This is a genomic window from Streptomyces sp. NPDC045021, assembly GCF_056432645.1.
The window spans coordinates 1,540,972-1,581,850 of record NZ_JBWKIQ010000001.1 but is presented as its reverse complement, the minus strand read 5'-3'; the positions used below and the strand labels follow the sequence as shown (position 1 = coordinate 1,581,850).

General features: G+C 69.7%; 37 protein-coding genes and 1 pseudogene (1 of these 38 cut by a window edge). 15 read left to right on the top strand and 23 right to left on the bottom strand.

Annotated features, from left to right (window positions below):
* The first annotated feature begins 335 nt into the window (after positions 1–335).
* Positions 336–596 (top strand): DUF7660 family protein, encoded by a 261-nt coding sequence (locus AC07DC_RS07040; protein ID WP_478912546.1) that lies wholly within the window; start codon positions 336–338, stop codon positions 594–596.
* 222 nt (positions 597–818) lie between these two features.
* On the opposite strand, the gene AC07DC_RS07035 is transcribed toward AC07DC_RS07040, so the two are convergent.
* The 4 genes from AC07DC_RS07035 to AC07DC_RS07020 form a co-directional block, all read right to left on the bottom strand.
* The gene (locus tag AC07DC_RS07035; protein WP_478912544.1) at positions 819–1,265 is read right to left on the bottom strand and encodes a hypothetical protein; all 447 of its coding nucleotides are present in this window, start codon (positions 1,263–1,265) and stop codon (positions 819–821) included.
* 594 nt (positions 1,266–1,859) lie between these two features.
* On the bottom strand, positions 1,860–2,147 hold the full coding sequence (locus tag AC07DC_RS07030) for a hypothetical protein (protein WP_478912542.1): 288 nt from the start codon (positions 2,145–2,147) through the stop codon (positions 1,860–1,862).
* A gap of 596 nt (positions 2,148–2,743) precedes the next feature.
* A complete protein-coding gene (locus tag AC07DC_RS07025; protein ID WP_478912540.1) occupies positions 2,744–2,980 on the bottom strand; it encodes a DUF7848 domain-containing protein in 237 nt (78 codons plus the stop codon).
* A 434-nt stretch (positions 2,981–3,414) separates the two neighbouring features.
* On the bottom strand, positions 3,415–3,954 hold the full coding sequence (locus tag AC07DC_RS07020) for an ATP-binding protein (protein ID WP_478912538.1): 540 nt from the start codon (positions 3,952–3,954) through the stop codon (positions 3,415–3,417).
* 214 nt (positions 3,955–4,168) lie between these two features.
* Here AC07DC_RS07020 and AC07DC_RS07015 point away from each other — a divergent pair, with 214 nt between their 5' ends.
* On the top strand, positions 4,169–5,539 hold the full coding sequence (locus AC07DC_RS07015; protein WP_478912536.1) for a sporulation protein: 1,371 nt from the start codon (positions 4,169–4,171) through the stop codon (positions 5,537–5,539).
* A 5-nt stretch (positions 5,540–5,544) separates the two neighbouring features.
* On the opposite strand, the gene AC07DC_RS07010 is transcribed toward AC07DC_RS07015, so the two are convergent.
* Positions 5,545–6,462, bottom strand: coding sequence for a phosphotransferase enzyme family protein (locus tag AC07DC_RS07010; protein ID WP_478912534.1), 918 nt, complete (start codon positions 6,460–6,462; stop codon positions 5,545–5,547).
* 261 nt (positions 6,463–6,723) lie between these two features.
* On the opposite strand from AC07DC_RS07010, the gene AC07DC_RS07005 reads away from it, so the two are divergent.
* Both AC07DC_RS07005 and AC07DC_RS07000 read left to right on the top strand, forming a co-directional pair.
* A complete protein-coding gene (locus tag AC07DC_RS07005) occupies positions 6,724–7,356 on the top strand; it encodes a TMEM175 family protein (RefSeq protein WP_478912532.1) in 633 nt (210 codons plus the stop codon).
* Positions 7,357–7,384: 28 nt separating this feature from the next.
* A complete protein-coding gene (locus AC07DC_RS07000; protein WP_478912530.1) occupies positions 7,385–7,849 on the top strand; it encodes a TMEM175 family protein in 465 nt (154 codons plus the stop codon).
* A gap of 18 nt (positions 7,850–7,867) precedes the next feature.
* Here AC07DC_RS07000 and AC07DC_RS06995 read toward each other — a convergent pair whose 3' ends face one another.
* The 8 genes from AC07DC_RS06995 to AC07DC_RS06960 form a co-directional block, all read right to left on the bottom strand.
* Positions 7,868–9,364, bottom strand: a complete 1,497-nt coding sequence (locus AC07DC_RS06995; RefSeq protein ID WP_478912528.1) for a peptide MFS transporter — start codon at positions 9,362–9,364, stop codon at positions 7,868–7,870.
* 146 nt (positions 9,365–9,510) lie between these two features.
* Entirely contained in the window at positions 9,511–10,353 is an 843-nt protein-coding gene (locus AC07DC_RS06990; RefSeq protein ID WP_478912526.1) for a GNAT family N-acetyltransferase, read from the bottom strand.
* 2 nt (positions 10,354–10,355) lie between these two features.
* The gene (locus tag AC07DC_RS06985) at positions 10,356–10,844 is read right to left on the bottom strand and encodes an N-acetyltransferase family protein (protein ID WP_478912524.1); all 489 of its coding nucleotides are present in this window, start codon (positions 10,842–10,844) and stop codon (positions 10,356–10,358) included.
* Between the two features lie 63 nt (positions 10,845–10,907).
* Positions 10,908–12,893 (bottom strand): phosphocholine-specific phospholipase C, encoded by a 1,986-nt coding sequence (locus tag AC07DC_RS06980; RefSeq protein ID WP_478912522.1) that lies wholly within the window; start codon positions 12,891–12,893, stop codon positions 10,908–10,910.
* Complete coding sequence (locus AC07DC_RS06975) at positions 12,890–14,335, bottom strand: endonuclease/exonuclease/phosphatase family protein (RefSeq protein WP_478912520.1); 1,446 nt, start codon at positions 14,333–14,335, stop codon at positions 12,890–12,892. Before AC07DC_RS06975 ends, AC07DC_RS06980 begins: the two co-directional genes overlap by 4 nt.
* Before the next feature lie 162 nt (positions 14,336–14,497).
* A complete protein-coding gene (locus AC07DC_RS06970) occupies positions 14,498–14,800 on the bottom strand; it encodes an SCO5918 family protein (protein ID WP_285369838.1) in 303 nt (100 codons plus the stop codon).
* Between the two features lie 147 nt (positions 14,801–14,947).
* Entirely contained in the window at positions 14,948–16,576 is a 1,629-nt protein-coding gene (aceB, locus tag AC07DC_RS06965) for a malate synthase A (protein ID WP_478912518.1), read from the bottom strand.
* A 128-nt stretch (positions 16,577–16,704) separates the two neighbouring features.
* Entirely contained in the window at positions 16,705–17,397 is a 693-nt protein-coding gene (locus AC07DC_RS06960; RefSeq protein ID WP_478912516.1) for a nucleotidyltransferase family protein, read from the bottom strand.
* A 138-nt stretch (positions 17,398–17,535) separates the two neighbouring features.
* Between AC07DC_RS06960 and AC07DC_RS06955 the strand changes: the two genes are divergently transcribed.
* On the top strand, positions 17,536–19,434 hold the full coding sequence (locus tag AC07DC_RS06955; protein ID WP_478912514.1) for a serine/threonine-protein kinase: 1,899 nt from the start codon (positions 17,536–17,538) through the stop codon (positions 19,432–19,434).
* Between the two features lie 182 nt (positions 19,435–19,616).
* Positions 19,617–20,000, top strand: coding sequence for a DUF5955 family protein (locus tag AC07DC_RS06950; RefSeq protein WP_478912512.1), 384 nt, complete (start codon positions 19,617–19,619; stop codon positions 19,998–20,000).
* Here AC07DC_RS06950 and AC07DC_RS06945 read toward each other — a convergent pair.
* Positions 19,959–20,732, bottom strand: a complete 774-nt coding sequence (locus tag AC07DC_RS06945) for an IclR family transcriptional regulator (protein WP_478912510.1) — start codon at positions 20,730–20,732, stop codon at positions 19,959–19,961. The two genes, AC07DC_RS06950 and AC07DC_RS06945, sit on opposite strands and share 42 nt — an antisense overlap.
* Before the next feature lie 267 nt (positions 20,733–20,999).
* Here AC07DC_RS06945 and allB point away from each other — a divergent pair, with 267 nt between their 5' ends.
* The 3 genes from allB to AC07DC_RS06930 all read left to right on the top strand — a co-directional run bounded on the left by allB (position 21,000) and on the right by AC07DC_RS06930 (position 24,385).
* On the top strand, positions 21,000–22,343 hold the full coding sequence (gene allB, locus AC07DC_RS06940) for an allantoinase AllB (protein ID WP_478912508.1): 1,344 nt from the start codon (positions 21,000–21,002) through the stop codon (positions 22,341–22,343).
* On the top strand, positions 22,340–23,449 hold the full coding sequence (gene alc, locus AC07DC_RS06935) for an allantoicase (RefSeq protein WP_478912506.1): 1,110 nt from the start codon (positions 22,340–22,342) through the stop codon (positions 23,447–23,449). The genes allB and alc overlap by 4 nt, the downstream gene beginning before the upstream one ends.
* A 186-nt stretch (positions 23,450–23,635) precedes the next feature.
* On the top strand, positions 23,636–24,385 hold the full coding sequence (locus tag AC07DC_RS06930; protein WP_478912504.1) for a DUF6159 family protein: 750 nt from the start codon (positions 23,636–23,638) through the stop codon (positions 24,383–24,385).
* Between the two features lie 147 nt (positions 24,386–24,532).
* Here AC07DC_RS06930 and AC07DC_RS06925 read toward each other — a convergent pair whose 3' ends face one another.
* From AC07DC_RS06925 to AC07DC_RS06910, 4 genes and pseudogenes are all read right to left on the bottom strand, one after another.
* Positions 24,533–25,888: a GH1 family beta-glucosidase gene (locus tag AC07DC_RS06925; RefSeq protein ID WP_478912653.1), complete on the bottom strand. Its 1,356-nt coding sequence runs from the start codon at positions 25,886–25,888 to the stop codon at positions 24,533–24,535.
* 20 nt (positions 25,889–25,908) lie between these two features.
* Positions 25,909–26,748 carry a carbohydrate ABC transporter permease gene (locus AC07DC_RS06920; protein ID WP_478912503.1) on the bottom strand — a complete coding sequence of 280 codons (840 nt, stop codon included), beginning with the start codon at positions 26,746–26,748 and terminating at the stop codon, positions 25,909–25,911.
* A gap of 19 nt (positions 26,749–26,767) precedes the next feature.
* Positions 26,768–27,676: pseudogene (locus AC07DC_RS06915) on the bottom strand (carbohydrate ABC transporter permease); the annotation flags it as partial.
* Positions 27,677–27,681: 5 nt separating this feature from the next.
* Positions 27,682–29,004: an ABC transporter substrate-binding protein gene (locus AC07DC_RS06910; protein ID WP_478912501.1), complete on the bottom strand. Its 1,323-nt coding sequence runs from the start codon at positions 29,002–29,004 to the stop codon at positions 27,682–27,684.
* Between the two features lie 269 nt (positions 29,005–29,273).
* On the opposite strand from AC07DC_RS06910, the gene AC07DC_RS06905 reads away from it, so the two are divergent.
* The 6 genes from AC07DC_RS06905 (at position 29,274) to aroA (ending at position 35,611) form a co-directional block, all read left to right on the top strand.
* Positions 29,274–30,581, top strand: a complete 1,308-nt coding sequence (locus tag AC07DC_RS06905) for an ROK family transcriptional regulator (RefSeq protein WP_478912499.1) — start codon at positions 29,274–29,276, stop codon at positions 30,579–30,581.
* A gap of 64 nt (positions 30,582–30,645) precedes the next feature.
* Positions 30,646–31,455, top strand: a complete 810-nt coding sequence (locus AC07DC_RS06900) for an AIM24 family protein (RefSeq protein WP_478912497.1) — start codon at positions 30,646–30,648, stop codon at positions 31,453–31,455.
* Positions 31,456–31,625: 170 nt separating this feature from the next.
* Positions 31,626–32,060 carry a guanyl-specific ribonuclease gene (locus tag AC07DC_RS06895; RefSeq protein WP_478912495.1) on the top strand — a complete coding sequence of 145 codons (435 nt, stop codon included), beginning with the start codon at positions 31,626–31,628 and terminating at the stop codon, positions 32,058–32,060.
* 223 nt (positions 32,061–32,283) lie between these two features.
* Complete coding sequence (locus AC07DC_RS06890) at positions 32,284–32,907, top strand: bifunctional 4-hydroxy-2-oxoglutarate aldolase/2-dehydro-3-deoxy-phosphogluconate aldolase (RefSeq protein ID WP_478912493.1); 624 nt, start codon at positions 32,284–32,286, stop codon at positions 32,905–32,907.
* 135 nt (positions 32,908–33,042) lie between these two features.
* Positions 33,043–34,221, top strand: coding sequence for a cytochrome P450 family protein (locus tag AC07DC_RS06885; protein ID WP_478912491.1), 1,179 nt, complete (start codon positions 33,043–33,045; stop codon positions 34,219–34,221).
* Positions 34,222–34,375: 154 nt separating this feature from the next.
* Complete coding sequence (gene aroA, locus AC07DC_RS06880; RefSeq protein WP_478912489.1) at positions 34,376–35,611, top strand: 3-phosphoshikimate 1-carboxyvinyltransferase; 1,236 nt, start codon at positions 34,376–34,378, stop codon at positions 35,609–35,611.
* A 39-nt stretch (positions 35,612–35,650) separates the two neighbouring features.
* On the opposite strand, the gene AC07DC_RS06875 is transcribed toward aroA, so the two are convergent.
* The 5 genes from AC07DC_RS06875 to AC07DC_RS06855 all read right to left on the bottom strand — a co-directional run.
* Entirely contained in the window at positions 35,651–36,820 is a 1,170-nt protein-coding gene (locus AC07DC_RS06875; protein WP_478912487.1) for an amidohydrolase, read from the bottom strand.
* Positions 36,821–37,045: 225 nt separating this feature from the next.
* Positions 37,046–37,831 (bottom strand): arylamine N-acetyltransferase family protein, encoded by a 786-nt coding sequence (locus AC07DC_RS06870; protein WP_478912485.1) that lies wholly within the window; start codon positions 37,829–37,831, stop codon positions 37,046–37,048.
* A gap of 55 nt (positions 37,832–37,886) precedes the next feature.
* The gene (gene iolD / locus AC07DC_RS06865) at positions 37,887–39,758 is read right to left on the bottom strand and encodes a 3D-(3,5/4)-trihydroxycyclohexane-1,2-dione acylhydrolase (decyclizing) (RefSeq protein WP_478912483.1); all 1,872 of its coding nucleotides are present in this window, start codon (positions 39,756–39,758) and stop codon (positions 37,887–37,889) included.
* Positions 39,755–40,690, bottom strand: a complete 936-nt coding sequence (gene iolB / locus AC07DC_RS06860; RefSeq protein WP_478912481.1) for a 5-deoxy-glucuronate isomerase — start codon at positions 40,688–40,690, stop codon at positions 39,755–39,757. The genes iolD and iolB overlap by 4 nt, the downstream gene beginning before the upstream one ends.
* Positions 40,687–40,879 carry the 3' end of a Cgl0159 family (beta/alpha)8-fold protein gene (locus AC07DC_RS06855; RefSeq protein WP_478912479.1) on the bottom strand. It continues 794 nt past the right edge of the window, so only the last 193 of its 987 coding nucleotides appear in the window; the start codon falls outside the window, past its right edge; it ends in the stop codon at positions 40,687–40,689. Before AC07DC_RS06855 ends, iolB begins: the two co-directional genes overlap by 4 nt.

The following is a 40,879-nucleotide window of genomic DNA, read 5'->3' as shown; positions in this document are numbered from 1 at the left end:
GGCTGCCCGGCCCTTCAAGTGGACCAAGACCGCAGACCAGATCATCGACCGGATCTGCCACTACTGCGCCAGGATCTCCGGACCGGCTCACTAGGCCTGGCGCCCCACTGAATCACCAGGACGAACACGCTGCGATCACGCTTTCCAACCGGATAGTGATCAGCGGTCCACCTTGTAGGGCGGCAGGCGGACCCGGGCTGGGCCATCGTGGACTGCCTGTGGACCGATGACCCCGTGTGCGGCCAAAGTGGGCCTCTGGCCTGCACTCCGGAATCAGGCACAAGCGGCCTCCGGAGCCGTGTGCGCTTGCGCCGGCAGCGCGGTACGGTGCCGCCATGATGGAGCTGCCGGCCAACCAAGCCAATGAAGTCAACAGCAGGGAAGCTCTGGTGGCTCACATCCTCGACCTGCGGGCGGATCTCCTCCACCGCGGCGACGAGTGGGAAAACCCCACACTTGAGCAGTACCTGGGAGCGCTGGCGGCCTGGATCGAGTCCGCGCCGAACTGGTATCGGAACTTCGACCAGGAGATGCCGATCCACGGCGACTGGACGTTCCTCGCGCGGGCATTGAGCGCCGCGAAGGTCTACGAGTAGCCGCACGCCGTGCCTGTTGCGTGCCCGGTGGGGCGGTGAACCACGGTCAATCGTGGGCCTGACTGCCCGCTGACCTGGGTTCCGATTGTTGTCGGTTCTGCAGGTCAGAGGCCGCCAGGTGCATGCTTGGCCGGTGATTCCCAAGCTCAGAGGTCAGCAGTGGGCCTGCGGTCCAACTTATGCCGTCCCAAGTCAACATGCGCTCACGCTCATGCGTTCCGGCTACCCAACGAGCGCGTTGACCGCGATGCCGGCGCCAACGAGGCCGAAGGTCGCGAGTCCAGCGATCCATACGGAATAGGCGCGAGGGCGGGCCAACCGCGGCATGGGCACGCCGAGCTGAGCGCACCGATCGCTCAATGGCCTGTGAAGCACCTCCCACCCCCGGTCCCGCTCGAACCTCTCCAGCCAAACCGCGTCCGCGATCGCGCTGAGACGATGCCTCATCAGCAGCTCAACAGACATGAACGCAACCACTGCCGAAAGAAGTCCAGACCCAAGGCGCGCCAGTTGACCAGATCCAGGCCCGAGGGCAATCGTCATCAGGAACGCCTGAGCAGTGAGGGCGACACCTGGCACCTGCCAGACCATCTGATCGAGACCTGCATGCCGGGCCGCGACAACTTGGTACATGACGAGGCGCTCGTCTGGACTCGGTTGCGTTGCCATGTGAGCCTCCACGGAACGGCGTTGGGAAGACGGCTCTGCTCGTGACTGATACCAGCAAGCATCCCTAGTCGCCCTCACTGCTACTGCATCCCTGGTGGTGCGCAGAGACACTTCTGGCTATCCGTGGGCACGCCAAAGGGTAGTAGCGACAGAAGCAGTTCGGACTGCCCGGGTACACCCTCCTCCGTCTCAGTTTCCGTCTCATTCGCTGACGTGCGGCTCGGTTCAGGGGCGTACGCAACGCCGCCGCGCCAGGTGCCCAGAACGGTTCCGAACGCCGATGAACGCAGGCGAATCGCCTCCTGACCTGGTCAAACAGACTTGGAAAGCGTGCTCTCCTGGGCCTGCTTCCGCAAGGATGATCTTGCCTAGCGCTCTACTGCTCCAGAGGTGCGTCGTCCGGGTGAATCGGCGTCAGCACCATCGAAGGCTTCGCGCTGCAGAGGCTCATACTTGCCGACGGGCATCTTTACAGGATGAGCGTATTCGTGGGATGGCGGGAGACAGAGCGTTCGTATCGGGCCGCCTGGGCTGCGGAACGGCCAGGGTACCGTTCGCCTCCGGAGTCGGCCTGCCGGCCGAAGCTCACTCCCATCAACTCGCCTGTCCCCAGCGCGACGCCGCCGACCGCATCAGTGCTGCCACCTGGCGGACGTCACGCGCCGACAGGACCAGTCGCACCCGCCCCGCCCCATCAGGACCGGCGTCCGCGTGCAGCCTCACCTCGGACACATCAACGCCCGACGCCTCTAGTGCGTCAACCAACGCCGCACCGGCATTCGCCGCCTCCCGCCAACCCGCGACGTAGTCCACCCCTCGTACCCACACCATCGCGTCAGGGTCGAACTCCTCCTCGTATCCCGCGTCCCCAGGGTCACCCATCGATTTCAGTCCCTTCACCGCACACTGGCTCAACACTGACCTTGCCGGGGCGTATCGAACACAGGCACGACGACGACCCCGGTACCATCGGCACCAGGGTCCTGAGCAATAGGATTCCTAGCCGGACCACCCCAGTTGCTTCCAGGCGCGAGGGGTGGTCCGGTCTTGCGTCAGCAGTTGTTGAGCACACGGCCCGGCCCCCGAACGCAACAGGGGGTAGTTCAGGGACCGGACCGTTCTCCTCCCCGGCGCGGTCAGCACACCCACGCGGCAGGCCGAGCAGGGGCAGACCACCGCGTGTCATTCGCGCCAGGGAAGCTCAGAACGGAAGCCGCCGGATCCTTCCCGGATCGACGACCCCCCGACCTATGGGGGCAGTGAGCGTCCCTCCCGCGCTTCGGCCGCCACCCGCTCAGCGAACCCGTCCCGCAACCTCCGCAAACCCTCCTGCGCACGGGCATCGGACATCCCGGCAGCGATCCGGGCACGCTCCCCATCCAGCAAGCGGAACAGCCGGCGATCCGTCACGTGGCGCCACCACCACTCCTCCACCACGAACGCTGCCGACGCCACCCACTCACGCACGCCCCTCCCGGTCATGTTCCCTCACCTGTCTTTGAGGCTTTGAAGAAGCAGGTGGTCAGCGCCCGAAACATGACGTGGCCTGACTGACCCGCATGCCGCAGAGCCCACGCCTGCGGGTCATCGGCACTGTCCGCAGGAGCCGATTTCTCGTCGCACGTCGTGCATTCGATCTCGAAGATCGCACCGCTCCCTGAGGTGTCGAGTTGCAGAACCCAGTCCACGAACCGCCACACCGACTTGATCGTCATCCTCAGGCCTTTCGACCGCCGCGCATGACCGTCATCCTGTGCGCGGCGTGCACGCGTAGCGGGGGACCCGCTTTGAAGACCAACACCACCGCTGGACCACCGGCAGCGAACCGGCCCGAGCGAACCGCCTTGACCTCTTGCCACTGGCCGCGAACGCTCACTTGGTCCCCGCTCTTGATTCGCATCGCTATCACGCCCAAGGCCCCATCCGTGAGATCGCAGCGCATAGTTGGCCGGTGAGCGGTCCGGCCGCTACCGACTGCATGGGTGCGGGTGACCTCCCAGGAGCGAGAGGGGAGTCCCGCGTGACGAGAGGCCACCCACCGCTGCGGAGCGTCGCGTCGTCTCCGAGCGGTCACCGAGGCCGCCACCCTGCCCAGTTGATGCTGTGCCGGGCAGGCTGCCTGTAGCGGCGCCGGAGATTTTCGCCGTGCTCACGATGCCGCCCTAGCGCCGAGATCGAAGCGGCAGCAGACGCTCTTGCCGCCCAGCTCACGCGGAGCCCACCAGGTCGCATCCGCCAGGGTTTGAACGATCAACAGGCCACGCCCGCAGTCATCGGGGAATCCCCCAGAAAGCGATCCAGGAACGCCGTCGTCAAGGCTCTCCCCAACGGGGAGCGTCGGAGGTGTGGAGTCCTCGTCCGAGACTTCTGCACACAACCACTTCGGCCAGGCCCACAGGGCGACGCCAACGCGTCGATCACCGCCGATGCTCTTCAACCAACCGTCGGGCGTTGCATGGCTGACGGCATTGCCGACCAGCTCGGACACACAGAGGACCACGTCGTCCGTCAGGTGGGACAGGTCCCAATCCAGCAAGGTCTCTGCTATCAGACGGCGCGCAGACCGAGCTGCGTTGACATCATCAGCGAGCAGCGCGATCGAGCGAAATCGCCCCGGAGCAGAGGCCATAGGCCCCACGGACGCGATCGCAGACGTCAGAATCGGCAGCTCCCGCGTAGGCGAATCCATCGTGCTCTCCTCCGTTCACCGGCGAAGTGTGGTCCGCCGTCGAGTGACCACCAGTGAACGACCGCAAGGAGCAGAGTGGGAGTGTTCGCGAGGGGGTTCAGATGCACACGGGGGTTCGCCATGTTCGCGAGGGAGGTTCGTCCATGGACCCCCTCGGTTCCAAGTGCTGTGACACGATGAACATTTGACGTCACCTTGGGGATGGCAGGAGAGCATGAGCAGGGAACCGAACCGCCGGTTGGCCGATCTCATGGCCGAGGCCGGTGCTTCCAACAAGGGATTGGCAAAGCGCGTCCGCGAAGTCGCCGAGCGGCGGGGCGCACATGTGGGAACAACCCATGTGGTCATACAACGATGGCTTAACGGCGGTGGCATCCAGCCGCAGACCGCCGTCTTTCTCGCCGAGGCGTTGAGCGAGAAGTTGCGCCGGCGGATCGCACCGACGGATCTTGGATTCCAGTTGATTGGGCAGGAGCCGCACTCCTCTGGGAGTACCTACCCAACGACCACTGCCGAAGCGTTGAGCGTCCTGGACGGTCTCAGCCAGCAACGCCCGGAGGATGTCACTCCCGGCGAACTCCTCTTATCCGAGGCGGACACCAGCGCCGGCGTGCTGACGTGGCTGGTGTCCCGACCCGATGGCCTTACGATCGACGCTCCCAACTCTCGACGGGTGGGAATGCGAGATGTATCGGCTGTCCGTACCGCAGCTGAGATGTTCATGCGGCTTGATTTCCTGTACGGCGGCGGCCATGGGCACAAGGCATTGCGTCACTACTTCCGCCATGAAGTGCTGCCTTTGCTCAGTGGAAGCTACAGCGCCAAAGTCGGAACCGCCTTGTTCGGCGCGGCGACGGAGATCTCTCAACTCCTTGCCTGGACTGCCTATGACACGGGGAACCATGCCCTCGCCCATCAGTACCTGATGTCCACTCTGCGGCTGACTCAGGTAGTCGATGACCGCATGATGGGGGCGCGCATCCTTGCCAATATGAGCCACCAGGCGAACTACCTGGGGCAGGTATCGCGTGCGACCCAACTCTCCCGCGCATCCGTGGAGGGTGGCAAGAATCGTTCCACGCCTCGCGCCAAAGCCCTCTTTTCGGCACACGAAGCACGTGCTCTGTCCACTGCACAGAACCACAAGGGTGCCGCACTGGCGATGAACGAGGCCGAGCGGTTTTTCGAACAAGCCGATTCGGCCGAAGACCCCCATTGGCTCTCGTACATGGACGAGGCCGAGCTTGTGGGAGAATTCTGCCATTGCTTTCGTGATCTCAAGAATGGTCCAGAAGCGGTGCGCTTCGCCGAACGAGCAGTCGCCCTGACTGACCCAAAGTACGCGCGGACCTTGGGATTTTGCCGCATGGTTCTGGCTCAGAGCCAACTTCTCAACGGCGAGTTGGAAGCTGCGGTCACTACGGCCGGCCTGGCCGTTGAGGGTGGGGACGCGCTCCAATCCGCCCGGTTCCAACGGTACGTCTCAGACTTTCAACGAGAAGTCTCCGTGCACAGCGGGAATCCGATCGTTCAGCGGTTCGACGAGCAGGTTCGTCATGCAATGGCGCGCTTGGACGACGACTAGCCGCATCAGCCAGGATGCCAGTCGCGGGGTGCATCGTCGTTGCGCAGTGAGGAAATGCGCCGCGCATACTCCTCCGCCACGGCGGAACTTTCATCGATATTTTGCATCAACCACGTGGTCATCTTGAATTCCTGAATACCGCGCAGAGTTGGAAACTCTGGCCACGAACTCAGGTCGCGCCCATAGGCCGATACAAACTCGGCGTACTGTTCGTCGGTCTGCCAACCAAGGCTGCAATGTTCCGTTGCAGTGACCACAAGGTCCCACTCCGGGTGGTCGTAACTGAATCCCTCGAAGTCGATGAGGATGACCTGACCATCCTGGTCAATCATAAGGTTCTGAAGATGGGCGTCTCCATGGACGGGCCCCTTCGGCGAATCGAAGCGCAAATCGGCCAGCCGATCGCGCAGCTCACACCGGCGCTTTCTCAGGAACTCCCGGTCATCCTCTGGAATGCCCGTCGCCGCCTCAATGCGCAACTTCGCCCGACCGAAGGCATTGTAGGGAGGCAGCAGCAGCCCCTCAGGCAGGCGCATCGAGTGGAGGTCTCGCAAGACGGCCCCCAGCTCGCTGTACGTGGCCTCCCGGTCGGCCTCCTTGATGAGGTGCCAGAACGTCACGGGGTGGCCGTCGACTACCTGTGGTTGCTCCAGATCGTCCACCACCCGAGCAGCCGGAAACCCTTCCTGCTCCAGCCAGCGGGACACCTGTACCTCTATCTGTGCGGACGACAGGTAGTCCGGTGTCCGAGCGATGCGCACGATCACCGGGTGTGCCGCAAGGCGGAAAAGCGCGTTCTCGCCAAGGCGGATCATCTGCGCCCCGTCGCTGTCCAGCCCGGCCACGCGGCAGGCCGCAACCATGAGCGCCGTCGCCCGCGCCGACGTAAACGGTTCTCCCGTGCCCCGCGCAGCGTCAGACATGCCGTACCAACTCTCCCCTAGCCGTGCGACTCGCAGCCGCGCGCCGATGAGGCAGTCAGCGGCAGACGGCAGACCCGAGACCGACCGTACCCATGTTGTTGAACTTCAAGTGAGGGCAGGGTGTCCGTAGGCACTTCCGCTCGTACCAAATTCCCTCTGGCGCGGTCACGATCTACGTACATACTGATTGACCTGCCACGTGCGCCGTGCAGCCTGCCAGGGGCGCGGCGCGCCGCTTGAGCTTGCCAACAGGGGAACAGAATGAATGAGTCGGGAAGAGTCGAAGCCTTCAGCGACGGGGTGTTCGCCATCGCGATCACACTGCTCGTACTGGAGATCAAGGTCCCGCCGCACGCGGGGGACCACCTCTGGTCCGCGCTTGGTGAGATGTGGCCGTCATACGCTGCATACGCCGTAACGTTTTTGATCATCGGCATTATGTGGATCAACCATCACACGATCTTCCAGTACATCGCCCGCGTTGATCGAACGTTGCTCTTCCTCAACCTGCTGTTGCTGATGTGTGTGGCCGCGCTGCCCTGGCCCGCCGGCCTGATGGCCGAGTACCTGCGTGAGGGCAAGGGTTCCCATGTCGCAGCCGCTGTCTACAGCCTCTTCATGGTCGCCCACGCGGTGTGTTTTCAGGCGCTGTGGTGGCACCTGACCAAGACCGGTCATCTGTTTGATGACCGAGTCGATGTCGTCGCAGCCAAGGCCACCCGGCGCCGCTTCGCCGTCGGATCTGTGGTGTACCCGATCACGGTTGGTCTGGCGTTCATCTCGGCCCCGCTGACACTGGCGGTACACGGGGTGCTCGCCGTCTACTACGCGTTCAACCAGGTCCCGGTGCCGACGAAGGCACAGGACAAGTCGGCGGAGCCTTCCGGGATCTAGCGAACGACAAATACCGTGTGAAGAAGGATTGACGTGGGTCAACCACCACACGGTCTTCGGGTTCATCGCCCGGGTGGACCGGGTCCTGCTCTTCCTCAATCTGCTGATGCTGATGTGCGTGGCGGCGCTGCCCTGGCCCGCCGCACTGATGGCCGAGTACCTGCGGGGCGGCGACTCCGCGTCCCATGCCGCCGCCGCCGTCTACAGCGGCTTCATGGTCGCGTACGCCCTCACCTTCCAGGCGATGTGGTGGTACCTGACCAAGCGCGGCCACCTCTTCGACGAACGGGTCGACGTCGCGGCCGCGCGCGCCACCAGGATGCGCTTCGCGGTCGGTTCGGTCGTCTACCCGATCGCCGTCGCACTGGCCTTCGTCTCCGCGCCGCTCACCCTGGCCGTGCACGGGCTGCTGGCGGTCTACTACGCCTTCAACCAGGTGCCGGTGCCGACCCGCGGCCAGGAGCCGGAACCGGCCGGGACCACCCCCGAATGAGGCGGTCCCGCCGGGCTGTCACACTCCCAGGCGCTCGCGCAGCCGCCGGCTGCCGAGGATGAGCGCGGCGCCGGCGAGCAGCGCCGGGACGCCCAGCGCCAGGTAGTAGCCCGCGCCCGGGGTGCTGGTCTTGGACAGTTGCACCGCGTGCCCGCCGACGCCCGCGCCGAGGGCCGCCGCGAGCCAGAAGAGACCGATCATCTGGCTGACGAACGTCCTGGGCGCCACCTCGGTGGTGACGCTCATGCCCACCGGGGCGAGCGCCACTTCGCCGCACGCCTGCAGTGCGTACGCCGCGATCAGCCAGAGCGGGGAGACCAGGTGCCCGTCGGAGCCGACCACCGTCGCCAGCGCCATCAGCAGCAGGCTCAGGCCCATCAGCCCCAGCCCGATGCCGAACTTGGCCGGAGCGCCGAGCCGGTCGCCCAGCCGGACCCACAGCCAGGCGGAGACCGGGGCGGCGGCGAGGATGAACAGCGGCACCACCGACTGGAACCAGCTGGCCGGCACCGTGAAGCCGCCGATCGTCCGGTCCGTCCTGACCTTCGCGAAGAGGCTGAGTACGGTGCCGCCCTGGATGTAGAGCATCCAGAAGAACGCGGCCGACAGGAAGAGCCAGATGTAGGACCGGATCTGCTCGCGCTCGCGCGCGGTCACCACCGGGTTGCGCAGCAGCCGGCGGAAGCAGACCACCGGCAGGACGATGGAGAGCAGCCCGCCCAGCGCCAGCACATGGCGCAGGTCGAAGGTGCCGGCGGCGGCGTCGGCACCGTAGACCACGGTCAGCGCCGTCAGGGTGACGGTGGTGAGCCGCTTCACCCGGCGGCGCTCCTCCTCGGTGGCCGGGCGTTCCGGGCGCTGCCCGATGTCCCCGAAGTACCTGCTGCCGCGCAGGAACTGCGCCAGTCCGAGGATCATGCCGACGGCGGCGGCGCCGAAGCCCAGATGCCAGTCCACGGACTCACCGAGCGCACCGCACACGATGGGGGCTGCCACCGCGCTGACCTGGATGCTCATGTAGAAGATCGCGAAGCCGGCGTCCCGTTCGGCCCGGGAGTCACGGGCGTAGCAGGCTGCCAGAACGGTCGCCAGGTTCGGTTTGAGCAGCCCGGTGCCGGCCGCGATGAGGGCCATGCCGATGTAGACGGACGGCACCGCGGGCAGCGCCATCGAGCAGTGTCCGAGCGCGATGAGGACGCCTCCGTAGAGCGTCGCCCGGCGCGCGCCGAGGATCCGGTCGCCGAGCCAGCCGCCGGGGACCGAGGCGAGGAAGACCGTCGCCAGATAGACGCCGAACAGCGCGGTGGCGGTGTCCTCGGACAGTCCGAGACCGCCTTCGGCCTTGGTGGCGGAGGCGTAGAGGAAAAGGATCGCGGCCATCCCGTAGAAGCTGAAGCGCTCCCACATGTCCAGGCCGAAGAGTGTGGTGAACCAGCGTGGCCGACCCAGGAAAGTGCCGCCGAGGGGGCCGGCGGTCTCCTCTCCCGCAGTGGCTGTCGTGGTCGGCGCCGCCATGGGACCTCCTCCGGGGCAGGGCCGGCGGGGGCGCGGCCACTGTGTCCGGTGAGGTTGCCAGGACCCGATCGGGGACGGCTCAAGAACGTTTGAGCCGCCCCGGATCGCTGCGGGTTCCCGGGGCCGGCCAGGAGGGGGCCAGGGGGTCAGAGGCGGTCGGCGGCCTGCTCCTGCGGTTCCACGGCCGGCTCGCGCGGTTCCGCGGCGGGCTTCCAGACGTACGGGGTCGTCGTGGTGACCGGCAGCAGGCCCAGCCGGGCCAGGATCGGACGGCTGTCGTCGGACGCGTCGACCTGGACGTAGCGCAGACCGCGTGCCACGGCGAGCCGGGCGCGGTGGGCGACCAGGGCGCGGTAGATGCCCCGGCCGCGCCAGGCGGCGAGGGTGGAGCCGCCCCACAGCGACGCGAACTCCGTACCGGTGTGCAGCCGCATCCAGGCGGCGGAGACGACCTCGTCGCCCGCCTCGGCGACCACCACGACACACGGGTCGCCCTCGCCGTTCAACTCCCGCTCCAGGGCGTCCGGCAGCCAGCTGTGGTCGTACCCCCAGACCGCTTCCTCCATGACCTGCATCCGCTCCAGATCCGCGCGGGAGGTGACCTCGCGCAGCGTCACGCCCCGCGGCGGCACCGGCTCGGCGGCCAGTGCGGCGGCCTCGCCCACCAGCACCGTCTCCCGTTCCCCCGCGGCGAACCCGGCCGCCGTCAGGCGCTCCGGGAGGTCGGCGGGCAGGTCGTGGCCGTGGTACTTCCACTCCACGGCCTCGCCCAGCGCGGCGAAGTGGTCGCGCTGCGCGGTGATGAACGTGTCGAGCTCCCCGCCCTCCAGTCCGCCGAGGTCGCGGTAGGTGATGAGCCCGCCGTGCCCGGCCAGGACCTGACGGACCACGGGACCGGAGCGTTCCGCCGTCTCGCGCGTCACCCCGCGCGCCCGGAGCTGCTCGTCATAGGCGTCGCGGTACGCCACGGAGCGTTCGTCGATGGTCAAGGTCACAGCCCCCGGTACATGATGTGCAGCCCGACATATCCCTCGTCCGGATGCAGGAAGCCCTCCGGGATCGTGCCCAGGACCTCGAAGCCGAGCGACTCGTACAGCCCCAGGGCCCGGACGTTCGACGCCACGACCGCGTTGAACTGCATCCCGCGGTACCCCTCGGCGCGCGCCCAGCGCAGCGTCTCCTCGGCCAGCGCCCGGCCGACGCCGTGCCCGGAGTGGTCGGGGGCGACCATGAAGCTCGCGCTGGATATGTGGGCGGAGCCGCCCATGTGGTTGGGGTTCATCTTCGCCGTCCCGAGCACCGTCCCGTCCGCACGGACGGCGACCACCGTGCGCGAGGGTGCCCGGAGCATCCACATGTCGCGCGCGGTGGCCTCGTCCAGATCGCGGGGATAGGTGAAGGTGTCCCCCCGGGCCACGATGCCTTGCAGGAACGGCCAGATCGCGGGCCAGTCGTCAGGAGTCACATCTCGGATGAGCATGACGGACATCATGAATGGGGGGCGGCCGAACGCCAGTGGATTTCGGCCGCCCCGGAGGCGGGGTCAGACCGGGTGCACCGTCCCCGCGTAACGCTGCGCGAAGCGCGTGCCGGTGCCCGCGGTGGCGGTGATGTCGTAGCGGCCCGAGTTGGTGGGCCACAGGATCTCGCCGGTGGTGCCCGGGTCGACCCATGCGGTGCGTGCGGCGCCGCCGAAGTCGTTCGGGGTGACGGTGAACAGGACGGGCTCCTTGCCGTCGTTGGCGAGGGTCAGCGCGACGGAGGTGCCGCTCAGCGCGGCGCGCACGGAGGGCACGGCCACGTCGTCCTGGCCGGCCGAGACGACGGTGCCCGCGAAGCGGCGGACGAAGCCGTCGGCGCCGTGCACGGTGAAGTCGTAGCGGCCGTCGGTGTGCGACGCGTCCCAGGTGTACGTGGCCGTGGCGCCGGGCGCGACGGTGAACGGCGTGCCGGAGAACGCCAGCTCGATGTTCGGGTAGACGGTGAAGTGGAAGCCCGTGGAGCCGGTGTTGGCCAGCGTGCAGACGACCTTGCCGGAGGCGCGGTCGACCGTGACATCCGCCCACGGGTGGTAGGGCAGCGGCCGGTGCGGGCGCTCTCCCGGTTCCTGGGACGGCATGCTCTGCGCACCGGTGGCGGGCAGTTTCACCGCGGGCAGCGACTTGTTGGCGTCGGCCTTGGCCATCAGCGCGACGGTGTCCGGCAGTGCCGGTATCGAGTAGTCGGGGTTGGCGAAGTCGAAGCAACTGGTCAGGTCGCCGCAGACGGAGCGCCGCCAGGCCGAGATGTTGGGCTCCTGGACGCCGGTGACGACTTCGAGGAACCGCAGCACGGACGTGTGGTCGAAGACCTGCGAGTTGACGTAGCCGCCGCGCGACCAGGGCGAGGCGGCCCACAACGGCACCCGGTTGCCGAGGCCGATCGGGCGCCCCTGGGCGAACTCCTCGGCCGTGCCGGGCTCGGGGGTCGGCGGGACGACGTGGTCGAAGTAGCCGTCGTTCTCGTCGTACATCACGAGGAAGACGGTGTTCTTCCACACCGCGGGGTTCGACATCAGGGACTGCAGCGCCGTGTTGACGTAGTGCGCGCCGTAGTCGGGGCTGGCGTCCGGGTGTTCGCAGAACAGGTAGGGCGCGACGAGCCAGGAGACGGTCGGCAGGGTGCCGTCCTTGCAGTGCTGGTCGAAGGCGGTCAGGTCCCACTTGGTCATGGCGTTGATGTAACGGGGGTCGGTCGCCGCGAACTTGTGGAACTGCGAGAAGTAGGCGAGCGCGTTGTCGTCGTAGTCGCCGTACCGCTCGTCGAGACTCGGGTTGTGGTAGACGCGCCAGCTCACCGCGTGCGCGGAGAGCCGTTCGGCGTACGTCGTCCAGTCCGCGACCGGGTTCTCGGGCAGCGGGGTGTTGTCGATCCACGGGCCGGTGGTGCCGTCCTTGCCGGGGCCCGCCGTGCCCGACCACAGGTAGAGGCGGTTGGGGTCGGTGGGGCCCGCCATGGAGCAGAAGTAGGCGTCGCAGAGGGTGAACGCGTCGGCGAGCGCGTACTGGTAGGGGATGTCCGCGCGGGTGAAGTACCCCATCGAGCGCTCGCCCTTGGCGGCGACCCACTTGTTCATGGCGCCGCCGTTGATGGCCTGGTGGCTGGTGGACCAGTCGTGGGCGAGGCCGCCCGCGTTCTGGGCGTTGTACTTGGTGGTGTCCATGCGGAAGGGCAGCATCACGTTGCCGTCGGTGCGGCCCGGGTCGGGCTGGCGGAAGACGGAATCGCCGCCCGGGAAGAGCAGCCCCTGCTTGTCGTCGAAGCCGCGCACTCCCTTCATGGCGCCGAAGTAGTGGTCGAAGCTGCGGTTCTCCTGCATGAGGATCACGACGTGCTTCACATCGGCGGGGGTGCCGGTGGCGGCGGCCTCGGCGGTGCCGGTGGCGGGCGCCGCGGCGGCCGTCCCGGTGGCGCCGGGCATCCCGACGGTGGCGGCCGCGCCCGCGGCGGCGGTGGCTCCGACGAAGGAGCGGCGGCTCAGCGGGGTCATGAAGATGCCTCCAGGGTGAAGGTGGCGACGGCGGCGGCGCAGTCGGACGGCCAGCCGTTGGCGGCGGTGCCCGGCGCGGGCTGCGGCCAGCCGGTGACCAGGGTGTGCGCCTCGACGAGGGTCAGCGGGCCGGCGAACTGGACCTGGTCGATACGGTCCTGCGGCTCCTGACCGCTGCCGCGCACCTTGCGCACCGGCGACCAGGTGTTGCCGGGCGACTTCAGCGGATCGGGGTGCGCGGAGCGGAAGGCGTCGATGAGGCCCGCCTGCTTGAGGGCCACGGTGACCGGCCAGCTGAGCGGCCCGACCCCGCTGTGCGCCGCGGCGGTGGCCGCCGTCCAGTCCAGGTGCGAGGGCGAGGCGAGCCCGGCGGCCAGTACGACCGGGGTTCCGGAGGCCAGATCGGTCTTCATCGCGGCGGCCAGCGCCTGTGCCTGCTGGAAACGGACACTCGCCTGCTCGGCGGCTTCGATCTGCGCGGCGGTCTTGCCGTCCTGCGCCGCGTACGGGCCGTAGCTGCTCTCGTCGAGCTGCGCGGCCCACAGCCGTACGGTGCGGCCCGCGGGGAGTTGTATGGCCATACCGGCCGCCGGGAGGGCGGTGGTGGGAGCCGTCACGGTGCCCAGCGGGTAGCGGCTGACGACGCCGAGGCTGCCGGGCGACTGGTACGAGAACCAGCCCAGCGCGTCCGCGAGCGCCTTGGCGGCGGTGCCGCCGGTCTCCTGCAGGGCCAGGACGTCCAGGCCCTGGGTGAGGACGGTGCGCAGCTGCTTCTCCAGCGCGCCGTCGATGTGCGTGCCCGCGTCCCACAGGTTCCAGGACGCGACCTTCAGCCGCTGCGTGGCGGTGGCGGCGCGCACCGGGACCTGCACGGTGAGGCTGTCGGAACCGCCCGCGCTGTCCTTGACGGCGACGGTCAGCACGCCGGGCCGCGCGGGGGCGGTGGCCGGCGCGGTGCCGGTGACGACGCCCGCGGCGCTGACGGACAGCCAGGAGTCACCGCCCGTACGGCTGAACACGGCGCTGCCGGTCGGGGTGCCCGGCGGCCGTATCCACAGCCCGGAGAGCTTGACGGAGACGGCGCCGCCGGCGGTGACGGGCCCGGTGGTGAGCCCGTCGACGACGGCGTGCGGGCGCGGGACGGCAGGCTTGGGGCGGAAGGAGAAGGCGGCGGTCTGCGCCAGGATGCCGTAGCCGTCCTTGGCCAGCAGATACGCCGTGTACGGGCCGCCGGTCAGCGTCGAGGTGTCGAGGACGACGTCACCGGAGGCTCCGGGCACGTACTTCCACACGATCGAGGATCCGGTGCCGGGCTGACGGGCGCCGTCGTAGACGCCGACCCAGTTCTTGGCGTCCGGCGTGTCGGTGGTCCAGTGGAACGTGAGGCGGTCGCCCTCATGGGGGTCGACCGGGGAAGCGAGGGTGAGAGTACTGGGTGGCACGGGGGAGGTTCCTCTCCGCCCGGTGGGCACGCCAGCCTCACGGGCCGACCGGGCTGCACAAGTTGGCTGAACAACTTGGGCTATTCAGTCGGCCCGCGGCACACGCGTCAAGAACTCCGGATGACCAGGAACGGACGTCCGGCAGAACTCACGCCGGTGACGTCAGGTCCAGTACGGAGGGGATTGCGGAAGTACGTCCGGAACCTCCGCGGGTGGAGCGGGAGCGGGCTTCGGGAAGCACTTGAACTCCAGCTTCTCCAGCGCGCGGACCATCTGGGCGGCGCTGAAGTCACGCGGGTCCTGTCGGGTGATGATCGCCCCCACCTGCTTGACGGGGTACGTGCGATTTCCGATCTTCACAGACTCGCCGGTGATGGGTTCGGGCTTGATCCCGCTCATCTTCTGCTCCACCTCGCTTGCCTGCAGATAGAAGGAGACTCCAGCGATGGTGCAGCGGATCATCATGCCTCAGCAAGGGCAGAAGGGACGTAACAGGTACTCCCACGTTGTCACATACCGGCACGATGGCACAGCTCCACCGGATAACGAAGCGGGCCCCGGCCCTGTGGACCGGGGCCCTATCGGGCCTGTGAACGAATTGCGGTAGGGGTCTCAGCCCAGCAGCTCGTAGGCCGGGAGGGTGAGGAAGTCGACGTACTCCTCGTCCAGCGCGGTCTGCAGCAGCAGGTCGTGCGCCTCGGTCCACTTGCCCGCGGCGAAGGCCTCGTCACCGACCTCGGCCCGGATCGCGGCCAGCTCCTGCGCGGCGACGCGCACCACCAGTTCGTGGGTGGCCTTCACCTGCTCGCCGTTGTGCTCGAACACCACACCCGCGTTGATCCACTGCCAGATCTGCGAGCGGGAGATCTCCGCGGTGGCGGCGTCCTCCATCAGGTTGAAGATGGCGACGGCGCCCAGCCCGCGCAGCCACGCCTCGATGTAGCGGGTGCCGACCTGGACCGCGCTCACCAGACCGTCGTACGTCGGCCTGGCGTCCAGCGAGTCGATGGCCAGCAACTGGTCGGCGGTGACGTGGACGTCCTCGCGCAGCCGCTCCTTCTGGTTCGGCCGGTCGCCGAGGACCGCGTCGAAGGAGGCGCGGGCGATCGGCACCAGGTCGGGGTGGGCCACCCAGGAGCCGTCGAAGCCGTCGCCGGCCTCGCGGTCCTTGTCGGCCTTGACCTTCTCGAAGGCGACCTTGTTGACCTCGGCGTCACGGCGCGAGGGGATGAACGCGGCCATCCCGCCGATCGCGTGCGCGCCGCGCTTGTGGCAGGTGCGCACCAGCAGCTCGGTGTACGCGCGCATGAAGGGCGCGGTCATGGTCACCGCGTTGCGGTCCGGCAGGACGTACTTCTCGCCGCCGTCGCGGAAGTTCTTCACGATGGAGAAGAGGTAGTCCCAGCGGCCGGCGTTCAGGCCCGCGGCGTGGTCGCGCAGCTCGTAAAGGATCTCCTCCATCTCGAACGCGGCGGTGATCGTCTCGATGAGCACGGTCGCGCGGACGGTGCCCTGCGGGATGCCCACGTACTCCTGCGCGAAGACGAAGATCTCGTTCCACAGCCGCGCCTCGAGGTGCGACTCGGTCTTGGGCAGGTAGAAGTACGGACCCTTGCCCTTGGCGATCAGCCGCGTCGCGTTGTGGAAGAAGTACAGCCCGAAGTCGACAAAGGCACCGGGGACGGCCTCGCCGTCGACGGTCAGATGCCGCTCCTCCAGGTGCCAGCCGCGCGGGCGCATGACGACGGTGGCGAGCGTGGCCTCGTCCTTCAGCGCGTACGACTTGCCCTGCTCGGTGGAGAAGTCGATCCGGCGCTCGTAGGCGTCGATCAGATTGACCTGGCCGCCGACGACGTTCTCCCAGGTGGGAGCGGAGGCGTCCTCGAAGTCGGCGAGCCAGACCCTGGCGCCGGAGTTCAGCGCGTTGATGGTCATCTTGCGGTCGGTGGGACCGGTGATCTCGACGCGGCGGTCGTTGAGCGCGGCCGGGGCCGGGGCCACCTGCCACTCTCCCGCGCGGACATGTGCGGTGTCCGCGAGGAAGTCCAGGGTGCCGGTACGGGCGATCTCGGCGCGGCGCTCCTTGCGGAGCGCGAGCAGCTCGGCTCGGCGCGGGGCGAAGCGTCGGTGCAGCTCGGCGATGAAGGTCAGAGCCTGCTGCGTCAGCACCTCCTCCGCGCGGGGGACGGGGGGTGCGTCGTCTGCGACGACGGCCGCCGAGGACGGCACTGCTGCGGACATGGCTGACTCCTCTAGGGGACAAAGGGTGCCGAGCGGCCGCCGGGTCGTGGCCCTGGCACGGGGTGCCGGGCCGTACCGGAATACGGGCGCTTCTGCGAGGTGGAGCATAGTATCCGCATTGCGGAAGATCAACGTTTTGTGGCACGCCGTGCAGCGGACGGATCTGCCGATCCGCTGCGGGGCCGCAGAAGGTGCAGGTCATCAGGGGTGTCGATATCGGCGGGGTCGGCGATGTCACCGCACTCGACGAGAGTGATCTCCTCCTCGTGGAGTTTCAGGTACTCGCGGGCCCCCTGATCGGCGGGCGCGCTGTCCGCGATGTCCGCCCAGCGGTCCGCGCCGAACAGCACCGGATGGCCGCGCCGCCCCCCGTACGAGGCCGCCGCCAGGCTCGACGGGCCCCGGTACGCGTTGATGACCCGGGCGACCGCCCCCGCGCCGATCCCCGGCTGGTCCACCAGCGCCACCACGACCGCCTGCGCCCCGGTACCCGCCCGCTGCGCTTCCGTATCCGCCAGCGACCGCAGACCGGCCCGCAGCGACGAGCCCATGCCGCCGGCCCAGTCCGGGTTGTCAACCAGGACGCAGCCCGCCAGATCGGCCCGCTCGCGCACCTCGCCGGCAGCCGCCCCGAGCACGATGTGCACCGGCCCGCACCCCGCCTCGCGCAGCCCGCGCACCGCGTGCTCGACGAGCGGGCGGCCCGCGTACTCCAGCAGCGCCTTCGGCCGGCCGCCCAGCCGCCGGCCGCCACCGGCCGCGAGCAGCAGACCGGCGATGGAGGGAATGGTGGCGGAATCGCTCGGTGCGATGGGTTTCATGCTTCCTCCCTACAGGACGCGGCGGCCGGAGGCGAAGAGGTACACAACGGGCGTTTGGGATCGCGGAGGCGGGCGTACCGCGGGTTTCGGTAGGCTCGGCGCCGTAAGGGACGGGTATTCGCAGGCCAAGGGGCAGACGTGACGAATCATCAGCAGGAACCGGTGCCCGCCACCGTGACGGACAACGCGCCCCCGGATCCTGAGGTCTTCCAACCGCTCACGGACGACGACCCGAAGACCGTTGCCGGATACCTGCTCAGCGCCCGCCTCGGCGCCGGTGGCATGGGCAAGGTGTACCTCTCCTACACGCCCGGCGGCCGGCCGGTGGCGATCAAGGTCATCCGTCCCGAGTTCGCCGAGGACCCCGAGTTCCGCCGCCGGTTCCGCCAGGAGGTGTTGGCCGCGCAGCGCGTGCAGGGCCTCTACACCGCACCGGTGATCGACAGCGACACCGAGGGCCCGCACCCGTGGCTGGCCACCGCCTACGTCGCGGGCCCCTCGCTGCACGCCGCGGTCGCCGATCACGGCGCGATGCCGGTGCCGACCGTTCTGCTTCTCATCGCCGGCATCGCCGAAGCGCTGCAGGTGATCCACCACGCGGGCATCGTGCACCGGGACCTCAAGCCGTCCAACGTGCTGCTCGCGGTCGACGGGCCGCGCGTCATCGACTTCGGCATCGCGCGGGCCGCCGACACCACCGCGCTCACCGGCACCGGTGTCAGCGTCGGCACCCCGTCCTTCATGTCCCCCGAGCAGGCGGCCGGTACGAGCTGCACACCGGCCACCGACATCTTCGCGCTCGGCCAGATCGCGGCCTTCGCCGCGATGGGCGGCGCCGCGTTCGGCGACGGCCCCTCGCACGCCGTCCTCTACCGGATCGTGCACGAGGAGCCGGACCTGTCCGAGCTGCCGGGCGAGCTGCGCGAGATCGTCACCCGCTGCCTCATCAAGGACCCGACGCTGCGGCCGTCCACCGCCCAGATCATCGCGATGTGCGGCCAGGCGTCCAAGGACCCGGCGCTGCGCCGTCCGGACGGCTGGCTGCCGCAGTCGTACGCCGCGGACCTGACGCAGGCGGCCGCGCCGGCGCCGCAGCCGGTCCAGCCTCCCGCCCCGCCGTCGACCCCGCAGCCGGGTCATCCGCCCACCCAGGCGGTGCCCCCGTCCGCGCCCCCACTGCACCCGCCGACCCAGCCGGTGAACCACCAGCCGGTCCACCCGCCGCAGGCGCACCAGCAGCCCGGCCACCCGCAACCCGGTCGGCAGCAGCCTGGTCAGCAGTCGTTCCAGCAGCCGACGCAGCCGGTGCACCCGCAGGCGATGCACCCGCAGCAGCCCCGGCCCCCGGTGGGCGGCTACGCGTACCCGCCCACCCACGGCCCCGGCAGCCCCGGTGGCTTTCTGCCCCTGCCGCCGAAGAAGAAGAAGACGGGCCTGATCATCGCGGGGGTCGTCGTCGCGCTCCTGATCAGCTCCGCCGTGTACTCGGCCGTCCAGAAGAACGACAACAAGGACTCGCCGAGCGCCCAGGGCGGCAAGAGCAGCTCGGCGCCGTCCGCCACCGGCGGCACCAACGGGAACGGGAACGGGAACGGGAACGGGCAGAGCTCGGCTCCGGTGGATCCCAAGCCCCTCTCGTACACCGGCCTCGACATCCCGGCCGACTACACACTGACCTTCGCCGACGAACCGCCGCGCCCGAAGAGGACGGAGGTGGGCGTGTACTACGACGGGGACTTCGGCTACTCGACGGACCACATCGTGGGCGCGGCCGTCGCCACCCACCAGGGCAAGAACACCCTGGCGCTCGTGATGCCCGGCGAACCCGCGACCCTGGCCGGCTGCCGCGCCAACACGCGATACGCCGAGTCGATCAAGAAGGACGCGCTGTCCAAGGGATCGAAGATCTGTGTGACGACCAAGGCGGGGCACATCGGACTGGTGACCATCCGTGGTTTCTCGTCGGCGGGGACAAGTAGCGAATACGTCACCGTGGATCTCACCCTGTGGCGCAACGCCAACCCGCCGCAGGACTGACCGCCCCGGAATTGTCGTCAAGTCGCTTGCCGCACAAGGAAGTTGGCGCGGATTTCGTCGTCCGTATGGCGTCCCGCGCATCGGTTCGCGTTAACTGGGCGCGCCCCGGACTCGCACCGGGGCGCGCGCGGGGGCGCTGGGGGGCGCGCTCGCCGAGGTGTGGGAGGTGGGGGGTGAGGTCGGTGAACGATGAGAGCTGCGGTGGGGCCGCACGGACGGCGGCGGGCATCGGGGCGGCGGACATCAGGGGGGCGGAAGCGTCCGGCGCGGACGATCCCCGGGTGACGGCGCTGCGCCTGTCGGTCGCCCGGGTGCGCCGGGAGCTGGCCGCCCTGCGGTCGGAGTTACCGGACCGAGCGATTGCCGAGGACGAGCTGGGCGCGCTGGCCAATGCCGCGGACGCCGGGATCCTGGAGATCGACCGGATGCGGCACTCGCTGCTGCTGGTCGCGGCGGCGCTGGGCTCGGTGAGCGCGCTAGCAGTGGCCCTGGCCGAGTTGCGCAGGGCCGTCGACCTCTTCGGGTCAGGCTCCGGTGCCGGCCCCGGCGCTGGCGAGGGCGCGTGACAGCTGCCTGGCGATGTCCTGCAGGATCGGGATGATCTTCTCCGTGGCGACCTCGGTCACCCGGCCCGCGGGGCCGGAGATCGAGATGGCCGCGGCGGTGGGGGAGTCGGGGACGGTGACCGCGAGGCAGCGGACCCCGATCTCCTGCTCGTTGTCGTCCACCGCGTAGCCGGCCTCGCGGATCTTCTCCAGCTCGCTTATGAAGTCGTCCGCGTTGGTGATCGTCTTCTCGGTCGCGGCGGGCATCCCGGTGCGGGCGAGCAGCGCCCGGACCTCCTCCGGCGGCACGTGTGCCAGCAGCGCCTTGCCCACGCCGGTGGAGTGCGGCAGCACCCGCCGTCCGACCTCGGTGAACATCCGCATGGAGTGCCGGGACGGCACCTGTGCGACGTAGACGATCTCGTCCCCGTCGAGCAGCGCCATGTTCGCCGTCTCTCCGGTCGTCTCGACCAGCTCGGCGAGGAAGGGGCGGGCCCAGGTGCCGAGCAGCTTGGCGGAGCTCTCGCCGAGCCGGATCAGGCGCGGACCGAGCGCGTAGCGACGGTTCGGCTGCTGCCGTACGTAGCCGCAGTCGACCAGGGTGCGCATCAGCCGGTGGATGGTGGGCAGCGGGAGCCCGCTACTGGCGGAGAGCTCGCTCAAACCGACCTCGCCGCCCGCGTCGGCCATCCGCTCAAGCAGGTCGAAGGCGCGTTCGAGCGACTGAACGCCTCCTGCGCGGTCTGACGACACGTGCGATCTCCTCTGAGCGGTAGATGATTGAGGGGAAGCCTACCGGCCGACCCCGGCTAATTGATCTCTTGAGAGCCTTCTCCTGTAGCTACCTACGGAGGCTGTGGCGAAATGTGAATTCCGCTTTGTGGAATCTTACATGGCCTTGACGGTTCACCGCCCTGTCCTGCACATTCGTTCAACAGAACGTTGAAATTTCGCTCGGTGGAAGACTCGTTCGATCACGCTCGGTCTCGCTCGGTGGAAGAAACAGGAAGGGGAGGGCACGTGGTGGAACTGGTCCTGCGCTCGACTCGGGTCGTCACGCCCGAGGGGGAGCGCCCGGCCGCGGTCGCGGTCAGCGGCGGCACGATCGCCGCTGTGTGGGCGTACGACGCCGACGTCCCGGAGGGGGCCCGGCTCGTCGACCTCGGCGACGACGCTCTGCTCCCGGGCCTGGTCGACACCCATGTGCACATCAACGACCCCGGCCGCACCGAGTGGGAGGGCTTCGCCTCCGCGACCCGCGCCGCCGCCGCCGGCGGCATCACGACCCTGGTCGACATGCCGCTCAACAGCATCCCGCCGACCACGACCGTCGAGAACCTCGCCGTCAAACAGGACACCGCGCGCGGCAAGGTGCACACCGACGTCGGATTCTGGGGCGGCGCCGTCCCCGGCAACGTCAAGGACCTCCAGCCGCTGCACGACGCCGGCGTCTTCGGCTTCAAGTGCTTCCTGCTGCACTCCGGCGTCGACGAGTTCCCGCAGCTCTCCCCGGCGGAGCTGGAGGACGCCCTCACCGAGATCTCCCGCTTCGACGGGCTGCTGATCGTCCACGCCGAGGACCCCCAGCTCATCGACGGCGCTCCGCAGCGCAGCGGCCCGCACTACGCGGACTTCCTCGCCTCCCGGCCCCGCGTCGCCGAGGACGCCGCCATCGAGGGGCTCATCGCCCTCGCCAAGCGGCTGAACGCCCGGGTGCACGTGCTGCACCTGTCGTCGAGCGACGCGCTGCCGCTCATCGCCGCGGCGAAGCGCGAAGGCGTCAAGCTCACCGTCGAGACGTGCCCGCACTTCCTCACCCTCACCGCAGAGGAAGTCCCGGACGGCGCCACCGAGTTCAAGTGCTGCCCGCCGATCCGCGAGGCCGCCAACCAGGACGCCCTCTGGGAGGGCCTGGCCGACGGCACGATCGACTGCATCGTCTCCGACCACTCGCCGTCCACGATCGAGCTCAAGGTGAAGGAGACCGGCGACTTCGCCGCCGCCTGGGGCGGCATCTCCTCGCTCCAGCTCGGGCTGCCCGCCATCTGGACCGAGGCCCGCCGCCGCGGCCACAGCGTCTCCGACGTCGCCCGCTGGATGTCCAAGGCGCCCGCCGCCCTCGTCGGGCTCTCCACCAAGGGCGCCATCGCCGTCGGCTACGACGCCGACTTCGCGGTCCTCGCGCCGGACGAGACGTTCACCGTCGACCCCGCCGAGCTCTACCACCGCAACCGCATCACCGCCTACGCCGGCAAGACCCTGTACGGCGTCGTCCGCAGCACCTGGCTGCGCGGCGAACCGATCGCCGAGAACGGCGTGACCAACGAGCCCACCGGCCGCCTCATCACCCGGGAGAACGCATGACCTCCATGACTTCCTTCACTGGCGATGCGCGGCCGTTCGGTGGGGGTGATCCGTATGCGGATTACCGTCGTGCGGAGTTGCCGTTCACGGATCTGGTGGATCTGGCGGATCGGCGGTTGGGTGCGGGGGTGATCGCGGCGAACGACGAGTTCTTCGCGGAGCGGGAGAATCTGCTGATCCCGGAGCCGGCGCATTTCGATCCGGAGCACTTCGGGCACAAGGGCAAGATCATGGACGGGTGGGAGACCCGCCGCCGCCGGGGTACGGGCACCGATACCCCGCATCCGGTTGACGCGGATCATGACTGGGCGTTGATCCGGTTGGGCGCGCCGGGGGTGATCCGCGGGATCGTGGTGGACACCGCGCACTTCCGGGGCAACTACCCGCAGTCCGTCTCGATCGAGGCGACCGCGCACTCACTGTCGGCGTCGCCGGAAGACCTGCTGGCGGACGGTGTGGAGTGGACGACGATCGTGCCGCGTACCCCGGTGGGGGGTCATGCGGCGAACGGGTTCGTGGTGGAGGTGGATCGGCGGTTCACGCATCTGCGGTTGAACCAGCACCCGGACGGTGGGGTGGCCCGGCTGCGGGTGTATGGGGAGGTGGCTCCGGATCCGGGGTGGTTGGCGGAGCTGGGCACCTTCGACCTGGTGGCGTTGGAGAACGGCGGCACGGTGGAGGACGCGTCGGATCGTTTCTACTCCTCGCCGGTCAACACGATCCTGCCAGGCCGCTCGCGGAAGATGGACGACGGGTGGGAGACGCGCCGGCGCCGGGATAAGGGCAATGACTGGGTGCAGTACCGCCTGGTGGCGCAGGGCGTGATCCGGGCGGTGGAGATCGACACCGCGTATCTGAAGGGGAACTCGGCGGGTTGGGCTGCGCTGTTCGTGCAGAACGACGGGTCGGACGAGTGGACCCAGCTGCTGCCCCGCACCAAGCTCCAGCCCGACACCGTGCACCGCTTCCTGGTCAACCCGGTCCCGGCCACGCGGGTGCGGATCGACATCTTCCCCGACGGCGGCATCTCCCGCCTGCGCCTGCACGGCTCCCTGACCGCACGCGGAGCGGAGCAACTCACCACCCGCACCGAAGAAATCAGCTGAACGCAGGCTGTTTGTAGGTACGTTGACCGCCCCCGGCCGAGCATCGGCCGGGGGCGGTCGGCGTGGGTGACACGCCAGGCCGTTCAGGCCGACTTGTGACGGTGGCACCTCCATGGTGAGCGGCACTGGCGACTGACATAGCCTGTGGCGCGTCGACGAAGCATGACCACCCGTGGGGGACCTCTCGTGAGCACCGTCAAGCCCGTTCGTATGTCCTTCCGGGTACTGCGAAACAACCGCCGTCTGCTGGTGTTCCCGCTGCTCAGCGGTGTTGCGCTGGTGCTGATAGCCGGCGGCGTGGCGGTGCCGACGCTCCTTCTGGACGGGGCCGAGTCGTCGCCGTCCACCTTCGACGCCATCTACGTGGGCGTCGGCTATCTCCTGCTGGGATTCGTGCTCACGCTCTGCAGCGCCGCGATGATCTGCGCGGTCGACGACGTGCTGCGGGGAGAGCCGGTCCGGATCGGCGCGAACTGTAGCCGAGCGTTGCGCCACTGGCGACGGCTGCTGGCGTGGAGTCTGCTCAGCACGACGGTTCTGCTGCTCATCCGACAGCTGGAGCGGATCCCGGTCGTCGGCTGGATCCTGGGCGAACTGTTCAGCGCCGGCTGGGCCGTCGCCACCTACCTGGCGCTGCCGGCCATGATGATCGACGGCCTCGGGGTGGTCGAGGGCACCCGGCGGTCGGCGCGGATGCTGCGCGAGACGTTCTCCCGGCAGGTGTACGGCTCGCTGTGGATCGCGCTGCCGATGGTCCTCGCAGTGATCGTCGGATTTGTGGCATTCATGCTCGGAGTGGAGTCGAACAGCATGGGGCCCGCCATCGCGGGCGGCCTGTTCGCCGCCCTGCTGCTGATCTGCACGCTGCTGGTAGGCGCCACGGTCTCCGGGATCTTCCGCACGATGCTCTACCGGGACGCCGCGGCTGCAGCGTAATCCTTCGGCTCGGGGGGCCTCGGGGGGTTCGGGCGGGGCGGGGGATGGCCCCGGCGCTGCGCTCCCCTTGTCGCCGGATGGAGCTCGCGGCCGGTTGAGGGTCCGGCATCCGTCCTCCCCGTGCGGGACGGATGCCGGGCGCCGGTTTCAGGCCGCGCGGCGGGCGCGGCGGTGGTGGGCGGCGATGATGTCGGCGTAGCGGCGGCCGCTGCCCTTGATGGTGCGCTTCTGCGTCGGGTAGTCGACGTGGATCAGGCCGAAGCGCTTGTCGTATCCGTAGGCCCACTCGAAGTTGTCCAGCAGCGACCAGGCGAAGTAGCCGGCCAGCGGGGCGCCGCGGCGTACCGCTCGGGCGCAGGCGGCGAGGTGCTCCTCCAGGTAGGCCTGCCGCTCGGGGTCGTCGACCTGGCCGTCGGGGCCGACGGTGTCGGGGTAGGCCGAGCCGTTCTCGGTGACGAAGATCCGCTGGGCCCCGTACTCCTCGGAGACGCGGACGAGCAGCTGCTCCAGGCCGTCGCCGTACACCTCCCAGTCCATCGCCGTGCGCCGGACGCCCGGCAGGTAGACCTGCTTGGCGCGCGGCGGCAGGCCGGTGGGGTCGTCGGCGATGACGTTGCGGAAGTAGTAGTTGACGCCGAGCCAGTCGAGCGGGGCCGCGATGCTGTCGAGGTCGCCGACCTGGATCGGGAGGTCGACGCCGTACAGGTCGACCATGTCCTGCGGGTAGCCGCGGCCGTGGATCGGGTCGAGCCACCAGCGGTTGGTGTGGCCGTCGGCGCGGATCGCGGCGGCCTGGTCGGCCTCGCGGTCGGTGGCCGGCTCGCAGGGGCTGAGGTTGTTGACGATGCCGATGCGGGCGTTCGGGTTGGCGGCGCGGATCGCCTGGACGGCGAGCCCGTGCCCCAGGTGCAGGTGGTACGAGGAACGGACCGCGGCCGTGATGTCGGTGAGGCCGGGCGCCATCTTGCCTTCGAGATGGCCGATCCAGGACGAGCAGAGCGGCTCGTTGAGCGTCGCCCAGTCGTTGACGCGGTCGCCGAGGGCCTCGGCGACCACCGAGGCGTACTCGCCGAACCGTTCCGCGGTCTCGCGCTCCGGCCAGCCGCCCCGGTCCTGCTGGGCCTGTGGGAGGTCCCAGTGGTAGAGGGTCGGGAAGGGGGTGATGCCCGCTTCGAGGAGGGAGTCGGTGAGCCGGTCGTAGAAGGCGAGTCCCGCCGCGTTGACCTGCCCGCCGCCCTGCGGCATGACGCGGGGCCAGGCGATGGAGAACCGGTAGGCGTCCAGGCCGAGATCGCCCATGAGGGAGATGTCCTCGGGTACCCGGTGGTAGTGGTCGCAGGCCACGTCGCCGGTGTCACCGTCCGCCACCTTGCCCGGGGTGTGGGAGAAGGTGTCCCAGATCGAGGGGGCCCGGCCGTCCTCGTCCACCGCGCCTTCTATCTGGTAGGCGGCGGTGGCCGCGCCCCAGATGAAGTCGGCGGGGAGAGCGCTGAGGTCGTTCACGAGCAGCCTTTCGGTGGTGGTCACTTGACGGCGCCGGCGGTCAGTCCGACGACCAGGTAGCGCTGGAGCAGCAGGAATCCGGCGACCACGGGCACGCTCACGACGAGTGAGGCGGCCATGACCTGATTCCAGTACACGTCGGTCTGGGTGGCGTATCCCTGCAGGCCGACGGCGAGGGTGCGGGTGGTGTCGTTCGTCATGACCGACGCGAAGAGCACCTCGCCCCAGGCCGTCATGAAGGCGTACACCGACACCGCGACGATGCCGGGGACCGCGGCCGGGACGACGACGCGGAAGAGCGCGCCGAGCGGGCCGCAGCCGTCCACCATCGCGGCCTCGTCGAGATCGCGCGGGATGGAGTCGAAGTAGCCGACGAGCATCCAGATGGAGAAGGGGAGCGAGAACGTCAGATAGGTGAGGATGAGGCCGCCGCGGCTGCCGTACAGGGCGATCCCCGTCGAGTTCCCGATGTTGACGAAGATCAGGAAGAGCGGGAGGAGGAAGAGGATGCCCGGGAACATCTGGGTGGAGAGCACCGTCACCGTGAAGAACTTGCGGCCCTTGAAGCGGTAGCGGCTGACGGCGTACGCGGCGAAGATCGCCACGGCCACCGAGGCCACGGTCGCGCTGACCGAGACGATCACCGAGTTCACGAAGTACTTGGCGAGCGGGACCGTGTGCCAGATGTCGATGTACGGCCGGAACGTGAAGCCGCTCGGGATCCACTTGAAGGAACCCTGCACGTCCTGCAGCGGCTTCAGCGAGGAGCTGAGCATCACGTACACCGGGGCGAGCGTGAAGACCGTGAGCAGGGTGAGGAAGATCCGCCGGGTCCAGATGAACGACTTCGGCTGCGCCATCGGTGATGGGTGAGGGGGTTTACGCATCGGCCGCATCCCTCCTGCGTGACGTGACGAGCAGATAGATGGCCGTGACGAACAGCAGGAACAGCAGCAGGAGTACGGACATGGCCGAGCCGGAGCCGAAGTTCCAGGTGATGAAGGAGGACTGGTAGATGTGGATGGAGATCAGGTCGGCGGCCTCCGGCGCCGATCGGCCGAACAGCACGTACGGGGTGTTGAAGTCGTTGAACGTCCACAGGAAGAGCACCAGCACCAGCACCTGGTTGACCGGCCGCAGCGACGGCAGGGTGATCCGGCGGATCTGCTGCCAGACGCCCGCGCCGTCCATCGACGCCGCCTCGTACAGCTCGCGCGGGATGTTCTGCAGCCCGGCCATCAGGCACAGGAAGGCGAACGGCCACGAGCGCCATACGGAGACGGTGACGAGGGCGGTGAAGCTGTTGTCGCCGATCAGCCAGAACGACCGCTCGGAGGTGAGGTGCAGCTGGTCGTGGATCACGTGGTTGATCAGGCCCGTGTCGCGCTGGAACATGAACGACCAGGTGATGACGGCCGCGTAGACCGGCAGCGCGTACGGGACCAGGAAGATCGCCCGCAGGAATCCCCGGCCGCGGAAGGCGTCCTGCATGAGGATCGCCGCCGCGGTGCCGAGGAGCCAGGACAGCCCCACGGCGAGGACGGTGAAGCACAGCGTGACCCAGAACGAGTGCAGTAGTGCCTGGCCGACCGGGGCGTCGAAGTCCACCGCCACGCGGTAGTTGTCCAGGCCGGCCCAGGGCGCCGCGCCCCAGTCGCGGATGAAGAACTGGGTCAGCTGTTTGAAGCTCATCACGATGCCGACGATCATCGGGATGAGGTGGATCAGGAGTTCGAGCAGGAGCGCGGGAAGCAGGAGCAGGTAGGGCAGGCCGATCCGGCGCAGTCGCGCGATCACGAGGCCGGCATCTGCTGCTGGGCCTTGGTGAGGGCGGCCTTCACGGAATCGGTGGTGACGTCCTTGCCTGAGGCGGCCTGCGCGAAGAGCTCCTTCATCGCGGTGCCGACGAGCGTCTCGAACTGGCTCTCGTTGGGGACCTGCGGCAGCGGGGCGGCGCTCTTGGCGAGCACCTCGGCCAGCGTCTTCAGGTCGGGGGTGGAGAACGCCGGGTCGCTCTGCGCGTCCTTGACCGGCGGCAGTGAGCCGTAGGTGGCGTTGAGGATCTTCTGCTCGGCGGGGCTGGTCATGAAGTTGACGAACTTCAGGGAGCCGTCGAGGTTCTTGGAGTTCTTGAAGACGGCGAGGTTGATGCCGGCGACCATCGAGTTGACGGCCGTCGCACCGGTGGCGCCCGCGGTCTGGAACGGAACCGGCGCCACGCCGTAGTCTTCGGGCTTCATGCCGTGGGACTTCAGCGAGGAGGCGGCGGCCTGCCACATCAGCATGCCGGCCTTGCCGGTCGCGAAGTCGGCGAGGGACTGGTTGGCGGCGTACTCGGCGTTGCCGGGTGCCGCGATCTTGTCCTTGCCGATGAAGTCGATGTACTGCTTGACGGCGGCGACGTTCTCCGGGGTGTCGAACGTGGCCTTGCCGGAGGCGTCGAAGAAGTCCGAACCGTGCTGCTTGGCGAGGACGAAGGCGTGGTGGATGTTCTCCGAGCCGTTGCCGCCCTCGACGGCGAGGCCGTACTTGCCGTCCTTGGTGAGCTTCTTGCCGTCGGCGACCAACTCGTCCCACGTCGTGGGCGGGGCGGCTATGCCCGCGTCGGCGAACATCTTCTTGTTGTAGTAGAGCCCGTAGGCCAGCGAGTACAGCGGGACGGCGGCCGGGTCCTTGCCCTGCGCGCCGGCCGCGGCGAGCGCGGCGCTGACGAAGCGGTCCCTGCCGCCGATCTTCGAGAAGGTGGCGGCGTCGAACGGGAGCAGCGCGCCGGTGGCCTGGAGCGAGGCGGACCAGGTGTTGCCGATGTTCAGCACGTCCGGGCCCTGGCCCGAAGTGGCCGCGGCCAGGATTCTGTTGAGCAGGTCGGACCAGGGGACGACCTCCAGCTTGACCTTGATCCCGGTCTGCTGCTCGAACTTCTTGAGCTCGGGTTCCAGGACCTGCTTGTCGTTCTCCAGGCTGGTGCCCTGGTTGCTCGCCCAGTAGGTCAGCGTCTTGGGGCTGCTGTTGCCGCCGCTGTCGTTGCTGCTGGAGCCGCCGCCGCAGGCGGAGGCGGTGAGTGCCATCGCTGCGGCGATGGCGGTGGCCGCGACTGCCCGGTGGTAGGTACGCATGACGGTCCCCTCTCAGGGGTGGGATCGCTACGGGAACGTGAACGGGACGGGTCTGGTCTGGTGCGGAACCTGACAGGAACGGGTCCGAAAGACGTCAGGAACGGGTCTGGAACGGGTGTGGATCGGGTCGGGAACGGGTCTCGATCGGTTCAAGAAGTGAACAGGCGCCGTGTCTTATTTCAGGGCGTGATTTAACTTGTGAGAAAAGGTGGCGTCAAGACTTCGCGCACCGATAGATTTCAGCCGGGGAGCCAGGGGAGGAGGACCGGATGGCAGATCGAGGCAAACGAACCGTGCGTGACCTGCGGCGCGGCAACCGGTCGGCGCTGCTGCGCCACCTGTATTTCGAAGGACCACTCAGTCGCCAGGAGTTGGGACGGGACTCCGGGCTGAGCGCGGGATCGATCAGCAATGTCGTCGGCGACCTGATCGCCGACGGGCTGGTCGAGGAGGCCGGCTCCGTCGATTCGGACGGCGGACGGCCGCGGATCCTGCTCAAGGTCGCCGCCGGTTACGGCTGCGTCGTGGGGGTGGACGTCGGCGAGACCCGGGTCAGGGTCGAGCTGTTCGACCTCGCCCTCACCGAACTCGCCGCGGCGGACCTGCCGCTGTCGGACAGCGGCCACGACGTCGACCACGTCGTACGGCTGATTCTCGACGGTCTGTCGGCCGTCGTGCGTGACGCCGGCATCTCCGAGAGCGATGTGCTCGGGGTGGGTGTCGGGGTCCCCGGCATCGTCGAGCAGGGTGACGGCGCCGGCGGATCGGGCGGTCCGGGTGGCCCAGGCGCTCCGGGCGGCTCGGGCGTCGACCTCGGCAGCGGCGAGGGCATCGTCGTGCACGGTCAGACCATCGGCTGGAACGCGGTCCCGTTCGGTCGCCTGCTGCGGGCCGGCACGGACCTGCCGCTGTACATCGACAACGGCGCGAAGACGCTCGGCCAGGCCGAGATGTGGTTCGGCGCGGGCCGCGGCGCGAGCAGCGCCGTCATCGCGCTGCTCGGCTCGGGGGTCGGCGCCTGCGTCGTCGCCGACGGCAAGCCGTACCGGGGAGCCACCAGCAGCGCGGGGGAGTGGGGCCACACCACGCTCCAGGTCGGCGGCCGGCTCTGCCGCTGCGGCGCCCGCGGCTGCCTGGAGGCCTACGTCGGCGCCGAGGCGCTGCTGGAACGCTGGGGTCGGGCCCCGGAGGGGCAGAGCGAGGAAGCGGGCCTCACCGCCCTGCTGACCGCCGCCGACCACGACCCGTCCGCGGCCGCGCTCCTTGCGGAGACCGCCGAGTACCTCGGCGCGGGCATCGCCGACCTGATCAATCTCTTCAATCCCGAGCGCATCGTGATCGGCGGCTGGGCCGGGCTCATGATCGGCCCCCGGCTGCTGCCGGCCGTCCGCGAGGCGGCGGTGGCCTATGCGCTGCACCACCCCTGCGCCCAGACCTCCATCGAGATGGGACGGCTCGGACCCGACGCGGTCACGGTCGGCGCGGCCACCCTGCCGCTGGCCAGACTCCTCGACTCGGGCGGCGCGCCATGGAACCGGAACCCAACCGTCCGGGAGGCCCGACTGGAGGTACGTTGACGAAGCGGGAGTCATCCCGACTGCTCCCGCCTCGTCGCACCTCGCCTCGCCAAGGAGTCCCGCCGTGACCCTGCAACAGCAGATCGTCGGCAATGCCATGCAGATGGCCGTATGCACCCTTCAACCAGGTCAGACGGTGTACTGCGAGGCCGGGAAGTTCCTGTTCAAGACGTCGAACGTCGCCATGGAGACCCGGCTGTCGGGACCGGGCGCCGCCCAGCAGGGCGGCGGCGCGGCCGGCGGCATGGGCGGCATGCTGCGCCAGGCCATGGGCACCGCCATGCAGGCGGGGCAGCGGGCCATGGCGGGCGAGAGCCTCGCCTTCCAGTACTTCTCCGCGTCCGGCGGCGAGGGCACCGTCGGCTTCGCCGGCGTGCTGCCCGGCGAGATGCGGGCCCTGGAGCTGGACGGCGCGCGGGCCTGGTTCGCCGAGAAGGACGCCTTCGTGGCCGCCGAGTCGACCGTCCACTTCGGTATCGCCTTCCAGGGCGGACGGTCCGGTCGCAGCGGCGGTGAGGGCTTCATCCTGGAGAAGTTCACCGGACACGGCACCGTGATCATCGCGGGCGCCGGGAACTTCATCGACCTCAACCCGGCGGACTTCGGCGGCCGGATCGAGGTCGACACGGGCTGCATCGTGGCCTTCGAGGAGGGCATCGAGTACGGGGTGCAGCGGATCGGCGGCCTCGACCGGCAGGGACTGATGAACGCGGTCTTCGGCGGCGAGGGGCTGTCGCTGGCCACCCTGGAGGGCAACGGCCGCGTCATCCTGCAGTCGATGACGATCGAGGGCCTGGCCAACGCGCTGAAGAAGGCCCAGGGCGGCGACAAGCAGGGACCGACCGGCGGGCTGTTCTCCACCCACGCGGGCTGACCGTACGGTCGGCGCGGGGCTGACCTGATGGTCCCGCGTGCGCCGGCCGGACGGTCCCCCACACGTTCCCGCGCGAGTGCTCGCGGTCCGGGCGCGCCCGGTTAACTCCTGGAAAACAGTGCGTCGTTGGGATTGACGGGACCACGTCTACGCGCGTCATTGTGGTGCACATGAGAACCCCACGTCTCACACGTATCGGCGCGCTCGCCGTCCTCGCGGGCACCCTCCTCGTCGGCGGACCGGCGGTCGCCGCCTCTCCGGCCTCCCTCGCCCCCACCTCCGTCGCGGCCGGTTCGTCCGCCACGGTCTCGATCAACGCGGTCGGCAGCATCTGCTATTCGGCGCTGCCGTCGCAGGCCCACCACACGCTCGACCTCATCGACGCCGGCGGGCCGTTCCCGTACTCGCAGGACGGCGTCGTGTTCCGGAACCAGGAACACCTGCTGCCCAGCCACACCAGCGGTTACTACCACGAGTACACCGTCGTCACCCCCGGGTCGCCGACCCGCGGCGCCCGCCGGATCATCACCGGCCGGGCGGTCGACGAGGATTACTACACCGCCGACCACTACGCGTCGTTCAAGCTGGTCAAGTTCGGCTGCTGAGCTCTCACCCGACCCTGTCCGCACGAAGTCCGCACGAAGTCCGCACCAAGTGCGCGGGGCGTGCGCCGGACTCCCCTCCGGCGCCCGCCCCGCGCTTTCGCGTGTTACAGACCGGATACATCCCCGCGAACCGCAGGCATCGATGTCAGAGCCACCCGATAGCGTTCCGGGAGACGATGATTCGCCCCCGTTCCACAGCACCGAGGAAGGACGGCGATCCGCCGTGTACCGCTGGGAGATCACCCGGGCCGCGCTGGCCCAGCGGGTTTTCGCCATCGTTCGCAGCGAGAGCTACGACCAGGCCGCCGCGGTGGCCGACATGCTGCTCTCCGCCGGGCTGACCACGCTGGAGATCTCGCTCACCACGCCCTTCGCGCTCGAAGCCGTGACCACCCTCGTCCGCGAGGTCGGCGATGACGCGATCATCGGCGCGGGCACCGTACTGGACGCCACCTCCGCGCGGATGGCCGTCGACGCCGGAGCCCGCTTCCTTGTCTCGCCGAGCCTGGACGAGGGCGTGGTACGGACCGGCCACCGGTACGGCGTCCCGGTCTTTCCCGGCGTCGCGACCCCCACCGAGATGGTCCGCGCCATGGAACTCGGCGCGGACGCGCTCAAGCTCTTCCCCGCCTCCGGCTACGACCCCGGCTGGATCAAGGACGTGCGCGCCGCCCTCCCGCAGGCCGCCCTGCTGCCCGCCGGCGGCATCACGCTCGACACCGCACCGGAGTGGATCGCGGCGGGTGCCGTCGCCGTCGGCATGGGACCGGAGCTCACCGAAGGCGACCGCGACACCGTCGCCAAGCGCCTGACCGAGCTGCTGGCCCGCCTGGCGGACGCCCGCTGACGCGGCTCCGCCGTCCTCCTGCGGTACTCCTCCGCGCCCCCGCGTACTCCTCCGTGAGACGGAGGCGCTCTCCGCCGACAAGCGGCTACTGTGCGGAACAGGGCAAACCGGCCTGGCCAGGGGGAGGTTGTGGGTATGTCCGAGATCGTCGATCTGACCGCCTACGGCGAGGAGTTCACCGCCGATCCGTACCCGATCTACGCCAAGTTGCGGGAACAGGGCCCGGTCCACCGGGTCCGCACCGTCGACAACGGCGACCTGTGGCTCGTCGTCGGCCATGAGGCGGTGCGTTCGGCGCTCGCCGACCCCCGGTTCAGCAAGAGCTGGCGCACCTTGGACCCGCTCGCGGAACCGGGCGCCATCAGCGCCAACATGCTGGAGGCCGACGCGCCGCAGCACACCCGGCTCCGCAAGCTGGTGGCCAAGGAGTTCACCTCCCGCCGCGTCGAGGCGCTGCGCCCCCGCGTCCAGCAGATCACCGACGAACTGCTCGACGAGATGCTGCCGCTGGGCCGTGCCGACCTCGTCGACTCCCTCGCCTTTCCGCTCCCGATGACCGTCATCTGCGAGCTGCTCGGCGTCCCGTCGCTGGACCGCGACGCGTTCCGGCGCTGGTCCAACGTGATCGTCGGGCAGTCCGGCGGCGAGTCGGAGGCCGCCGCGGTGGAGGCCATGGGCGCCTACCTGGTGGAGCTCATCGAGGACAAACGGTGCAGCGCCCCTGCCGACGACCTCATGAGCGCCCTGATCCGCACCCGGCACGAGGACGGCGACCAGCTGTCGGCCGAGGAGCTCGTCGGCATGGCCTTCCTGCTCCTGGTCGCCGGGCACGAGACGACCGTCAACCTGATCTCCAACGGCGTACTGGCGCTGCTCCGGCACCCCGCCCAGCTCGCCGCGCTGCGCGCCGACCCCTCGCTGCTGGACGGCGCCATCGAGGAGATGCTGCGCTACGACGGGCCCGTCGAGACGTCCACGTGGCGGTTCACCGCCGAGCCGGTCGACATCGGCGGCACCGTCATCCCGCAGGGCCAGCCGGTCCTGGTCGCATTGGCCTCCGCGGACCGCGACCCGGAGCGCTTCGAGGAGCCCGACACCTTCGACATCCGCCGCTCCACCCAGGGCCATGTGGCGTTCGGCCACGGCATCCACTACTGCCTCGGCGCCCCGCTGGCCCGTATCGAGGGCCGGACCGCGATACGCACGCTCCTGGAACGCTGCCCGGACCTGGCGCTCGACACGGACCCCGCCACCCTCTCCTGGCGCGGCGGCATGCTGATCCGCGGCGTGCACCGGCTGCCGGTCCGCTACTAGGGTCTGCCCGGTACCAGGGTCTGTCCGGCCGGAGGCACGCCACCGGGTCCGGCGCCAGGTGCCCGCGGATCTAGAATCGGTCCCGATCAAGGCATCAGCAGCGCCGCTGACGCGCGTCCGAGTCGTATCGCGAGTCGTATCGGGAGGCCCAGAAGTGTCCGTTGTCGCCGTGCCGGGTTCGAAGTCGGTCACCGCCCGAGCGCTGTTCCTGGCCGCAGCCGCCGAGGGCACGACCACGCTCCGCCGGCCGCTGCTCTCCGACGACACGGACGGCTTCGCCGAGGGGCTGGCGAAGCTGGGCTACACGGTGGAGCGTGAGCCGGACCGGTGGCGGATCGAGGGCCGGCCCGCCGGCCCCGCCGTCGAGCGGGCGGACGTGTACTGCCGTGACGCGGCCACCGCCGCCCGTTTCCTGCCCGCGCTCGCCGCCGCCGGACACGGCACGTACCGCTTCGACGCCTCCGCCCAGATGCGCCGTCGGCCCGTCGCCCCGCTCACCGACGCCCTGCGGCGGCTCGGTGTCGAGCTGCGGCACGAGGAGGCCGAGGGCCACCTCCCGCTCACCGTCACCGCGTGCGGCATCAAGGGCGGCGACCTCGAACTCGACGCCAGCCTGTCGTCCCAGTTCCTCACCGCGATGCTGCTCGTCGCCCCGCTCACGGCCGAGGGCCTGCGGATCCGCGTCACCGGGCTCGTCTCCGCCCCGTACGTCGAGATCACCCTGGCGATGATGCGGAGCTTCGGCGTCGAGGTGCTGCGGGACGGCGACACGCTCACCGTCCCGCCCGGCGGCTACCGCGCCACCGACTACGACATCGAGCCCGACGCCTCCACCGCCAGCTACTTCTTCGCCGCCGCCGCGCTGACCGGCGCCTGCGCGACCGTGCCCGGCCTGGGAGCCGACGCGCTCCAGGGCGATCTGCGCTTCGTCGACATCCTGCGGCGGATGGGCGCCGAGGTGGAGACCGGCGCCGACGCCACCACGGTCACCGGCACCGGCCGGCTGTCCGGCATCACCGTCAACATGCGCGACATCTCCGACACCATGCCGACCCTCGCCGCCATCGCGCCGTTCGCCGACGGCCCGGTGCGCATCGAGGACGTCTACAACACCCGCGTCAAGGAGTGCGACCGGCTGGACGCGTGCGCCGAGAACCTCCGCCGCCAGGGCATCCGGGTCGAGACCGGGCGCGACTGGATCGAGATCCACCCCGGTACGCCCGTCGCCACCGAGATCGCCTGCCGCGGTGACCACCGCATCGCCATGAGCTTCGCCGTCGCCGGGCTGCGCACCCCGGGCGTCACGTTCGACGACCCGGGATGCGTGAAGAAGACCTTCCCCGAGTTCCACGAGGCGTTCGCGGCGCAGCGCCGCGCCTGGGGCGTCTGAGCCCCGTCCAAGGCAGGCGGCGCGCCCGGCCCCGCAGCCTCAGTGCGTGCTGTACTCGGCGAGCGCCAGCCGCAGCGTCTCCTCCATGAGCTTCACGCCGACGGCGATGCACTCCTCGTCGACGTCGAACCTGCCGCTGTGCAGGTCGTAGGCGGTCGCCCTGCCGCGGGGCCGCACCCCGAGCCGGGCCAGGCCGCCGGGGACGGATTCCAGGTACCAGGCGAAGTCCTCGCCGCCGAGGCTCTGCGGGGTCTCGTAGCGCGCTCCGGGTTCGAGCGCCGACGTGACGGCCGCGTCGAACACCCGCATCGCGTCCGGGTCGTTGGTCACCGCGGGCGCCACCTGGTTGAAGTCGGCGGTGAAGGTCACGCCGTACGGGGAGACGATCGCCGCGGCCAGCCGCTCGAACAGTTCCGGCACCAACGCCCACGCCTCCCGGCTCAGCGACCGCACCGTCCCCAGGGACGTGACGCGCTCCGGCCGGCCGTCGGCCCCCGGCACGCTGTTCACCGTGCCGAAGACCGCCGAGGCCACCATGGCGGCCCCGGCCGGCAGCGCGTTCTGCAGGGCGGTCGGGAGGTCCGTGATGAGCTTGGCCATCACCATCACCAGGTCCGCGGGATGGGCTCCGGGCGCGGTGCCGGCCGCCGGCTGCGCGATCGAGAGGTCGAACGCGGTCAGGCTGGAGGTGATCGGCCCGGTGCGGATCCCGACCCGGCCCACCTCGCCCGCGGGATCGCAGTGCAGGGCGTAGATGACGGCGACGTCCTTGAGCACCCCGGCCGCGATGGCGTCGTGGGCGCCGCTGGGGACGGCCTCCTCGGCGGGCTGGAAGATGAACCGGGCCCGCCCCTCGACCGCTTCGGGCGCCTTGGCGAGCTCCAGCGCCACCCCGAGCATGATCGTGGTGTGCACGTCGTGCCCGCAGGCGTGACACGTCCCGGGCCGGGTCGACCGGTAGGGGACCTCCTTCTCGTCCGCCACGGGCAGCGCGTCGATGTCCGCGCGCAGCGCCACGAGCGGGCCGCGGCCGTTCCCGATGTCGCAGTACAGCCCCGTGCCGCCGGGAAAGACCTGTGGCGCGAGACCGGCGGCCGTGAGCTGCTCGGCGATGAAGGCGGTGGTGCCGAACTCCTTGCGCGCCGTTTCCGGGTGCGCGTGGATGTGGCGGCGGATCTGCACCAGGCGGTCGAACCTGTCGGGATTCATCACTATCCAGTTCAGCGGTGACGGAGGTCGAAGCGCGGACGCTCGCTGCTCGACGGCGTTATCGTATGCGAGCCCGCCGGGCTGCCGGGTGCGGTGCGCCGGGACGGTAACTCCCCTGCACGGAACGCCTGTTGGGGCGCCTGGTGCCGGGGAGAGCCGTGCGGGAGCCGGCGAGCCGGGTGATCCGACGGGCGGATATCCCGCGAAGGTGTGAGCGCCCGGCTGTCAGTGCGATTCCTCCGGGGCCACCGGCCGGACCGGGAGCCGGTCGAGGACGATACCGAAGGACTCGCGGTAGGCGGCGAGCAGTTCGTCCTGCGCCAGGTCCCGTTCCTGCCGCTCGTCGCCCTGCGTGGTGATGAAGGAGGCGCCGCTGAGGGTGATCCGGCCGGTCGGGGTGAGCAGTGAGCAGACCAGCGACTGCGTGAAGTGGGACGCGGGGGAGGTGCGCTGCCACCAGCAGGTGGGGTCGAAGTCGGCCAGCTCGCGGGGGCGTTGCTCCAGCCGGTACTGGGGTTCGCCGTCCTGGAGGATGTCGAGGTCGCCGTCCGGCGCGTCGACGACACGGAAGACACCGCTGGGGTCCGACTGGTCCTCGCGGCTGTCCAGTCGGAGCGGGTGGTGGGTGAACCTGCCGAAGCCGACGTCCACCAGCCAGGGGCCGGAGGCCTCGACGCGCAGCGCCATGTGGTCGAAGGGCGGCCCGAGGACGCCCTCCTTGTTGAAGACCCGGGCGGCGAGCAGGCTCACGGGGTAGCCGAGCTCCGACAGCAGCGCTCCGAACGCACCGTTGAGTTCGTAGCAGAAACCACCCCGCCGGGCCCCGACGACCTTGGCGAACAGCGCCTCCTCCGTCAGCACGATCTCCTCGCCGAGATGGATCGAGAGGTTCTCGAACGGCACGGCGAGCAGATGGCGCAGTTGCAGCTCACGCAGCGCGGCCGTGTCGGTGACGGCGGGGCGGGCGGCCCCGATGCGCGAGAGGTAGGCGTCGGCCTGTGATGCGTCCATGACGTAGTTATCCCTCAGTGATCCACCGAGCGCCAAACCGATTCGGACAGACCCGTCACAGGTGGTGCCGTTGGGCCCGCTTGGACCGTTCGTACTCGGCGCGGGCCCGGCGCGCCGGGGGGCGGTCGGAGACCTCGGCGACGGCCACGTCCCACCACGCGCCGGAGGCCGGTTCGCCGCCGGTGGCCGGCCCGGTCTCGACGTACACCGCCGTCGCACGGGCCGAGGCGCGGGCCGTGGCCAGCGCCTCGCGCAGCTCCTTGACGGTGCGGGCGGTCAGCACGTCCAGCCCGAGGCTGGCGGCGTTGGCGGCCAGGTCGATGGGGAGCGGATCACCGGTGAAGGTGCCGTCCGGGGCCCGGAAGCGGTAGGCGGTGCCGTAGCGCTCGGCGCCGACGGAGTCCGACAGGCCGCCGATGGAGGCGTAGCCGTGGTTCTGCACGATCACGAGGTTGATGTTGATGCCCTCCTGGACCGCGGTGACGATCTCGGTGGGCAGCATCAGATACGTGCCGTCGCCGACGAGGGCGAACACCTCGCGGTCGGGCGCGGCGAGCTTCACCCCGATGGCGGCGGGGATCTCGTATCCCATGCAGGAGTAGCCGTATTCGACGTGGTACTGCTTCGGGTCGCGGGAGCGCCAGAACTTGTGCAGGTCGCCGGGGAGCGAACCGGCCGCGTTGATGACGACATCGCGGTCCTGGAGCACCTCCTCCAGCGCGCCCAGTACCTGGGTCTGCGAGGGAAGGCTGTCGCCCGCGTCGCCGCCCGGCCGGAAGACGGCGTCGGTGGCCCGCTGCCACTCCGCGACGCCCCGGTCGTGCCGGGACAGGTCCACCCGGTGGCCGGCGAGCGCGGCGGTGAGTGCCTCGATGCCTGACCGGGCGTCCGCGACCAGGGCGGTGCCCGCCATCTTGTGCGCGTCGAACGCGGTGATGTTGAGGTTGACGAAGCGCACGTCCGGGTGGGCGAACAGGGAGTTCGAGGCGGTGGTGAAGTCCGTCCAGCGGGTGCCGATGCCGAGGACGACATCGGCCTCGCGGGCGGCGGTGTTGGCCGGCGCGGTGCCGGTGTGGCCGATCCCGCCCAGCGCCTGCGGGTGGTCGAAACGCAGCGAGCCCTTCCCGGCCTGCGTCTCGGCCACCGGAATGCCGGTGGCGGCGGCGAACTCGCGCAGCGCGTCGGTGGCTTCCGAGCCGATCACGCCGCCGCCCGCCACGATCAGCGGGCGTTCGGCGGAGCGCAGCAGCTCCGCGGCCTCGTGCAGCGCCGCCGCGTCGGGCTGCGGACGGCGTACGTGCCAGATCCGCCGCTCGAACAGCTCGGCGGGCCAGTCGTACGCTTCGGCCTGGACGTCCTGGGGCAGCGCCAGGGTGACCGCGCCGGTGTCCACCGGGTCGGTCAGTACGCGCATCGCCTGCAGCAGGGAGGGCGCGAGCATCTCCGGGCGCCAGATCCGGTCGAAGTAGCGGGAGACCGGTCGCAGCGTGTCGTTGACGGAGACGTCGTACGCCCACGGCACCTCCAGCTGCTGGAGCACCGGATCGGCGGGGCGGGTCGCGAACACGTCGCCGGGCAGCAGCAGCACCGGGACGCGGTTGATGGTGGCCAGCGCCGCGCCGGTGACGAGGTTGGTGGCGCCGGGTCCGATGGAGGTGGTGCAGGCCATCGTGGACAGCCGGTTGTTCATCCGGGCGAAGCCGACCGAGGCGTGCACCATCGCCTGCTCGTTGCGGCCCTGGTAGTACGGCATGACGTCATGCCCGGTCTGCAGGAGGGCCTGGCCGACTCCGGCGACGTTGCCGTGGCCGAAGATGCCCCACATCCCCGCGATCAGACGGTGGCGTACGCCGTCCCGCTCGGTGTACTGGACGGTGAGGAAGCGGACGAGGGCCTGGGCGACGGTGAGCCTGACGGTGGTCGTCATGGGCGCGGTTCCTCCACGGATGCGGTCTCCACAGGTGCGGTGTACAGCGGCAGTCGCGGGTCCACGGACTGCGCGGCCCAGCTGCCGCGTACCCAGGCGTGGGCGGGGTCGTCACAGATCAGCCAGGCCCGGTCGGCGCCCGGCCCGGCCATCACGTTCAGGTAGTACATGTCGTAGCCGGGGACGGCCATACTCGGGCCGTGCCAGCCGTCGGGGATCAGTACGGCGTCGCCGCCTCGCACTTCGGCGAGGACGTCGGTCCGCCCGGCGCCGGAGGGGTAGACCCGCTGGTAGCCCATCGCGTCCGGGCCGCCGGCCAGCTCGAAGTAGTAGATCTCCTCGAGCTCGGACTCCGTCGCGGTCGCCTCGTCGTGCTTGTGCGGCGGGAAGGAGGACCAGTTGCCGCCGGGCGTGAGCACCTCGACCGCGATGAGCCGGTCGCACGCGAAGACCCCGGCCGCCGCGAAGTTGTTGACCTGGCGGCTCGCGCCGCCGGCGCCGCGCAGCTCCACCGGCACGCCGGAGGCGGGCCCGTAGCGGGCCGCGAGCCGCCGCTCGCAGCGGGCTCCGGCGAGCGCGAAGCGGCCGCCGGCCGGAGCGGTGATCACCGCGTGCGCGTCCCGCGGCACGTACGCGAAGTCGCTGACGCCGCTGAACACATCGCGCCTGCCGCGTACTTCGAAGACCTGGTCGTCGACATCAACCGTGCAGCCGCCCGCCAGCGGCAGCACGATCCACTCGCTGTCACCGCTGTCCAGGGTGCGCAACGCACCGGGCGCGAGCGTCAGGATCCGCAGCGAGCTGTATCCCCACCCGGCGCCCGCCGGGTCCACCCACAGGTCGTAGCCGTCGCGGGCGGCGCTCGCGGCCGGTACGTGCCCGGACAACCGCGCGGGCCCGTCGTCCGGGGTCATCGGGTCGTCCGGCGTCATCGGGCGCTCCCCGGCGTGGAGGGGCTGCGGTCCACCAGCGACACGGCGGTGTCGACGGCCGTCGCCACATCGCCGTCGTCCGGGAAGAGCATCGTGCGGCCGAGGATGAGACCGCGCACCTGCGGTATGCGCAGCGCCTTCTGCCAGGCCGCGTACCGCTCGTCGGGGCCGCCGGTGCCCTCGCCGCCG

Coding starts and splice junctions, on each gene's coding strand:
- AC07DC_RS06995 (WP_478912528.1), bottom strand. CDS start 9,364: ATGGCGGCGCCGACCACGACAGCCACTGCGGGAGAGGAGACCGCCGGC.
- AC07DC_RS07010 (WP_478912534.1), bottom strand. CDS start 6,462: ATGTCTGACGCTGCGCGGGGCACGGGAGAACCGTTTACGTCGGCGCGG.
- AC07DC_RS06960 (WP_478912516.1), bottom strand. CDS start 17,397: ATGAAACCCATCGCACCGAGCGATTCCGCCACCATTCCCTCCATCGCC.
- AC07DC_RS07015 (WP_478912536.1), top strand. CDS start 4,169: ATGAGCAGGGAACCGAACCGCCGGTTGGCCGATCTCATGGCCGAGGCC.
- AC07DC_RS06895 (WP_478912495.1), top strand. CDS start 31,626: ATGAGAACCCCACGTCTCACACGTATCGGCGCGCTCGCCGTCCTCGCG.
- AC07DC_RS07020 (WP_478912538.1), bottom strand. CDS start 3,954: ATGGATTCGCCTACGCGGGAGCTGCCGATTCTGACGTCTGCGATCGCG.
- AC07DC_RS07040 (WP_478912546.1), top strand. CDS start 336: ATGATGGAGCTGCCGGCCAACCAAGCCAATGAAGTCAACAGCAGGGAA.
- AC07DC_RS06875 (WP_478912487.1), bottom strand. CDS start 36,820: ATGAATCCCGACAGGTTCGACCGCCTGGTGCAGATCCGCCGCCACATC.
- AC07DC_RS06870 (WP_478912485.1), bottom strand. CDS start 37,831: ATGGACGCATCACAGGCCGACGCCTACCTCTCGCGCATCGGGGCCGCC.
- AC07DC_RS07030 (WP_478912542.1), bottom strand. CDS start 2,147: ATGGGTGACCCTGGGGACGCGGGATACGAGGAGGAGTTCGACCCTGAC.
- aceB (WP_478912518.1), bottom strand. CDS start 16,576: ATGTCCGCAGCAGTGCCGTCCTCGGCGGCCGTCGTCGCAGACGACGCA.
- AC07DC_RS06980 (WP_478912522.1), bottom strand. CDS start 12,893: ATGACCCCGCTGAGCCGCCGCTCCTTCGTCGGAGCCACCGCCGCCGCG.
- AC07DC_RS06910 (WP_478912501.1), bottom strand. CDS start 29,004: ATGCGTACCTACCACCGGGCAGTCGCGGCCACCGCCATCGCCGCAGCG.
- AC07DC_RS06920 (WP_478912503.1), bottom strand. CDS start 26,748: ATGGCGCAGCCGAAGTCGTTCATCTGGACCCGGCGGATCTTCCTCACC.
- iolD (WP_478912483.1), bottom strand. CDS start 39,758: ATGACGACCACCGTCAGGCTCACCGTCGCCCAGGCCCTCGTCCGCTTC.
- AC07DC_RS06905 (WP_478912499.1), top strand. CDS start 29,274: ATGGCAGATCGAGGCAAACGAACCGTGCGTGACCTGCGGCGCGGCAAC.
- AC07DC_RS07005 (WP_478912532.1), top strand. CDS start 6,724: ATGAATGAGTCGGGAAGAGTCGAAGCCTTCAGCGACGGGGTGTTCGCC.
- AC07DC_RS07025 (WP_478912540.1), bottom strand. CDS start 2,980: ATGACGATCAAGTCGGTGTGGCGGTTCGTGGACTGGGTTCTGCAACTC.
- alc (WP_478912506.1), top strand. CDS start 22,340: ATGACCTCCATGACTTCCTTCACTGGCGATGCGCGGCCGTTCGGTGGG.
- AC07DC_RS06985 (WP_478912524.1), bottom strand. CDS start 10,844: ATGCTCATCCGAGATGTGACTCCTGACGACTGGCCCGCGATCTGGCCG.
- iolB (WP_478912481.1), bottom strand. CDS start 40,690: ATGACGCCGGACGACCCGATGACCCCGGACGACGGGCCCGCGCGGTTG.
- AC07DC_RS06970 (WP_285369838.1), bottom strand. CDS start 14,800: ATGATGATCCGCTGCACCATCGCTGGAGTCTCCTTCTATCTGCAGGCA.
- AC07DC_RS07035 (WP_478912544.1), bottom strand. CDS start 1,265: ATGGCAACGCAACCGAGTCCAGACGAGCGCCTCGTCATGTACCAAGTT.
- AC07DC_RS06885 (WP_478912491.1), top strand. CDS start 33,043: ATGTCCGAGATCGTCGATCTGACCGCCTACGGCGAGGAGTTCACCGCC.